Source organism: Paraburkholderia sartisoli (assembly GCF_900107685.1).
Taxonomy (GTDB): Bacteria; Pseudomonadota; Gammaproteobacteria; order Burkholderiales; family Burkholderiaceae; genus Paraburkholderia; species Paraburkholderia sartisoli.
Genome location: NZ_FNRQ01000002.1, coordinates 340725 through 398095 on the forward strand (window position 1 = coordinate 340725; position 57371 = coordinate 398095).

At 64.4% G+C, this 57371-nt stretch carries 55 protein-coding genes (2 of these 55 cut by a window edge); 17 read left to right on the forward strand and 38 right to left on the reverse strand.

Translation table 11 applies throughout. From position 1 onward, the window contains the following. From BLV45_RS28155 to BLV45_RS08770, 3 genes are all read right to left on the reverse strand, one after another. Positions 1–953, reverse strand: partial view of a ParA family protein gene (locus BLV45_RS28155; RefSeq protein WP_143130401.1) — the 5' portion only. 493 nt of this gene lie to the left of the window's left edge; only the first 953 of its 1446 coding nucleotides appear in the window; its start codon is at positions 951–953; its stop codon lies beyond the left edge, outside the window. A 512-nt stretch (positions 954–1465) separates the two neighbouring features. Next, positions 1466–1759 (reverse strand): hypothetical protein, encoded by a 294-nt coding sequence (locus BLV45_RS08765; RefSeq protein ID WP_090531850.1) that lies wholly within the window; start codon positions 1757–1759, stop codon positions 1466–1468. Further along, positions 1756–1998, reverse strand: a complete 243-nt coding sequence (locus BLV45_RS08770) for a helix-turn-helix transcriptional regulator (RefSeq protein WP_090531852.1) — start codon at positions 1996–1998, stop codon at positions 1756–1758. Before BLV45_RS08770 ends, BLV45_RS08765 begins: the two co-directional genes overlap by 4 nt. Before the next feature lie 215 nt (positions 1999–2213). Here BLV45_RS08770 and BLV45_RS08775 point away from each other — a divergent pair, with 215 nt between their 5' ends. Then, positions 2214–2435, forward strand: a complete 222-nt coding sequence (locus BLV45_RS08775) for a hypothetical protein (RefSeq protein WP_322788605.1) — start codon at positions 2214–2216, stop codon at positions 2433–2435. A 402-nt stretch (positions 2436–2837) separates the two neighbouring features. On the opposite strand, the gene BLV45_RS08785 is transcribed toward BLV45_RS08775, so the two are convergent. From BLV45_RS08785 to urtB, 8 genes are all read right to left on the reverse strand, one after another. Next, a complete protein-coding gene (locus BLV45_RS08785; protein WP_090531856.1) occupies positions 2838–3872 on the reverse strand; it encodes a porin in 1035 nt (344 codons plus the stop codon). 75 nt (positions 3873–3947) lie between these two features. Continuing rightward, positions 3948–4493, reverse strand: a complete 546-nt coding sequence (locus BLV45_RS08790; protein WP_090531858.1) for an amino acid synthesis family protein — start codon at positions 4491–4493, stop codon at positions 3948–3950. Continuing rightward, complete coding sequence (locus tag BLV45_RS08795) at positions 4490–5908, reverse strand: amidase family protein (RefSeq protein WP_090531859.1); 1419 nt, start codon at positions 5906–5908, stop codon at positions 4490–4492. The genes BLV45_RS08790 and BLV45_RS08795 overlap by 4 nt, the downstream gene beginning before the upstream one ends. 56 nt (positions 5909–5964) lie before the next feature. Further along, complete coding sequence (locus tag BLV45_RS08800) at positions 5965–7143, reverse strand: ABC transporter substrate-binding protein (RefSeq protein WP_090531860.1); 1179 nt, start codon at positions 7141–7143, stop codon at positions 5965–5967. After that, a complete protein-coding gene (locus BLV45_RS08805; RefSeq protein ID WP_090531861.1) occupies positions 7130–7894 on the reverse strand; it encodes an ABC transporter ATP-binding protein in 765 nt (254 codons plus the stop codon). Before BLV45_RS08805 ends, BLV45_RS08800 begins: the two co-directional genes overlap by 14 nt. Beyond that, a complete protein-coding gene (locus BLV45_RS08810; RefSeq protein ID WP_090531862.1) occupies positions 7881–8615 on the reverse strand; it encodes an ABC transporter ATP-binding protein in 735 nt (244 codons plus the stop codon). Before BLV45_RS08810 ends, BLV45_RS08805 begins: the two co-directional genes overlap by 14 nt. Beyond that, entirely contained in the window at positions 8615–9688 is a 1074-nt protein-coding gene (locus BLV45_RS08815) for a branched-chain amino acid ABC transporter permease (RefSeq protein ID WP_090531864.1), read from the reverse strand. Before BLV45_RS08815 ends, BLV45_RS08810 begins: the two co-directional genes overlap by 1 nt. Positions 9689–9692: 4 nt before the next feature. After that, positions 9693–10568 carry an urea ABC transporter permease subunit UrtB gene (gene urtB / locus BLV45_RS08820; protein WP_090531866.1) on the reverse strand — a complete coding sequence of 292 codons (876 nt, stop codon included), beginning with the start codon at positions 10566–10568 and terminating at the stop codon, positions 9693–9695. A 227-nt stretch (positions 10569–10795) separates the two neighbouring features. Between urtB and BLV45_RS08825 the strand changes: the two genes are divergently transcribed. Both BLV45_RS08825 and BLV45_RS08830 read left to right on the forward strand, forming a co-directional pair. Further along, on the forward strand, positions 10796–11035 hold the full coding sequence (locus tag BLV45_RS08825; RefSeq protein ID WP_090531868.1) for a helix-turn-helix domain-containing protein: 240 nt from the start codon (positions 10796–10798) through the stop codon (positions 11033–11035). A 347-nt stretch (positions 11036–11382) separates the two neighbouring features. Next, entirely contained in the window at positions 11383–12807 is a 1425-nt protein-coding gene (locus tag BLV45_RS08830; protein WP_090531870.1) for an amidase family protein, read from the forward strand. A 48-nt stretch (positions 12808–12855) separates the two neighbouring features. Here BLV45_RS08830 and BLV45_RS08835 read toward each other — a convergent pair whose 3' ends face one another. Further along, entirely contained in the window at positions 12856–13692 is an 837-nt protein-coding gene (locus tag BLV45_RS08835; RefSeq protein ID WP_090531872.1) for a FadR/GntR family transcriptional regulator, read from the reverse strand. Between the two features lie 242 nt (positions 13693–13934). On the opposite strand from BLV45_RS08835, the gene BLV45_RS08840 reads away from it, so the two are divergent. From BLV45_RS08840 to BLV45_RS08895, 12 genes are all read left to right on the forward strand, one after another. Continuing rightward, positions 13935–15164, forward strand: a complete 1230-nt coding sequence (locus BLV45_RS08840; RefSeq protein WP_090531874.1) for an acyl-CoA dehydrogenase family protein — start codon at positions 13935–13937, stop codon at positions 15162–15164. A 57-nt stretch (positions 15165–15221) separates the two neighbouring features. Beyond that, a complete protein-coding gene (locus BLV45_RS08845) occupies positions 15222–15500 on the forward strand; it encodes an acyl carrier protein (protein WP_090531877.1) in 279 nt (92 codons plus the stop codon). 133 nt (positions 15501–15633) lie between these two features. Next, on the forward strand, positions 15634–16530 hold the full coding sequence (locus BLV45_RS08850; RefSeq protein WP_245753168.1) for a 3-oxoacyl-[acyl-carrier-protein] synthase III C-terminal domain-containing protein: 897 nt from the start codon (positions 15634–15636) through the stop codon (positions 16528–16530). 2 nt (positions 16531–16532) lie between these two features. After that, complete coding sequence (locus BLV45_RS08855) at positions 16533–17480, forward strand: ketoacyl-ACP synthase III family protein (protein ID WP_090531881.1); 948 nt, start codon at positions 16533–16535, stop codon at positions 17478–17480. 25 nt (positions 17481–17505) lie between these two features. Next, positions 17506–19113: an acyl-CoA ligase (AMP-forming), exosortase A system-associated gene (locus tag BLV45_RS08860; RefSeq protein ID WP_090531883.1), complete on the forward strand. Its 1608-nt coding sequence runs from the start codon at positions 17506–17508 to the stop codon at positions 19111–19113. Then, positions 19110–20318 (forward strand): pyridoxal-dependent decarboxylase, exosortase A system-associated, encoded by a 1209-nt coding sequence (locus tag BLV45_RS08865; protein ID WP_090531886.1) that lies wholly within the window; start codon positions 19110–19112, stop codon positions 20316–20318. Before BLV45_RS08860 ends, BLV45_RS08865 begins: the two co-directional genes overlap by 4 nt. Before the next feature lie 24 nt (positions 20319–20342). Further along, on the forward strand, positions 20343–21431 hold the full coding sequence (locus BLV45_RS08870) for an acyl-CoA dehydrogenase family protein (RefSeq protein ID WP_090531888.1): 1089 nt from the start codon (positions 20343–20345) through the stop codon (positions 21429–21431). A 26-nt stretch (positions 21432–21457) separates the two neighbouring features. Continuing rightward, positions 21458–22063 (forward strand): GNAT family N-acetyltransferase, encoded by a 606-nt coding sequence (locus BLV45_RS08875; RefSeq protein ID WP_090531889.1) that lies wholly within the window; start codon positions 21458–21460, stop codon positions 22061–22063. Then, a complete protein-coding gene (locus BLV45_RS08880; protein ID WP_090531890.1) occupies positions 22063–23112 on the forward strand; it encodes a 3-oxoacyl-[acyl-carrier-protein] synthase III C-terminal domain-containing protein in 1050 nt (349 codons plus the stop codon). The genes BLV45_RS08875 and BLV45_RS08880 overlap by 1 nt, the downstream gene beginning before the upstream one ends. Continuing rightward, on the forward strand, positions 23109–24035 hold the full coding sequence (locus BLV45_RS08885; protein ID WP_090531892.1) for a 3-oxoacyl-[acyl-carrier-protein] synthase III C-terminal domain-containing protein: 927 nt from the start codon (positions 23109–23111) through the stop codon (positions 24033–24035). Before BLV45_RS08880 ends, BLV45_RS08885 begins: the two co-directional genes overlap by 4 nt. 331 nt (positions 24036–24366) lie before the next feature. Next, entirely contained in the window at positions 24367–25155 is a 789-nt protein-coding gene (locus tag BLV45_RS08890) for a LuxR family transcriptional regulator (RefSeq protein WP_090531894.1), read from the forward strand. 283 nt (positions 25156–25438) lie between these two features. Further along, a complete protein-coding gene (locus tag BLV45_RS08895) occupies positions 25439–26074 on the forward strand; it encodes an acyl-homoserine-lactone synthase (protein ID WP_245753169.1) in 636 nt (211 codons plus the stop codon). 17 nt (positions 26075–26091) lie between these two features. On the opposite strand, the gene BLV45_RS08900 is transcribed toward BLV45_RS08895, so the two are convergent. The 20 genes from BLV45_RS08900 to BLV45_RS08995 form a co-directional block, all read right to left on the reverse strand. Then, positions 26092–26661 carry a hypothetical protein gene (locus BLV45_RS08900; protein ID WP_322788606.1) on the reverse strand — a complete coding sequence of 190 codons (570 nt, stop codon included), beginning with the start codon at positions 26659–26661 and terminating at the stop codon, positions 26092–26094. 371 nt (positions 26662–27032) lie between these two features. Further along, entirely contained in the window at positions 27033–27521 is a 489-nt protein-coding gene (locus BLV45_RS27465; RefSeq protein ID WP_090531898.1) for a hypothetical protein, read from the reverse strand. A 555-nt stretch (positions 27522–28076) separates the two neighbouring features. Beyond that, positions 28077–29561, reverse strand: coding sequence for an efflux transporter outer membrane subunit (locus tag BLV45_RS08910; RefSeq protein WP_090531900.1), 1485 nt, complete (start codon positions 29559–29561; stop codon positions 28077–28079). Next, on the reverse strand, positions 29558–30451 hold the full coding sequence (locus BLV45_RS08915; protein ID WP_090531902.1) for an efflux RND transporter periplasmic adaptor subunit: 894 nt from the start codon (positions 30449–30451) through the stop codon (positions 29558–29560). The genes BLV45_RS08910 and BLV45_RS08915 overlap by 4 nt, the downstream gene beginning before the upstream one ends. Continuing rightward, entirely contained in the window at positions 30448–30657 is a 210-nt protein-coding gene (locus BLV45_RS08920) for a DUF1656 domain-containing protein (protein ID WP_090531904.1), read from the reverse strand. The genes BLV45_RS08915 and BLV45_RS08920 overlap by 4 nt, the downstream gene beginning before the upstream one ends. Positions 30658–30683: 26 nt before the next feature. After that, the gene (locus tag BLV45_RS08925; RefSeq protein WP_090531906.1) at positions 30684–32735 is read right to left on the reverse strand and encodes an FUSC family protein; all 2052 of its coding nucleotides are present in this window, start codon (positions 32733–32735) and stop codon (positions 30684–30686) included. Between the two features lie 260 nt (positions 32736–32995). Next, complete coding sequence (locus tag BLV45_RS08930; protein WP_218133533.1) at positions 32996–34429, reverse strand: c-type cytochrome; 1434 nt, start codon at positions 34427–34429, stop codon at positions 32996–32998. Positions 34430–34443: 14 nt separating this feature from the next. After that, on the reverse strand, positions 34444–36048 hold the full coding sequence (locus BLV45_RS08935; RefSeq protein WP_090531908.1) for a GMC family oxidoreductase: 1605 nt from the start codon (positions 36046–36048) through the stop codon (positions 34444–34446). 11 nt (positions 36049–36059) lie between these two features. After that, positions 36060–36596, reverse strand: a complete 537-nt coding sequence (locus BLV45_RS08940; protein WP_090531909.1) for a sugar dehydrogenase complex small subunit — start codon at positions 36594–36596, stop codon at positions 36060–36062. A 430-nt stretch (positions 36597–37026) separates the two neighbouring features. Continuing rightward, on the reverse strand, positions 37027–37167 hold the full coding sequence (locus BLV45_RS08945) for a DUF2474 domain-containing protein (protein ID WP_090531911.1): 141 nt from the start codon (positions 37165–37167) through the stop codon (positions 37027–37029). A gap of 30 nt (positions 37168–37197) precedes the next feature. Continuing rightward, positions 37198–38205 (reverse strand): cytochrome d ubiquinol oxidase subunit II, encoded by a 1008-nt coding sequence (gene cydB / locus BLV45_RS08950; protein WP_090531913.1) that lies wholly within the window; start codon positions 38203–38205, stop codon positions 37198–37200. Positions 38206–38207: 2 nt separating this feature from the next. Then, positions 38208–39644 carry a cytochrome ubiquinol oxidase subunit I gene (locus BLV45_RS08955; protein WP_090531915.1) on the reverse strand — a complete coding sequence of 479 codons (1437 nt, stop codon included), beginning with the start codon at positions 39642–39644 and terminating at the stop codon, positions 38208–38210. A 782-nt stretch (positions 39645–40426) separates the two neighbouring features. Beyond that, positions 40427–41458, reverse strand: a complete 1032-nt coding sequence (locus BLV45_RS08960; protein ID WP_245753170.1) for a porin — start codon at positions 41456–41458, stop codon at positions 40427–40429. A gap of 90 nt (positions 41459–41548) precedes the next feature. Continuing rightward, positions 41549–42988, reverse strand: a complete 1440-nt coding sequence (locus BLV45_RS08965; RefSeq protein WP_090531917.1) for an MFS transporter — start codon at positions 42986–42988, stop codon at positions 41549–41551. A gap of 124 nt (positions 42989–43112) precedes the next feature. Further along, positions 43113–43736, reverse strand: coding sequence for a UbiX family flavin prenyltransferase (locus tag BLV45_RS08970; protein ID WP_281246308.1), 624 nt, complete (start codon positions 43734–43736; stop codon positions 43113–43115). A gap of 16 nt (positions 43737–43752) precedes the next feature. Then, entirely contained in the window at positions 43753–44364 is a 612-nt protein-coding gene (locus tag BLV45_RS08975) for a CoxG family protein (protein ID WP_090531921.1), read from the reverse strand. A 122-nt stretch (positions 44365–44486) separates the two neighbouring features. Beyond that, positions 44487–45944 carry a UbiD family decarboxylase gene (locus BLV45_RS08980; RefSeq protein WP_090531924.1) on the reverse strand — a complete coding sequence of 486 codons (1458 nt, stop codon included), beginning with the start codon at positions 45942–45944 and terminating at the stop codon, positions 44487–44489. A 199-nt stretch (positions 45945–46143) separates the two neighbouring features. After that, the gene (locus tag BLV45_RS08985) at positions 46144–46518 is read right to left on the reverse strand and encodes a PaaI family thioesterase (protein WP_407670988.1); all 375 of its coding nucleotides are present in this window, start codon (positions 46516–46518) and stop codon (positions 46144–46146) included. Between the two features lie 61 nt (positions 46519–46579). Then, positions 46580–47791, reverse strand: a complete 1212-nt coding sequence (locus BLV45_RS08990) for an NADP-dependent isocitrate dehydrogenase (RefSeq protein ID WP_090531928.1) — start codon at positions 47789–47791, stop codon at positions 46580–46582. A gap of 32 nt (positions 47792–47823) precedes the next feature. Further along, a complete protein-coding gene (locus BLV45_RS08995) occupies positions 47824–48939 on the reverse strand; it encodes a porin (protein ID WP_176954108.1) in 1116 nt (371 codons plus the stop codon). 269 nt (positions 48940–49208) lie between these two features. Here BLV45_RS08995 and gcvA point away from each other — a divergent pair, with 269 nt between their 5' ends. Both gcvA and BLV45_RS09005 read left to right on the forward strand, forming a co-directional pair. Then, on the forward strand, positions 49209–50204 hold the full coding sequence (gene gcvA / locus BLV45_RS09000) for a transcriptional regulator GcvA (RefSeq protein WP_090531933.1): 996 nt from the start codon (positions 49209–49211) through the stop codon (positions 50202–50204). Next, positions 50180–51766 carry a class I adenylate-forming enzyme family protein gene (locus tag BLV45_RS09005; RefSeq protein ID WP_090531935.1) on the forward strand — a complete coding sequence of 529 codons (1587 nt, stop codon included), beginning with the start codon at positions 50180–50182 and terminating at the stop codon, positions 51764–51766. Before gcvA ends, BLV45_RS09005 begins: the two co-directional genes overlap by 25 nt. A 19-nt stretch (positions 51767–51785) precedes the next feature. Here the strand turns inward: BLV45_RS09005 and BLV45_RS09010 are convergent, their stop codons facing one another. From BLV45_RS09010 to BLV45_RS09030, 6 genes are all read right to left on the reverse strand, one after another. Further along, entirely contained in the window at positions 51786–52829 is a 1044-nt protein-coding gene (locus BLV45_RS09010) for an XdhC family protein (RefSeq protein WP_090531937.1), read from the reverse strand. Between the two features lie 29 nt (positions 52830–52858). Next, entirely contained in the window at positions 52859–53236 is a 378-nt protein-coding gene (locus BLV45_RS09015) for a RidA family protein (protein ID WP_090531939.1), read from the reverse strand. A 3-nt stretch (positions 53237–53239) separates the two neighbouring features. Further along, complete coding sequence (locus tag BLV45_RS09020) at positions 53240–54628, reverse strand: MFS transporter (protein WP_090531942.1); 1389 nt, start codon at positions 54626–54628, stop codon at positions 53240–53242. 104 nt (positions 54629–54732) lie between these two features. Further along, positions 54733–54876, reverse strand: a complete 144-nt coding sequence (locus BLV45_RS27470) for a hypothetical protein (protein WP_176954109.1) — start codon at positions 54874–54876, stop codon at positions 54733–54735. Between the two features lie 67 nt (positions 54877–54943). After that, the gene (locus tag BLV45_RS09025; protein ID WP_090531944.1) at positions 54944–55432 is read right to left on the reverse strand and encodes a (2Fe-2S)-binding protein; all 489 of its coding nucleotides are present in this window, start codon (positions 55430–55432) and stop codon (positions 54944–54946) included. A gap of 3 nt (positions 55433–55435) precedes the next feature. Next, positions 55436–57371: the 3' portion of a xanthine dehydrogenase family protein molybdopterin-binding subunit gene (locus BLV45_RS09030; protein WP_090531946.1), read on the reverse strand. Its footprint extends 368 nt past the window's final position; only the last 1936 of its 2304 coding nucleotides appear in the window; its start codon lies beyond the right edge, outside the window; its stop codon occupies positions 55436–55438.

The following is a 57371-nucleotide window of genomic DNA, read 5'->3' on the forward strand; positions in this document are numbered from 1 at the left end:
GAGGTGCCGATGAAACAGGCAAGTCCCAGAGACAGGCAGCGCATGAGGCGTGGCGCCCATGAACGGATCGACGCGTTACACATGGACCGTCTCCGCTGGAGCGGGATTGACGGCAGGTTCGCCCCTGTTCCGGCGCCCGGCCCTCGCGCCGCGACGCAGTCCAGTCGGAGCGCGATCGCATCGAGGCAGTGGCGCATCATCCGCCACGCGGGGCGTGCTGCCGCGTCCCTCCAGGCGATATCGAGCACCGGCACCCCGGCGGCCTGTGCCTGGGCAATCGCATCCAGGCGGGGCATCTGAAGAAAACCATCGGGGTCTCGCGGATCCGGTATCAGCCACGCACCCATCTGTGTCTGAAGCGCCCGTGCCTGCACCCGCTGGAGCGGCGTATCTTCCACCATGTTCGGCAACAGCCCGAAAAAGCGCAGCGCGGGGTTGAGCCTCGCGCGAACATTGCGTACGCCGTGCGGACCGTTGATCAGATCGTCTGCGCTGTCGAGTGCCTCGCTTGACAGCACGATCGGGCTCAACATCGCATCCGCGTTTGCCTCCGCACACACCGCGCGCGGGTCGGGCAACGGGGGACAGTCGATCAGGCAGACGTCCACGAAGGGCGCCACCACGCGCAGCAGGTGTCGCATGTTCGCGTAGTAGCGTGCGCTGCTCTCGCCCGCCTCCGACGGCAGCCCGTGGACTGCGCCCCCCGGCAATACCTGGATGCGAGGCGCGCGCGCCCTGCCTGTCTGCGCGTGCGGCTTTGCGGGCACATGCCGGCCGCCAGGTAGCACCGCCCGGTCGGTGCGGGTGAGCGACGCCGTGCTGCAGGCAGACTCCGCCAGATCGAGCACCCGTATCCTGGCTCCACGTACCCGGCGCAGATAATGCGCAAACTGGCACAGCAGTGCGCTCCTGCCGGTACCGCCTTTTTCCGCTGCAATCAGAAGTGTCTTCATGGTCCGTCACTCCCATCGACAGGCCGGTCGAAACACCAGAAAGTCACGGGCGACGGAAAAAAGAACCCGCGACGCCAGAGCGGCTGACCGCGGGCTCAACGGGGGATCGTTCCGTCCGGGCCAGAAAACAGAAAAGCCTGCGGATGCAGGCCTCGGAATGTCTTGCGGCACACCACGTCGACATCATCGCAGTGACTTCGGTACTTCGGGGCCGCTAACGCGTACTCGGTCGTGCTTCGCACGTTGACCGGATCAGGTTGTTGGCTTCAATCTAGGTCAGCAGAAGATGCCATGCAAGCGGCCGGAGACACCCCTGCGCTTCTTCATTTACCCACGTGTTCCCGCCCGTTCCGTCGTGTTCCCAAAAGAATTTTTGCGCGCGGGCGCGTCAACGCCGATGTTAGTACCGGGCGACGACACCCACCACAGAAACGCCGGCCGGCCGGGCAATCACGGTTCGCGAGGGGGCTCGCACGCATCATTGATCTCCGGCGGGAGGCAGCCCGCTGGTGTCAATTTCCTGGTTTACCGGCGGCAAGCGCCTGGCCCAGTGCCGAGCGCGCCGCCGCGAGTTCCAGGTCGAAGCGTTGCGCCGGCCACCGGGGTATGCGCAGTCGCCGGCAGACGACCTCGCGCCCCGCCTGCCAGAGATAGACCATCCTCAGCATTTCCCGATGCCGTGGATGCAGCGTCAGCCAGGCGTTCGTCACGCGCGCCGCATCGACCGGGTCATACGCACCGCGCGACGCGTTTCCCCAGTTCTCGAGGCGACGGGCGAATGGCGCCGCAGCAAGGTCGCGGCTCATGACCCCGGTGCCGTGTTGTCCTGGCGTTCCGGCGAGCCCGCCCGGTAGCGCGCGGGATTCGCGAGAAACTGCTCGATGTCTGCGGTGCGCCACCCAACCATCCGGCCGCCTAGCGGTATCGCCGGTGGAAACGTGCCGTCCTGCATGCGACGGTAGATCGTCGAACGTGACAGCCCCGTCTTCGCCTCGACCTGCCGGCGACGCAGGATCACGACCGGTTCGTTTTGTTTGCTGGACATGGCCTGGCCCCAGAATGACGCCGGCTCGAGACGGCCGGCACACAGGGGCATTCAAGCAGCGGTTGCGCCCGTCAGCCAAACCCGTCTTATCGACGGGCTCTCCCGACGGGCCGGCGGGTCGGGTTTCGCGGCAGGCGCACCGCAGAACAGCAACCCGACAATAGTGATCAAGAAGTCCAGGATCGAACCCAGTGAAGGGAGAATCGCCATGATCAGTGCCGACCCTGGTCAACAGCCTGAAATCTGTATTGCGCAGCTTGCCGGGTCCGGGCGTTACGGCTCGAAAATACGGCTCGAAAAGCGGTGTGCTTCGCGAAGGCGTGTGGCTCACCCTGGACCGTAAAACGCCGCTCGCCACACTCGACGCCTCGATCTTCCGCAGTGTTGAAGACACAGACAACGGCCGGACGAAGCCGGCCGGAGAAGTTTTCGACTGACTGGAAGGGAAATACCGGCCGCTCGCGAAGCGCTCGAAGTGAGCGTCGTCCTGACGGGGGAAACTGAACATGACCTTGAGCCGATCGGCAACTACATCGCACTGGACTGCGCACTGCGCACTGAGCTTCGTGCGCGAGCGCCGCGAGCGCTGCACGGGTCTTGCGAAACTCCCATTCGCGTTTCCGCTCATACCCCGGCATGAACACCTGGGGGCGCGACATCGGGTGTATGGCAATTGCCAGATTTTCTACCGTGTCGCCGGGGCAGAGCAGTGCATCGCCGTGCACCACGTGATTCATGGCGCGCGCAACTTCGCCGAGATGCCGTTTCCGTAACGGCCCATTGTCTCGTCCCACTCCCGCGACCAGGACGACACCACGAGAGGCTCAAGGCCGCGCGTGCTAGAACTTCATCCTGATGCCGGCGCCCACGCTGTTACCTGACGACACGCTGGACATCGTGTCATAACGCCATGCCGCGTACACGTCCGTGCGCGTCGAAAGCGGATAGTCATAGCCGAGCGCCACCGTCGACCAGTGCATGTCGCTGCCTTCTGCCGGACGCCGGCGCGTGCCGGCCCATGACAGCAGCACGCTGCCGGTCCCGACCTGGGCACTCGCGCCCACCTGCACGGTGTCGTCGGTCACCTCGCTGTTGTTATCCACCCGCTCGTACTGGAAATAAAGCTTCACGGCATGAATCCGGTATGCGCCGCCAACGAGCCATGCGGTCTGCTCCGTCGCGCCGTTGAGAAACAGCGAAGCCGTATGCAGGCTCTGGACTGCGGCCGTCGCGGAGAACGGTCCGGCAAAATACAGCGCGTTTGCACTGTAGTTGGCCTGTCCCGCATGACCCGCGACACCTGCGTTACTGTAGAGCAGCGCTCCCGAGAGGCCGCCGACCTCCGGCGTCTGGTACACGATCGAGTCATCGATTGCCGTGTCGCTTTGGACCGACGCAGCGCCCATCGCGGAGCCCAGGAAAGTGTGGACCACGATGGGCGAGAACACGAACGAATTGCCAAACGGATTGAACAGCAACGTGGACACGAACAGCAGCGAATCATTGCGCCCGAGCGTCAGTTGACCAAAATACCCGCTTAAGCCCACGAACGCTCTGCGCCCGAAGAACGACTGTCCATCGAAGGAACCGGTCTGGCCACCGTTGATCCGGTAAAAGCTTTCGAGTGTGAATAACGCCTTCACGCCGTCGCCGAGATCCTCGCTCCCCGACATACCCCAGTATGATGTCGTCAGTCCTCCTGAGCGGACCTGCCACGCGTTACCTGCCGCGCCGGGCGTGCGCACCATCCCCGCGAATGCATCGGCAAGCCCGTAGAGGGACACTGACGACTGCGCCTGCACTGCGCCGGCCGTCACGCACAAGGCCAGCACCACTCCCCCCTTGCCCCATCTTCCCCGTAAGTCGCTGCGCATGTTTGTCTCCTTCATCGTTTGTGAGTGTCCTGTTGTGTTTCGCCTTTCCTGCCAGCACGGTTCGCCGGCCGAGCCTCAGCCGTGCGTGACCCGGGCCAGGGGCCTGCCGCGTTCAGCGAGCGCGATGGCAACCAGCACCTCGTCCGGACCGGGCGAATCCGGGACCGACAGCGAAACCGTGTCCAGATGGTCGAAGCTCCACATGTCGGCGATCCCGTGCAAGGGAATGTCGAGACAGGCGCCCGCCGCGCCGCGTTTTGTCACCGACGGCATGATCGTGGTCGCACCGGGCAGGCACTCACGCACCGCCTTGCCCAGGCGCGGATGAAGCAGTGCCGCGCCGCATTCCAGCGGCACGCCGGTGCCCACAAGCGCCCCCTTGCCGTAGCCCTGGATGTCGGTTGGCGCACAACCCAGGACCCGCAGTGCGCGTCCGGTGAGCAGGGCTCCGAGCGCGGCTCCGGTTGCGTAAAGCGCGTCCAGTTCGCGGTCCACGCCCACGACTGCAATCTTCAGCACGGCCGCAGCGACAACCTGGCGGTGCGGCGGCACAACCGGCACACCGAGTTCCGCGCATCGCTCGACCAGGTGAACGACTACCCTCGTTACCTGTGCGCTCATGGCTTCGTCTCCATCCCGTCTGCCGTACGCTCCAGCGTTGCCCGCGGTATCGGAAACGCCCCCCTCGCTGACTCGTACGCCTGCGCCGCGCGCAGGACCAGCGCATCGCTGCCATGGCACCCGATGATCTGCACACCGGTTGGCAATCCTCCGGCCAGGCCACAGGGCACGCTCGCCGCAGGCAGCCCGGTCTGGTTACACCACGCAGTCAGGACAGGTGCCGCACGCAGACTGGCAGGCAGGCCCGGTACGGGCGGCGGACCGCAGTGGAACGTCGGCGTGAGCAGCAGGTCGTAGCGCTGGAAGAACGTCGCCATCGCCGCGGTCAGCGCGTGACGTGCAAGCAATGCGTCGGCGAACGTTGCGGTATCCACCTGTTCGCCCGCATCGGCAAGCGCCTTCAGCTCGGGATCGAGCCGTGTCCGGTCTGCCGCCGCCATATGACGGACGCGCTGTGCGAAGAACACTGACCACTGGATCGAATGCATACGGCCATCGCCGTAATAGCCCGCGAGCGGCGGCACATCGCTTTCGACCACGCGCGCGCCAAGTGCCTCCAGGGTGCTGGCCGCCTGCCTGACACACGCTTCGATAGCGGGTTCCACATGCACGCCGGCCGGCACGGCGCAGTACGCAATGCGAAGACCGGCGACGCCATCGTCGAGCCCCGCGCAGTAACCCGGGCGACCGGCAGCGCCTGAATGCCGGTCGACATCGTCATGCGTCATCACGCCGAGCATGAGCGCGGCATCGCGCACGTTGCGCGCGATCGGCCCGAGCGTGGAGAGCGCCGTCCAGGATGCTGCTGCACCGGCTGGCACCAGCCCGAAAGAGGGTTTGAAGCCGACCACACCGCTCCAGCACGCGGGAATGCGGATCGATCCTCCACCGTCCGTCGCAAGCGATAACGGTCCCATCCCCAGCGCGACCGCCACCGCGGACCCGCCACTGCTGCCACCCGCCGAGAGCCGTGTGTCCCACGGATTGCGGGTGGCGCCCGTCAGTGGACAGTCGGTGACGATCTTGTTACCGAACTCGGAGGTCGTCGTCTTGCCAAACAGGATCGCGCCTGACTCGCGTAGCCGCGCGACAGCCGGCGCATCCGCGTTCTCGCGTTGCGGCGACGACGTCCATGAACCGTGCCGCGTCGGCAGGCCCGCAACCGCGACGAGATCCTTGACCGAAACCGGCACGCCATCGAGCAGACCGCATGGCGTCCCCCGCCTCCAGCGGCGCTCCGACTCGTGCGCGGCCAGTAACGCCCCCTCCTCGTCGAGTCCACAGAGCCCGTTGACGACCGGGTCGAGTTTCGTGACCCAGTCAAGTACCGCGCACATCACCTCGACCGGAGACAGCGTGTGCTGCCGGAAATGTGCAATGAGTTGACTGGCATCCAGCATGGCCACGCCATCCATTTTGCATTCCTTATTAAATAATCAGGATGAAATTCCAGAAGACAGGGGTACTTCGCCTACCCTTCGCAGACCGGCGCGACCGGACCCGTCGACTCGAGAATCGAGAAGCTGTTGTCGGCAAGCGCCTGACCAATCCGCGTCTGACAAAGCACGTGACCGCCATCCGGGCTCACGCCTGTCCTGCCACGTGGGAGCGCGACTGAAACGCCCGGCAATGCAGCCTTGACGCGAACGGCGTCGACACTGCCCGCCGCGCGAACCGCCTGCGCGAAAAGGCGGATGCCCGCATACGTGTTCTCCCCGTGCGGCAGGACCACCGCATAGCGGCCCAGGCGCGGATCGCGCGCATCCGCGTAGTGCGCCGTATAACGGGCGAGGAAATCGCGGTTTTCAGCGTTATCGATGCTCATGAAGTACGACGACACCCCGATCGTGCCCGTCGAGGCACCGGTGGTCGCAATCGACAGCGACTCGTGCGCGATATCCGACACGAGTTGCGGCTTCATCGCGAATGACCGGTACTGCTTGACGAAGGTGACCGGGTCGTCTCCGATGCTGTGCCACACGACCTGCGGGTTCAGGCTGGCGACACGCTGCAGCACCGCGCCGTAGTCGCGCGTGCCGAACGGTAACCAGTAGACCTCGAGAAACCGTCCGCCGTGGCGGGCCACAGCCGTCTGCAGTTGCGGCACCAGCACCTTGCGGTTGCTGCCGATGTCGGAGACGACCGCACAGACGGTACGTCCTCCGTCACGCATGAGCCACGCGACCAGCGGCTCGATTCGCTGGCTCGCGGCCAGCCCTGTCGTGAGAAGCTGCGAATCGCACCGCCCCTCGTCGAAGTTCGGATAGACGACCAGCTTCCCGGCCGCCCTTGCAGCCTGCAGGGCGGCTTCACGTTCGGATGGCAGGACCATGCCCGTGATCATCGCGACCTCGTCGCGCATGAACAGCTGCCGTGCCTTCTGGAGCGTGACCGCCGTCGACATCTGTGTATCCTCAACGCTCAGCTGCACCGCTCGCCCGAGCACTCCCCCCGCGGCATTGATCTCGTCGATGGCCAGCGCCGCGCAGTTCCGGTTCGTCTGGCCCACCCGTGTCAGGGGGCCGCTCAGTGGCGCGAGCAGGCCGATCTTCAGCGGCGCGGCGGCGCGTGCGAGCGGCGAGACCACGGATGCGGCAAGCGTGCTGGCCGCGCCAAGCAGCAGTGTTCGGGAGAAGTCACGACGGTTCATGCGGGTTCTCACTGAAGTTTTTCAACATGGGGGCCGGCGCACTGTCTGTCGCCGGAGAGAGATGGCGCGCGAGCGGATGGGCGCCAGACGTGCCGTTTTGCACTTCGACCGCGCCCGCGTGGACAATCCGGCCGTTCTTGAGCACGATGCAGCGCTGCGCGCTTTGCAGGACCAGATCGAGGTTCTGCTCGACGAGGAGCACCGCGAGCCGCGAGCGGCGGCACAGCTCGGGGATGACCTCACCGATCCGCTCCACCAGATTGGGCTGTACCCCGTCAGAGGGTTCATCGAGCAGGAGCAGCCGTGGCCGGCCGCACAAAGCGCGCGCGATCGCGAGAACCTGCTGCTCGCCGCCCGAGAGCGTGCCGCCCTGCTGCGTGAGGCGTGACCTGAGCACCGGAAAGTAGTCGAACACCTCGTCGGGAATGTCCGCGCCGCCCGCGGCCTGCGCGCCCATCATCAGGTTCTCGCGCACAGTGAGCTTCGGAAAGATCCAGCGCCCCTGAGGCACAAGGCCGATGCCCCGCCGTGCAATCTCGTGCGTGCGCAGGCCCGTCACCGGCTCGCCGAGAAAGCGCACGTCACCACTCACGCGTGGCAGCAACCCCATGATGGCCTTCACCAGCGTGGTCTTGCCGGCGCCATTGCACCCGAGCACGCCCACCACCTCATTGGGCAGCACGTCGAGCGCGAGCTGGCGGATCACGTCGACGTCAGCATATCCGGCGGACAGGTTCTCAATGTGCAGCATGCTTCGCCCCCCGCCCCAGATAGATACGGCGGATCTCCTCGTCGCCTGCGATCTCGGCGTACGATCCCTGTCGAACCACCTGCCCCCGGTGCATGACCCAGGTTTCACATTCGAGGGACTGCACAAAGCCGAGATCGTGCTCGATGGCGAGAACCGCACAGCGCTCGCGCAGCCTGAGGATGAGCCGCACCAGCCGCTGCGCATCGTTCGCCGACAGTCCGGCTGCGGGCTCGTCGAGCAGCAGCAGCGCGGGCTGGCACATCATCGCCATACCGATTTCCAGCCACTGGCGCTCGCCGTGCGGCAAATGCCCGGCGAGTTCGCCAGCCTGCCCCGACAGCCCGACCTCTTCCAGCACCGCATCAGGATCGGGCACGGGCGACACGCGGCAGGCCGCGACGCCGAGCCCCGCTACGACCAGGTTGTCGCGCACGCTCATCGTGAGAAAAGTGTTGGTCCCCTGGAACTTGCGCACCACGCCGCGCCTGCAGAACTCGTGCATCGGCCGCGCTGTCACCCGCTCGCCGTCGAGATACAGCTCACCTGCGCCCGGTATGATTGCGCCCGAGAGCAGGCCGGCCAGCGTGCTCTTGCCCGCGCCATTGGGGCCGATCACGCACAGCAGGTCACGCGGTCCGATTGCGATGTCGACGCCCGCCACGGCGTTGATTCCTCCGAACGCCCGCGACAATCCTGTGCCCTGCATGAGGTACCCGGCCATCACCGTTCCCCCTGAGCGCGTCCAGCGCGGTGGAACGGTGACCTGCCCCGGTGCGGACGACAGATACGGTGTGCGACCGCCAGGGCGCCGCGAACACGAAGGCCATCCGGCATGAAGAGCACGCAGCCGAGGAACAGGGTGCCGAGAATCAGTGGCCAGCCGTCGGTGCTGTAGCTGGAGACCGTCTGCTTCAGGAGCGTCAGCACAACGGCGGCGATGACAGGGCCGCCGGTCGTCCCTCTGCCGCCGATGGCGACCCAGAGAATGACCTCAGTCGCGAGCAGCGGCGAGAATACGTCAGGGGCGACCACGCCCGAGCATGCGGCCATCAGGCAACCGGCAATGGCAGCAATCATGGCCGACACGACAAAGACCAGCAGCAGGTGAAACGAGGTGTGATAGCCGCATGCCCTTGCCCGCCACTCGTTGGTCGCAATTGCGGTCAGCACCCTGCCGTACCGGCTGCGGCACACGAGCCACATCAGGCCGGTCGCAGCGAGGAGAACACCGGCCACGGCGTACCAGGACGCCCGGGGGCCGCTCAGGTCGAATCCGTGACCGGCGACAGTCGCCGACAAGCCCGGGATGGCGAGAAGGCCCGTGTCACCGCCCGTCACCGACTGCCAGCTCGTGGCCAGTTGCTGGACGACGATCAGCACGGCCATGCTGATGATGGCGAAAAAGTGCAACCGGACGCCTGCGAAGAGCAGGAAGTAACCCACCACCGCGGCCACCGCAGCGGCGCAGAGCATCCCCACAACCAGCCCCGTCAGTGGCGTCTGTCCGAACTGCACGGTCGCCACGGCGAACCCGTAGGCACCCAGACCAAAGAAGGTGGTGTGTCCCAGCGTCAGTACGCCCGCGCGCCCCCACAGAAAGTCATAGCTCAACCCGAGGAGGCCCATGATCAGCGCGTCACGGATGGTCGAGAGCAGGTAGGGACCGCTCCACAACGGCAGGGTTGCGAAGAGCACCAATGCCGTCCCCCACATTGCGACAGGCGCAATGTCTTTTGACCGGAAGGGCGGCTGCGCCAGCCACAGTCGCACCGGGCCCGCGTATCGTCGAGACATGTGTTTATCCTTTACCAAGAAGCTGATGGGCAGTACTGAAGCCGGGAATCAGGCCCTGCGGTCTGAACCGGATCACGACGATGGAGAGGATCAGCACGACAGCCGACGCGAGCGACGGATCGACCCGATAGCTCAGCAGCGTCTCGGCGGTGCCGATGAACACGCTGCCGAGAATGCTTCCCGTAATCGAGCCGATGCCCCCGAGCACGATCACGAAGAACGCCTTGGCGAGATAGGCGACACCGAGGTGCGATTCCACCGAGACCATTGGCGCGACGAGTACGCCAGCGAGCGAGGCGAGCCCCGCGCCCCCGCAGAACGCAATCCGGTTCAGACGCCGGGTATCGATGCCGACGGCCTCGGCCATCGCCGGGTGCTGGATTACCGCGCGCAACTTCGTGCCGAAGCGCGTACGGGCAAAAAGCAGCCAGCACCCCGCCGTCACTGTCAGCGCCACACCGATCACAAAAATCCGGTACGCCGGATAGCTGCCGCCTGGCACGCGAATCGCGCCACCGAAAGGCGCATACACAAGCATCGGCTGTGTACCGAAAACGAGTTCCAGCGCCTTTTGCAGAATAAGGCTGACCGCGTAGGTCGCAAGCAGCGTGTCCAGCGGCCGGTCATAGAGCAGCCGGATGACGAAGCGTTCCAGGCACCATCCGAGCAACGCCCCGACTGCCGGCGCCGCCAGCAACGCGATCCAGAACGCCTGCCTCCCTGCGACCGCCTGTGCGGCTGCAAGCGTATACGCGCCGATCGTGACCCATTCGGCGTGCGCCAGGTTCACGATGTCCATCATGCCGAATACGATGGCCAGGCCAAGCGCGATCATCGCGAGGATAGAGACGTAGCTCGCAATATTAAGGATTACTATCATTACTTCCTCACAAATCAGGTAACGCCCGGAAGCTGCGGAGCGCCAACTGGCACCACTCCTGCCACTTGCGGTACACGCGGCATGCGTGACTCGCTCCGTCTAACCGACAATTTAAATTACACAATATATTGTGAATTTTAGGTCGAACAAAACAAATACACAATATATTGTGAATTTCTGAGCGTACGCTCCCCGATACTCGATCCGCCCAGCTAAATCGAGTTCGCATGACTAAGGAAGCACTGCTCGAGGCACTCGGGAAAGAGATCCGCGCACGCCGCAAACTGAAGAAACTGACTCAAGCGGGTCTCGCTCTGCGTGCCAACGTTCACCCAAATACCGTTTCACTTATCGAGCGAGCCGAAACGGTTGCTGGTGTCGACGCGTTGTTCGACATCTCCAACGCGCTTGGCACCACCCTGTCACAACTGATCAAGGCTGCCGAGGATCGCGCCGGCCTTCGCTAGTTCATTGCTCAAGGGCTGCTGCCCGTCAATGCACGAACCGGTACTCCCGGTATTGCGCATCTACGCCTTCCGAAGACCACTGCTGCCACCCCGGCGTATCCCGTGATCGCCCGCGACAGATGCTGCTCGCCGCCGACAAAATCCGGTCACGACAAAAATACAACCTGCCATTTCATGGGCATCCGTCTCGCACCCTCAATTTATAATCATAAAATTACGTTCGCAAAATTTGCATGTCAACGTCATTCTGTATCTCGTTTACCCCTACATTTCCCTCGCATAATCTCCCTTGACACAATTTCAGACCACGCATATGGTCTATTTGTGATGATTAATTGGGAGGGGACATGGGCAGAGAATTTTGCGAGCTAACCGCGCGGGAACTGCACGCGCTGTATGAGGCCGGAACGGCCTCGCCGGTCGAGGTCATGGAAGCCGTACTCCACCGCGTTACGCAGCTCGACCCGGCCGTGAATGCCTTCTGCCAGATTGCTGCGGATTCACTCGATATGGCCCGCGCGTCCGAAACACGATGGCAGCACAACAGTGCGCTCGGCCCCCTGGACGGTGTGCCCATCAGCATCAAGGACAATGTTGCCGTGTCAGGCCTTGCCACGCGATACGGCTCGCGCGTCACTGACGACCAGCCAGCGCCGCACGACAGCCCGTGCGTGGCGAGGCTTCGCGAGTCGGGGGCGATCTGCTTTGCCAAGACGACCCTGCCCGATTTCGCCCACAAGATCGTCACCGACAGCCCGCTCACAGGCGTCACGCGCAATCCGTGGAATCCGGAATGCACGCCTGGTGGCAGCAGTGGCGGCGCCGCGGCCGCAGTCTCGCTTGGCATGGCGCCCGTTGCAATCGGCACAGACGGCGGCGGTTCCATCCGGATCCCTGCTGCCTTCACCGGCACATTCGGCTTCAAGCCCAGCTTCGGTCGGGTCCCGCACGCTCCGCGCGGCCCGTTCGGACTGTTGAGCCACGTTGGTCCCATGACACGCTGCGTGGCAGATGCCGCCCGTATCCTGACCGTGATCAGCCGCCCGGACAGCCGCGACTGGTACGCGTTGCCGTTTGAAGCCAGCGACTACGAGCTCGGCCTCAAATGCCAGCCCGCCCGTGGCGGCATCCGTGTTGCCTGCAGCCCCACGCTGGGCCTTTCTGTCACACCCCAGGCCGACGTACGCGACGCTGTCATGCGGGCGGCCGGCGCACTCGGCGAGCTCGGCGCGCGGGTCCAGTCCGAGGATCCCCCGGGAGTTGAGCGCTGCAACCTGGTCCACGCAACCCTCTGGCCCGCGTGCTGCCGCCAGCTCACCGAGGACATGGCGGACGGTGGCGCCGCGCTCGATCCCTCGTTGCGGGCCTACGCCGACGCAGGCGCCGGGATATCGCGCCACGCGCTACTTGGCGCGCTGATTGAACGGGGCGACCTGGGCGCCGCAGTCAACGCCTTTTTTGAACGATACGATCTTGTGATATGCCCGGTCTACCCGCGTGTGGCCATGCGGCTCGCAGAAATCCCAGCCGGCGAAGAACTCTTCCCGTATTTCACCGCATGGTGTAACCAGCTCGGACTTCCCGCAGCAAGCCTCTACGCCGGCACGACTTCGGAGGGGCTGCCCATCGGCGTACAGATCGTCGGAGGCCGTCATGCGGATGCACTCGTTCTGTGGGCGAGCCACATACTCGAACTCGCGTTCGGGCGCGCCCCGCTGACCGAAATGACACGCACGCTTTCATCCTCGCTGGCGGGCCGCGCCACGCCCTGAGACCTGCGCCTGCGGCGATTGGCCGGATCTGCGGATCCGGGTACCGCATCAGGGCGTTCTCTTTTTGCCCACGTGCAGGCCCAGATCAGAGTCCAGCACCAGCTTTTGCTTCAGTGCCGCATGCACCTTGCGTAACTGCCCCTCCGCCTCTTCCATGTGCGCCGCCATGAGCTGTTCGACCGCCGCGCTGTCGCGCCGCCTCGCGGCATCCAGAACTGCACGGTGAGCGGCCACGGTCTGCCGACCGAACGCCTGATAGTCCTTCTGCGTGACGTTGCCGGCCACGATCACCAGACTGTGAAGCATCTGGTTGATGATCTGGCACACGCAGCGAAGGAATGCGTTGGGATTGGCCGCCGCCAGCACATCATGAAAGTGGATGTCCTCGTGGCGCTGGTCAAGCGCATGCGCCTGGCTTGCGACAAACGGCTCGCACACGTCAACACTACGTTCCAGCGCCTCGAGATCCGCGTCGCTCAGATGCTCCACCGCCCCCGCAGCGAGGAGCGGTTCAAGCACCCGGCGCACGGCGTAGATGTCCTCGAGACTGATGCGCTCGAAGAACAGATAGTTCTGCAGTGCCTGGAACGCGCGCGCGAGCGGCACGCGCGTGATCGTCGCGCCCCCGTCCGGTCCCGTGCTCAGGCTCACAAGACCCTGCACCTCCAGCGCCTTGAGGGCCTCGCGCATCGAGCCCCGGCTGACCTTGAACAGCTCCTGAAGCTCGGCTTCCTTGCTCAACCGTACGCCGGGACGCACCTTGCCATCGGTAATCCAGCTCTTGATGAACTCGGCCACCTGATCCCCCCGCTTGGTCGTGCGGGGTCCCCGGTTGTCCGGCTGCAGCAACGGCTTTTTTCCTGTCGTCTGTTTTCGCCCTGCCATACGTCACACCCGTAGTTGGCCATTCGTTGTCGGATACACACGCCATTATCAGTCATTCACAGGCCGCGTCACCGCAGTGATATTCACCGGACGCTGGCCGGCACCCTCCCAATGTTCGGGGGTGGCGACGCCACGTCCGACGACCTAACCTCAAGACGAAACGGCACGCGCGCCGCAGCCCGGCGATTGCAATCGCGTGCCGCACCCTGGCGCACGTGCGCCGCTTTCTGGGGGAGCCCGGCATGACGCGACCTGCACACACGTCGCAACATACTCATGCGATTGAGCACATCAGTGCCGCTCTCGCAGATCGCGGACTCGATCTCGAACAGCTCGCGAAGAACATGCGCGCCCGCAGTCGCGACGCGGACACGACTGGCCAGATATCCGGTCCACCCTGGCGTCCGGATGACGTGCAGGCACTGAACATGAATCTCTTGCCAACCCGGCATGGCGGCTGTCCGGCCCTGCAGCCCCTCGTCGCGCAAGCCACGTTGATGGCGTATCTCGGGGAGGCGGACGCAAGCCTCGCGCTTGCATTACCCGGTCCGGGCCTCGCGATGCCGCCCATCGTCGCACTCGCCTCTGCAGAACAGCAGGTGCAGTTCTTCCGCCAGTTCCAGTCCGGCACGCCACGCTGGGGCGCGTTCGCCATCACGGAGCCCGACTGCGGCTCCGACGCAACCGCCATGCGTAGCAGCGCGAGAAAAACTGACCGTGGATGGGTACTGAACGGTACGAAGTGCTTCATCACGAACGGCGCACGCGCCGACCATGTTGTCACGTTTGCGAGCGTCAACCGGCGGCTCGGCCGCTACGGTATCCGCGCGTTCCTGGTCGAGCGCGACACACCGGGATTTTCGGTCGCGCGCATCGAGCGGATGTCGGGCTTGCGCGCCAGCCAGCTCGCCGTGCTCTCGTACACCGACTGCGAAGTGCCCGATGGCGCGCTGCTCGCGCGCGGCGACGAAAAGCCGCTCGACGATGCCTTCTCGGGCGCGCAGCGATCCTGGGACTATTTCAGGCCACTGCTCTCCGCTGTCATGGTCGGCACCTGCCGGCGCGTACGCGATGACCTCGCCAACTGGTTCGATGCGGGTGGCAAACCTGCAGACAATCGGCAACGCGTGGCCAGCGTGGAAGCGTGCCTGCTCGACCTTGACCGCCAGATCACGGCGGCATGGCTGCTCTGCCACTGTACGGCCTGGAAGGCCGACCGGGGACTCACAACATCGATGGACTCATCGATGACCAAGGCTTTTGCCTCGCGCATGGCCGCAAGGGTGACACGCGCTGCACTTGAGCTCGCCGGCATTGACGGCATCGCCGCCTGTCCTTCACTCGAACAGGGCTACAGGGACGCCAAGGCGTTCGACATCATGGAAGGCACCGGCGAGCTGCAGCGGCTCATGATCGCGCGGGCGGCGCAACGATCGACGTCGCTTCCATGGGACATCGCGCAGCCCGCGTAGCGACTGCAACGCCGCGCCTGGCACCCAACACCCATAGACCCCACCAGGAGACACCCCATGACGCATATCCCCTCCGGACCCACGCGCGACGATATCGCCGCCACCGTCAAGGCATGCCTGCTGTCGGCCGTTGGCAGCACCATGGGTACGGATCTGATCGTGGAAGACACGAACCTGTTCGACGCGGGAATCGATTCGATGAACATGACGGATCTACTGCTGCAGCTCGAGCAGCGCTTCGGTTTCACGCTCGCACCCGAGGATCTGTCCTCCGATCTCTTCCTGCGTTTCGGCAATCTGCTCTCATTCGTGGAGTCCCATGTACGCCGCGACTGAGCCCGCTCGCGCCGGGATCTGCATCGCAGCCACAGCGCGGTACGTCCCCTCGTTGCGCGTGCAACCGGAAGCTCCAATAGCGACGACTGTGGCGACGACTGTGACCACGCCGGCATCCATGCGGGAAACCGTCATGCAATCGGTCTACGCCGACACTTTGCGGTGGCGGCGCGAGGCCACCGCATCCCATATCGTGGATCATTCATCCCGGCCGATGCACCCCGCAATGCCAGCGTACGTCGCCAGCGAGTCACGCCTCATCCTCTCGGAGATGGCCTTAACTGTTGCCAGGAAAGCTGTCCGGCGGTGTCCCTGGAAAGATAACCGCGCGCCTGACCAGATCATCGTATGCGCGACCAGTTTCGAGCATGACCTCGCACTCTCGTGCGCGGGTCGCCTCAACAGCGAACTGGGATCGGCGGGCGTGCCATTTGCCATCGGACAGCTTCAGGGCGTGTCCTTTTTTCTTGCACTCCAGATTGCGGGCGACATGATGGCCCACGACGATAGCATGCACGCGGTCCTGGTCGTCGGTGCCGAACGCTGGCGACCGCCCTTCCCACGCCTGGCCGGTTCGCTGGGCGCATTGGGTGACGGTGCGGCCGCCGCACTGATCGGGCGTCGCACCGGTGCCGGATGGTATGTGTGCAGCGTGACGGTACGCACGCCTCCCTCCTGCGCTTCAATCGCGCCGGACGATATCCGCGTCGACGAAACGGTCCTGGCCGACGCTATCGAGGAGGCGTGCATTGAGGCGGGATTGAAACCGTCCGCAGTTGACTGGATAGTACCCGCGCGCATCAACACGACACTGGCGCGCGAAGTCTGCGCGCGGGCCGGACTGCCAGTCGACCGGGTGTGGTATCCGGACCCGGACGACATCGGGTACCTGTGCGCCGCAGACACGCCCGCACAGCTCGACACCCTGCTGCAGTCAGTTACCTCATCCGATGGACAGCACATTCTGCTGTGGTCCGCTGGCTTCCAGGGTCAAGTCGCGTGCGCCATCCTCGAGTTCCGCAGGAGCTAGCGATGCTTACGCCTTGCGCTGACTCGACGCTCTCACTCTCCGGTATCGCATTCAGCCTTCCGCACAGGACGGTCGATGCGAGCACCTGGGCCAGTCGCTGCGGATTTCCCGGGGCACGCGCCAGTGCGCTGCTGCGCAACGGCGTAACGCAGTTCCACGACGCTGGCGCGCAGTCGCCCGTCACTTTCGCGTGCGAAGCGGTTTCCGCCCTGCTCGAAGAGACGGGCACGGCGCCCTCGAGCATCGACGCGCTGGTGTACACCCACACGATCCAGACGAGCGTTGTTGCGCCGCCGTCTGGTACCGCCGCATTCATCCAGTCGCGCATGGGACTGAACCACGCACTGGCATTTTCGGTAATGCAGCAGAACTGCGTCTCGCCGATGGCCGCCATTTACGTGCTGCGCAGATTCACCGCCGGCCGGCGTCCCATCAGGCGCGCGATTGTCGTGTGCGCTGACGTGATCGGTTCGGGCTGCGATCACCTGCGCGCGATCCAGGATCTCGCCCTGCACAGCGACGGAGCGTGCGCGATCCTGGTGGAGCGTGGCAGCAGGCACAATCGCATCGCGGGGCTGCATCTGTACACCGACAGTCGCTACTTTCGCGGCACGGATGATGACCTGCAGCCCGTACCCGATGACCGGTACTACTGGTCGGCATTCACCACCATGCGTACCGCACTCGCGCAGGCGGGTATCACGGGTAGTGAACTCACGCATGTCCTGCCCCACCACGTCAACCTTCCGGGCTGGTCACGCCTCGTGGCCATGCTTGCCGTGCCACAGGAGCGGCTCTTCATCTCGAATTTCGGACGCCTCGGCCACGTGTTTGGCGCCGACCCGTTCATCAACTTCCACACCTGCCCACGCAGGCAACCGGGCACCTGGTCCCTGCTGTTCGCGAGCGGACTCGCGGGCTGCTTCGGCGCCATGGTGATTCGCCACTGATGCTGACCTTCGTCCCCGTCCAGCCATGAGAAACCTCATCGACCTCGTCCAGTCGGCAACGCACCGCACACCGGATGCCGAGGCGCTCGTCTCGGGTGAGGTGCGCCTCACCTACCGCGAACTGATGCAACGCGGCCATGCGTTCGGCCAGGCATTGGCGGCGCTCGGCATCGCGCCGGGCGCGCGCGTCGCGATCTTTCTCGACAAGCGCGTCGAGACCGTCGTCTCGATGCTCGGCGCCACGGCCGCAGGCTGTGTGTTCGTCCCGGTCAATCCGCTCCTCAAGCCAGTCCAGGTGACTCACGTGCTTCGTGACAGCGATGCCCGATGCCTCGTGACCACCGCGTTGCGCGCCCGCAGCCTCGCTTCGGGAGGCATTGCGTCAGTATCCGATGTGATCATCGCGGATGATCCCGGGCAGCTATTCCCCGGACCCGGGACTACTGTCAAGGTTCACCGCTGGCCGGGCCCTGACGGCGTCAGCCCCGACGATACCCCGATCCCAGCGCCACCCACACCTTGCGTTGACACCGACCTTGCCGCCCTTCTCTATACGTCCGGTTCGACCGGCCTGCCCAAGGGGGTGATGCTCAGTCATCGAAACCTGCTTGAAGGCGCCTGGAGCGTAGCCGAGTATCTGCGGCACGATCCGTCCGACCGCATCCTGGCCGTCCTGCCCCTGAGCTTCGATGCGGGCCTGAGCCAGCTGACTTCGGCCTGGTCCGCGGGCGCGACAGCGGTCCTTCTGAACTATCTGACCGCGCGCGATGCCGTCCTCGCGTGCGGGCGGGAACACATCACCGCCATCACCGGCGTGCCGCCGCTGTGGATGCAGCTCGCCGGCGCAGAATGGCCGGACGACGCACGCAACACACTACGCTACTTCGCGAACACCGGTGGGCGCCTTCCCGTGCCCGTGCTTCAGAAGCTCCGGTCCCTGTTTCCGCGTGCCACGCCCTTCCTGATGTATGGGCTTACCGAGGCGTTCCGTTCCACGTTTCTCGATCCAGCACAGGTTGACCGGCGGCCCGACTCGATCGGCAAGGCCGTGCCCAATGCCCGGGTGCTGGTCGTCCGGCCAGACGGCTCGCCGTGCGCGCCCGACGAAACCGGCGAACTGGTACACGTTGGCGCATGCGTCACGCTCGGCTACTGGAACGATGCCGCACGCACCGCGCAACGCTATCGCCCTTCACCTGAAACCATGCCAGGCGGCGCACCCCGTGGCATGGCAGTCTGGTCCGGTGATCTCGTGCGGCACGACAGCGAGGGCTTTCTCTATTTCGTGGCCCGCAACGACGCCCAGATCAAGCGTTCGGGCTACCGGATCAGCCCCGAGGAAATCGAGGAAATGGTTCATGCGAGCGGCCTCGTGAGGGAAGCGGTCGCCTTGGGGATACCGGACGAAGCGCTCGGCGAAGCGGTCGCCCTGCTCGTCGTCATGGCGAGTGACGCCGCGAGCCTCGATGATCTGCGCGACTGGTGCGTGAAAAGCCTGCCGCGTTACATGGTCCCGCAGCACATCGTGGCCTGCGGGGAGATACCACGCAATCCCAACGGGAAGTTCGACAGGACGGCGCTGCGCACCGCGCTTGCCTCTCGCGCGCCCGGTTCAGGGGAGACAGCATCGTGAGCCGTGCCTTCATTGCGCAAACCCCCGGTCTGCACTTCGGCGGCGCCGCAGTGCGCCAGCTGGCTCACCGCGCCGGGCGTACTCCGTTTTTCGCCTATGACCGCTCCGCGATCGACGCCCGCATCCGCAAGCTGCGCAGCCTGCTCCCTTCCGGCATGCACCTGCACTACTCGATCAAGGCGAACCCGATGCCAGCCGTAGTCGGCTATCTGGCCACACGGGTCGACGGCTTCGATGTCGCCTCCGCGCAGGAGATGGCCCTCGCACTTGACGCGGGAGCCGCCCCCACTGACATCGGTTTCGCCGGCCCCGGCAAGTCTCAGGACGACCTGCGGCGCGCCGTGGCCACCGGTGTCAACGTTCACCTCGAATCGGAAACCCAGCTGCGGCTCGTCACCGCGCTCGGATGGGAACTCGGTGTGCAGCCAAACGTCGCCATCCGCGTCAATCCTGATTTCAGCGTTGGGCACAGCGGCATGCGCATGGGGGGCGGTGCGACACCATTCGGTGTCGATGTCGACCAGGTGCCGGCACTGCTGCGCGAACTCGAAGCGCGTGAAGTCGCGCTCGCCGGCTTTCACGTCTTCTGGGGCTCACAGTGCCTGCATGCTCCAACTGTCATCCTGGCACAGCGCCAGAGCGTTGAACTCGTCGTGCGACTGGCAAGCGATCTGGCCGCGCCCCCCCGGTTCGTGAATCTCGGTGGCGGCTTTGGCATTCCGTATTTCGCGGGCGAAACCGCGCTCGACATCAACGCGGTCTGCGAGGCCATGCATGAATGGCTCCCCCGGCTCTACGAATGTCTTCCCGGCACAAAGGCAACCCTGGAACTCGGGCGCTACCTCGTCGGGGAAGCGGGCGTCTATGTGTGCCGCGTGATCGATCGAAAGCGCTCCGGTGGCAGGACGTTCGTCATCACTGATGGCGGACTTCATCACCACCTCGCCGCTTCAGGCAACTTTGGACAGGTCCTGCGGCGAAACTTTCCGGTCATCCTTGGGGACCGCCCCGACACTGCATCCAACGAACGCTGTCACGTCACCGGCTGCCTCTGTACGCCCCTCGACCGGCTCGCGGACGATGTGGACCTTCCCGAAGCCCACATCGGGGATTTCGTGGTGGTTGGGCAATCAGGCGCGTATGGCCGCTCTGCCAGTCCGCTACATTTCCTCAGCCACCCCGAGCCCATCGAAATGCTCGTGTGACATCAGGTCAAACGGAGAAATATCATGGTTTCTGGCGAATCTCCCGTAGCGAACCTGGCGTTGACGTCCTGGGCGCTCAGCGACGACCAGCGGAGTCTGCGTACGGCCGCGGGGCGGTTTGCACGCAGCCGCCTCGAGCCGCTGCTGACGCAGCCACCCAACGCCGCCCTGTGGCACGAAACAGTCAGGCTCGCTGCGACGCTCGAGCTCGGGAACATGATCCTGCCGGAGCACATGGGAGGCATGGCGATCAGCCGTCACGACCTGGCACTTGTCGTTGAGCAGTTTGCCGCCGGCCCGATGGAACGGGTAGCCGAGCTTACGCTCAGCTGCGCGGCACTGATGACGCTTCGGCAATGCGATGCGCTCGACCGGCTGCAGGCCCGCAATGTCCGCGACTATTTCGACGGTACAACGTCGGTTGCACTGGGCATCCCGGACATCGATACTTCGGGCCTCTGGCTGTTACGCCAGCATTCAGCCTCGCCCGCAATGGTGGTCCAGGTGGAGGGTGACCATCCGCGCCTCGTGCTCGCTACGCTACCCGCGAACCGGAGCGCTTCGAATTCAGTTCCTGTTGTCGTGCTGGGTGCGCTCTCCCTCGAACGGCACTGCGCCGCATCCATGGGCAAGACGCGCCTCATGATCGTGCCCGGGCGCGCGAACGAACCAGGCGGCAATCCGGTACGGCAGTGGCTCGTCGAGACGGCAATCTACCTCGCCGCCCTGCTTTCGGGCGCCGTCCAGCAGGGCGTGAACTTCGCCCTCGCCTACAGCGTGAGCCGTCAAACGTTTCGCAAGCCGATCGCTGCCCATCAGCTCGTCGCGGTGCGGCTCGCCGACATGCTCGTGGCCGCGCACAGTATCCACCTCTTTCTGCGGTCGGCCGCAGCACAGGATACGACGCTCGCGCAGCTCGAGTCCATACGGCAGATGGCTCGCCATGTCGCCACGGAAGCGATGGATGTCGCGAGGGAGCTTGTGCAGCTTTGCGGCGGCCATGGCTACGTGGAAGGGCTGCCGCCAGCCGCACGGCTCCAGACGGTGCACTGGTTTGCGATGCTCCTGATGAAGGTCGAAGCCGCCCTTCGCACGTTCGCCGCGTCTGCGTAGGGCTGTACACCAGACGGAGAATCCATGTGAGCAGCCAGGACCAGACACCGGAACCTGCACACCAGACGGACCGGTCGATTGAGGCAAACGGTGAAACCAGCTCGTGCTGGCTTCGTGAACCCGGCAGCCGCGATGTCATTGACATCGCCGCCTGGCTCGCCGAACCCGCCATCAACCAGTGGTTCGACTTCGGGCAGGGCCGTCAGGCACTGCCGGCGCTGGCCGTGCAGCTCATGCTCCAGAGCGCACGGCACCGTCTTCGGGTGTTCGGACCCACTGGCCACGACGCCGCAAGCGGTCTTGTTGCCGTCAGTGATCTCACCCATGCCTTCGGCACCGGCTCTTTCTGGGTACTTCGCGACAGCCGCCGACCGGCCTGCACGGATATGACGTTTCTCGCCTCCCGACAGGTCCTCCGGGACGCGTTCGAATCAGACCGGCTGCACTGCATCACGGCGTGGGCGGTGGACGGCAACGCGCGCTCCCGACGTCTGCTCGAGCGCATCGGCTTTCGCCCGGTAGGGCTGCAGCGCGATTGTCACGTCATGCTTGGCTCGCGATGTGACCGCGTACTGTACGACCTGCTGCCGGATGACCTTGCCAGCGGGCTTGCCATACCGCCGGCCGGATGATGGACACCCCTGTCATCACTGCGCTTGCGACCTGGGTGCCGGACCCGGTGCCACTGTCTCAATGGCGCGAAATGGAGAGAAGGCTGCGCCTCATTGAACATCGCGGATGGAATGCCTGGATGAAGTCGTGGCAACCCGACTATGGACAGTACGTCGAAACGCACCGGGATACGCAGAACGATGGCTGTGTTCCATCGGAGCACGGGTTGAGCGCGCCCGACATGGTGCCGGTCGAAACGGGCACCGATCTCTCCGGACTCGCAGCGAAGGTGGCAAACACCCTCTGCGCCGAGCGTGCACCAGGCGCGCCCCCGGTCGATATCGTCATGTTCTGCCACAGCAGTCTGGATGAACACGTGTCGACCACGACCGCGGGCCGGCTGTGTGCCGAAGCCGGCACATCGTGCTTCCCCTTTTCGGTCTCGCAGCAACACGGCGCGTCGGTATTCACCGCATTACGGCTTGCGGCCGACCTGTTCATTGCCGAACCCGACGTTCACACGATATTGATTGTCGCGGCGGAGAAGTGGTGTCCACCGTTTTCCAGACTGGCCGGAGCTGACCTGGTGCACGGAGATGCCGCCGGCGCGCTGCTCGTTGAAAGGTCCCGCCACGCAACAGCCGGCCTGCAGTTGCTCGATGTTGCAGCCCGTCACGTGATCCCCGGCGCCGGGCGCCCTGCAACCGGTGTCTGCGATGGCAGTGCCCCCCCGTTGATATCCATGATCGAGCTCTTGCTCGCACGACACGGCCTTCGTCGCGACGACATTGACGAAGTCGTTGGACACCGGGGGATTCCGTCGCTCACGGGTGCAGTATGCGACCTTCTCAAGCGGCCGGCCACCGGAGCGTATCGACATTGCGTTCATCTTGGCGCAGCCGAGTCCATCGTGCGACTCGCACACCTGCTCGCCAACACGGCGTTGCACCAGCCACACCGGATACTCCTGTGGGGCTTCGGGTTCGGTGGCCATGTCGGCGCCGCACTGTTCGAAGCGTGCGGCGCGCCCTCCCTGCACCTGCTGGAGAACGTCCGCTCCACTTCATGAACTCGACTATCGGCATTACCCACATCGCCTTTCATCTTCCGCCACACGTCGACGACGTGCGGAGTTGGGGAAACCGCACGGGACAGGACGCCAGCACCGTGATGCACCTGGAGCGCGCGGGGATGCGCTACTACCGCACCGCGGATGGACAAACAGCGATCGGGCTGGCAACCAGCGCGATCCAGCGTCTCGTGCTCGCATCCGGTGTCGCACCTCACGCACTCGACTGTCTCGTCTACGTGCATACGCTGCAGGGCAGCGTCGCCCCGCCGCCCATGTCCCTGCCCGGCCTGCTCTGCGACCGGTTCGGTTTTTCAAACGCAGAGGCCTTTTCGTTCGCGCAGCAGCATTGCGCGTCCGCACTCGGTGCATTGCGTGTCATTCGTGCGATGTTCATGGCCCGGCCCCACATGAAACGGGTACTGCTTGTCGGCGCTGATGTCATGCCGCTGGAATCCGAAAGATTAATGCAAGCTGAAGGAATCCTGAGCGACGGAGCATTCGCCACGCTCATCGAACGGGGTGCCACCGTCAACCGGCTGCTGGCAATCGCCACCCACGCCAGCGGCCAGGGCTGGCGTGGCGTGCTGGCAAACGACGAACCGCGTCTGGCAGCGCAATATTTCTTCACGGCGCGCAGCCTGATCAGGCAAATAACCCATCAGGCGCACTACACACTGGACGACATCCAGCGCATCCTGCCCCACCATCTGGATCTACCGGCGTGGCAGCGCCTGCTCGATTCGCTTGAACTCCCGCGCGAGCGGCTGTTCGCCGAGAATTTCGCCCGGATCGGCCACGTCACCGTCAGCGATGCCTTCATCAATCTGGCAGACTGCGACGGGCTGATTCCTGGCCGGCCGTTCCTGCTCTTTGCAAGGGGCGTCGGTGGGTTTTCCGCAGCGGCGCTGCTGTCCCGATAGCCACAGCGAGTCTTGCACGCAGCCGCCCTCCGAAATCGCAGCGGTGCATGACTGGTTTGACCTGAATCTCCGTTCGCTATCTGCACGGCGACCCGTCGATCTCTTAATCGTCTGACTATAATACGTATAAAGCGGATAACGGTAACGTCAGCGCATGGCGCCCGGATCGCCGTGCCGGATGCCGCATCCCGGCAACCGTATGCCGGCCCCTGAGGCTCCTCACTTCCGGAAACGCGTGTGGCATGAATCGCGCTGGCGTTGTGCGTAGCGCCCGGCCTTCACGTGGCACCTGGAGCTCTGGACTGCGTGGGGCGATGCCGAGGTAGCGAACATGAAATATCTCTCTTCACGCCGTTCGAACGGGGGGCTGCGCAAACCAGCGCCTGTGCCTGATCGCCTGCAGGCTCGCGCGCCGGCACTGGTGATGCGCCTGGCGTATGCCGCCGATATTGCTTCGCTCGTCGATTCTTTCAGCAATGCGGCCCATGCGCTTGGCTTCCCGTATTACGTGATCAGCCGCGTTGCCCGCAGTCGTTCGACCTGTCTCCAGCGAACGGCGCTCGAGATGGTCTGCGCTCACTATCCCGACGAATGGGTACGACACTACCAACGCCGGGACTACGCATCCACTGATCCCGTTCACCGGGCCGCGTTCACCCATTCGGCTCCCTACCGGTGGCACGATATAGTTGGCCTGAGCAAAGCCGAGCGGCGCGTACTCGACGAGGCACAGGAGGCCGGACTCGCCGGCGGGCTCAGCATCCCGGTCCACCAGCCCGGCGGCAGCGTCCTGCTGGTCAACCTGTCGGGCCCGCTGCATTCCGTCAACGACGCAATCAACTCGCGGCTGGCATACCTGATCAGCACGCAATTTCACTTCGAACTGTACCGCCTCACACGGACACCGCCGCGAAGGGCGTCACACTTTCTTACACTGCGTCAGCGGGAATGCCTGACGTGGGTCGCGCGCGGGAAAAGCTCGGCTGAAATTGGCCTCATTCTCGGCATCTCCCGCTATACCGTTGACTACCACATCGAAGAGGCAATGAAGGCCCTCAACTTCAACAGCAGGACGGCCGCCGCCGTCAACGCGACCGTACAGGGTCTCGTCGATCCCTGAGTCTTCCTTTTCCCCGCAACACAACCACACGTCCTGCTCTCACCGCGTGCACGCGGCGAGAGCAGCTGCATGCCTGCGGACTTGCCTCCCAACCCTCCAAAACCTCCGGGTTTCTGGACCACAGACGCGCTGGTAGCTTCGCGTCAACGGCTAACGCGAGGAGGAGCCCATGTCATACATTGTTGCCGGCAGGCTCGATGACCTGCCATCACATATCCGTCACCATCTCGGAGCCTTCCGCCACCGGGTCTTTGTCCAGCGCCTGCACTGGGAAATACCGGGCGTGCCACGCGACGCCACCGTCGAATGGGACGAATTCGACGGCGGCAGTACGGTTCATCTCGTCGCACTGTCAGCAGACGACACCGTCTGTGGATGTGCGCGCCTGATGCCCACCACAGGACCGTATCTGCTCCGTAACGTTTTTCCGGAACTCGCGGGCCCGGGTTCCTTGCCCTCATCGCCGTCGATCTGGGAAATGTCGCGATTCGCGGGACCGGATCTGGCCGGTCATCGCACCGGCACGACCTCAGGTATGTCGTTGTTCCCCTACGCAATGTCACTCGCCCTCTCCTTCGGCGCGACACGGGTGATCGGCGTCGTCTCCCGCTCCGTTGCGCGTCTGTACCGACGCTTTGGGCTCGACCTCCGCGATATCGATGATGGCACGTCGCCGGACCACGCCGACATCGTCGCGTGCGCAATCGATCTGAACCCGGGCAGCTTCGAGAAGCTCCAATGCGACGCCGGAACCCTGCTGAATTCGATCACCTGCTTCGGACATTTCCCTCTGCCTGAACCTGGCATGGCTAATCATCCGCACACACCTGAAGTGAGCGCGCATTCTGCCGAAACCGAGAGCGAGATACCGTTCAGCGCTCGCGGCAACGGAACGTTCCACACGCAAGCGGCAATCTAGATTGCCGGACCCGTGCATCAGCGCCCCGCTGCTGGCCGGCAATGGTGCCGGTTGTCGGCCTCCTTCACCCGGTCCGGCCTGATCGCCGACGCATATGCCTGACCGCTGCGCGAAGCCTCTCCATTCAGCTGCGAACTCAGGCCCAGGCGCTCGTCGATCGCGCGCGCGACGGTCATGGACTTCGGCGGATGATCGCGATCGATGTTTTCCCAGAACATGCACATTGCATCGAACAGGACGGACAGTATCGACGTTACGTAGGGCAGTCTTATGACGACGCCACGCTCCGTCCGGTCGGCACCGGACTGGTGACACTGCGCCTCGAACGCTTCATCAGGCATCCTGATCCGCAGGGAATCCAGTTCGCGCTGCAGGCGGTCTTCGACCAAATAATGAACCGTCGCCGAATGGGCAAGTGCCTGGCGCAACTCGCAGAGCTGCCGGTCCTTCACCTCCACACATCGGGTCAGTCGACGGACGTCAGCTTCCGCCCGCTGCAATCGCAGATCGAGAGCCGCGTGAGCGGGCGGCATCAGGGGGCGGCCATCCATGCCAACCGGCGTCCGTGCATTGAGTTCTTTCATCATGTTCCCTGCCTCGAATGCGCACGTATGTATCGTGCCGGCTGCACCCTTTCCGCGACATCGAAGGATCGGGAAGGCATCCGCGCATTCTCCGCTGCGGTTCGATCGTGACGGTTAATCGCGGGGGGAAATCGCATCCGGGTTCGGCCACATATCTTTTTCGTATTTCTCAGACGAAATATCAACTGCGAAACATAGCAGGGTGTGCTGCATCGATACCAGCATGAAGGTGCGAGTCAGGGCTACCAACCGTTTCGATGGCCTTCGGGTAGCTTTCCTGATCCTCAATCGGTACACCTGTGGAATTCGTATATCGCTTCAGGGCCGTACGGCCGCCAGCACCCGCGTCATGACGCGATCACCTCCCGGGTCTTTCAGAAGATGCGCTCCAAAAGCCTTGCAGGCATAGCGCGCGCAGCCGCCTGTGCGCCAACAGCACACCCGTTAATGGATAACGCATTACGGGTATGAGGCGGGGAAACCGATGCATGCAAACCTGGCTTTCCACGGCTTGTCAATTCAACGCGTGCAAAAGGAAAACATGTCTGAGCCGGAGAACGGTCCATCTTCATGCCTGTCATTCGATCCGTCATGCTACTGCCGCCCATACTACTCATGCCGGCCATACCTGACATACCACCCATGCTGTGGGGCTGCTCGCCCGACTTCTGATCTGTCATCGCTCCCTTGGAATCTGCCTTGCCCTTCTGCAGTTCCAACAACACTTCAGCGGGATCACGAAACAGGAAATCCTCCAGAAAGATCGCTACCTCCTGGCGGTCAGCCCGTTCGTCACCGGCCGTGCACACAACCAATGGAGCGGCCACCAGTTTCTGATGCTGCAAACCGTGATGAGGGTGCATCCAGTCGGTGCCGGCGGCTTGCTCAGCGTAACCCTATTGCGCCTGCACCTGAAGGTAAGTCCTGCAGACCTCCCTTCCGTATCGGATCTGGTAGCGTCGGGTAAGCCCGGGCGGGTCCGCACAGGGATAGCCGTGCCGACGTCGTTTCCGGCAGCGTTGGCGTAGTGGCGCCCCGACGGTGGCGGCGATGTCAATGCGACGTAAACCCGCTCTCGACGAGACAGTCGACCAGGAGTTACAAATTCAGTTTGCGGTCGCCATCGATTTTCCGTCCGGCATTCGCCGGCAGTGCGGCGCGGCTTCGTCTACGGGGCATGCCCACAACCAGTTGGATGCGCTCCTGATGACTGAACGGTGGACCAAGGTACATGCTCCAGTCGGATCCTGTATCGGCAGACATCCCGATTGGCAGTGCCCAGGTTAATCGCTGCAACGGTCGACGGCGGATCAGCCGACCCTGGTGACCGGTACCCTGCGCACAAATTTCACGCTCGATGATGAAGCGGGCAGCCCGCGGCGCTGCGCGAAGCGCTATCCACACGGCACCCCTTCCGGCTAAGGTACTGCCGCGTTCTGCCGGCGAGCGTGATCTGTTTTGTCAACAGACACCGGGGTGTCGTCATCCCATCCGCCTCCAAGCGCCAGAAAAAGAGTGACCTGGTCCTGGGCCACCACACCTTCAGCCTGTGCGACCTGCGCGTCGACACTAGTCAACGTGCGCGAGGCATCCAGATCCGACAGAAACGAATCGCGCCCGGCGATATAAAGCCGGTGGGTTTCCTCGGCCGAACGGGCCGCGGAAGTACGAGCGCCCTTGAGGGCCTGCAGGCGCGCGAGGTCCGCGGCATATGCGGACAGGCTCGTGCGGGTCTCGCGCAGCGCGTTCAGCACCACGCCGTCGAAGCGGGCGAGTTCCGCCTGCGCACCCGCCTGCGCTTCCTGCACGCGTTGACGCGCGCCGTGGGCCGGAAAGTTCCAGCTGATCAACGGTCCGAAACCCCAGCGCTGGGTCGCGGGCGAGCCGATATCGGCGAGGGCGCCGGTCAGGCCAGCGGATGCGCCGAAGCTGACCGAAGGGAACAGCTCGCCCGTGGCCACGCCGATGCGCGCCGTGGCGGCGGCCAGCCGCCGTTCGGCTTCGCGTATGTCGGGGCGGCGTTTCAGCAACGCAGCGCCATCCCCCACCGGCAGACTCTGGCGAATGCGTGGCGTCCTGCTACAGGCCAGCACGGACGCCGGCAGCGCCTCCGGTGAAATCGCCAGCAGCATCGCGAGACGGTACTGCGCCGCCTGCTGACGCGCCTCGAAGCGCGGGATCTCCGCGCTGACCGTCTGGACCTGCGTCTGCGAACGCGTGACATCCGGCTGGTTTCCCCGTCCCGCAAGACGCAGCCGTTCAGTCAGTTGCGCGCTTTGCTGCTGCAAGGCCAGCGCGTGGCGGGCGATATTCGCATCGTCCGCGGCTGAACAGCTTTCTATGTAGGCACGCGCGACATCGGCGACGATCGTGATGCGCGCCACGTCCGCCGCCGCCTCGACGCTCTCGTCTTCCGCGCGCGCGGCTTCGATGCCACGCCGCAACGTGCCGAACAGATCGAACTGGTACGAGACGGACAGGCCGAAATCGCCGATGTTCGTCACCGGCACTTTTTCCGTCAGCAGAAACGCTTCCCCCGACTCCTGCGCGCGCTGGACCGCCGCGGACGCGCTGCCGCCGAAGCCAGGCGCCGCCTCCGCTTCGCTTACCTGCGCCCGTGAGCGCGCGAGGTTCGCCGCGGCGACGCGCAGGTCCGTGTTCGAGCGCAACGCCGCGACGATCAACTGGTTCAATACAGGATCGTCATACAGATGCCACCACGCAGCCGGCACCGGTTCGCCTGAAACTTCGCCGCCGTGTCCGCGGATCAAGGGCCCTTGCGCGTCCGGTGTGTTGAGCGCGGCTTCGGCCGGCAGCCGGTAGTTGGGGCCGACCGGCGCGCAGGCGGCGACACCCAGCGCAAGCAGCGCGGACAGCGTAGTCAGGGCGCGCCGGCTTTTCATCGTCCGCCGCCGTGGGGTTGATCGCCGGGCGGGTCGATCGATACGGTGGCCGTGCGTCCAGCGATCATCAGAAAGCCAGCCGGCACGTCATCGAGCGCGATGCCGACCGGAATGCGCTGCGCGAGACGCACCCAGCTAAATGCGGGATTCACGTCGGGCAACAGGTTGCGGCCCTGGTCGCGGTCGCGGTCCTCGATCCCCGCCGCGATGCTGCGCACGTGACCATGCAGGACGATGCTCTCGCCCATCAGCTCGATGGTGGCCTTCTGTCCGAGCCGGATATGGCGAAGCTTGGTTTCCTCGAAATAACCGTCCACGTGAAACGACGCGGTATCGACCACCGACAGCACCGCGTGCCCGGCCGTCACGAATTCGCCCAGGCGCGGCGCCCGGTCGTTCAGGTATCCGTCCACCGGGCTCGCGATCACGGTACGGTCCAGGTTCAGCTGGGCCACGCCGATCGCCACCTGGGCTTCGTCCACCGAGGCCTGGGCCTGCTGCATTCTGCTCAGGCTCTCCTCGAGCGTCTCGTGCGCCACCAGTTCGCCGAGCGTACGGTTGCGCGCATATTCACGCCGCGCCTGGGCGAGCGTGGCCTCGCGCTGCGCGGCCGTTGCCCGGGCTTCCTGTAGCGCCAGCGAGTAGCGCGCCTGGTCGATGACGAACAGCACCTGTCCGTGGGTGACAGGCGCGTTGTCGGTGACGTTCACGCGGGTGACCAGTCCCGACACATCCGGCGCCACCTGCACGACATCCGCGCGAACGCGGCCGTCACGCGTCCACGGCGCGAACATGTAGTAGCTGACCACGCGCCACAGCACCGCTGCCGCGACCAGTACCACGATCACGGTCAGCAGGACCTGCGCGAAAGAGAACAGCGATTTCCTCATCTGCCGATCCACCGCGAAACAGAGACCACCGCGCCAAGCACCATCACGTACAGGCCCAGATCGAGCAATGAACGGTGCCACACGATCCGGTAAAAGCCGGTTCGGGCAAGCGCCCTGCGCAGCACCACGAAGATGCATCCGGCAATGAACATCAAGCCAGCGAGCGCGGGCACGAACACGCCAACGACATCGATATCCCTGAACACGATTGATTGCCTCCGCTAGCGCTGTCTTATGTTGCCGGTGACGAAGCCGGCGCCGCGCCCCCCGGCACAAAGCGGGCCGGAAACAGTGACAGTTTCAGACCCACGAGCGAATGCAGTGGCTCGCGCGAATAACCTGCGATTTCCGGCAGCGCAGCGTGGGCAAACGCGGCGTCGAGCCGGAACATCAGACTTTCCGGCACGGTGACGCGCCGGCGCGCCTGCACACAGTTCGCAAAATACGCGCGCACGCCGTCAAGCACGGCCTCGACGAGCTGTGTGCCATCCGCCCGCATGCGCCCGAGATGCACACGCAGGTCGAGTGCGTTGAGGCCGGCGCGCAACTCGCGCAAGCTGTCCACCGAGGGACGCGGGTTGTCTTCCATGGCCGCAAGACGCGGCTGCAGCTGCATGGTCCGGTCCAGCATCCTTGAGGCAAGCTCACGGGGATGCAGATCCGTCGTCGGGGACGCCGCAGCCGCCACGTCCGACCAGCCCGAAACGGTCAGGCGTCTCACGGACATCTCCGCGCCGAACGGGCGCGTCACACGCATCCATTGAAACGCAAGGAACAGACCGATCGGTCCGGCAATGTTGCCATTCAGGAAGGTCAGAAAATTGGCATCGTAGGCGTCCTGAAGACTCACGAACGAAGCGACATTGATCGCGACCGTCATGGCCGCGGCAGTAAAGCGCGGCATCGCCATCAACGTGCCGGCGCTGACAAAGGGGATGGCGAGCAGCAGGATCAGCATCGGGAAATCATGCACGAGCGGCAGGATCGCGAACAGATAAACGCCGGCGATCACGACGCTCACGCTGGTCCACGCAAAGAGGCCAAAGACCTTGGGCGCAGGTTCATCCAGCGAAGCAAAGAGACTGCAGGCGACTGCCACCATCGACACCATCCCCGCGCCGTTCTCCCAGCCGGACAGGATCCATAGCGCGCAGGCGAAAAAGATGGCGACCACGGCGGAACCCGCCTGAAAGATCATCAGCCCACGATCGGCATGGAGCGTGGAGCCCCCCAGCCGCCAGTGCAGAAAACGCGGCTGCCAGACCGGCGCATCAGGGTCGGCCCACGTCTGCCGCAGCGTGCAGCAGTCCTGCCACAGGTCGATCAACTGCCGAAGCCGCCAGAGAACGACCGAGCGCAAGGCCCACGGCCATTGCGCGAGCGAATCGACCGGTGGCTCGAGCCGGACCAGTTCCGCGCGCAGTTCATCCGCTGTTGCATCGGAGAGTCCCTCTTCCCACGTCCCGATCCATGCGCCGATTCGCTGTGCCAGGGCATCGAGCTCCGGGCTCCATGCCTGCGGCAACGCACGCAGCGCGAGAACCGGATCGACCAGTGAGGAGATGACGGGCAACAGCACGGCCATTCGCCCCCGCAATGCGCGGGCGTTCTCCAGCACGCGGGGTGTCACGTCATCGTAGGTGAGCTGGCTGAGCGTCATCTCGAAGCCGTTGACCATGGTGGCGAGCCGCAGTCTTCGGGCGGAGACGTCCTTGCCGGCGGGCTGCCCCACCAGCCAGGCGCGCGCCGCGGCAGCCGCATCCCGGAACCAGCCTGTGGTGTTTTCCGCGAGCACCGGCGCAATCCGGCTTGGAAAGAGCGACCCGCTAAACACACTGGCGCACGCGATGCCGAGCAGGATTTCCTCGCTGCGCGCGACGGCCACGTCGAAGATGCGCTCGGGCGTCCCGATCGTGGGAAGCGCGATCAGCGGCAACGAATAGCCCGCGAGCAGGAAGACATAGGCGCGCGCGGTGCGATCCGATATGCCAAGAAAGAGGAAGGTCCCGGTCCAGATCGCCGTGATCAGGCTGAAGAGCAAGGGCGTCTGTACAAAAGGCGGCACGAACGCCACGGCGGCCGCTGCGCCCAGCAACGTGCCCATCGCGCGGTACAGCGCTTTCGAGCGGGTCGCCCCCAGCAGCGGACTCGAGACGATGTAGACGCTCGACATGGCCCAGTAAGGGCGAGGCAACGCAAAAAAGAACGCGAGATAAAGCGCGACGGTGGCCGCGCCGAACGTTTTCAGGGAAAACAGCCAGTCGCGACCCGATGGCCAGTTCATCTGGTATCACCCCGCTTTGCCGGATCCATGACCCGCCATCGTGAACCTTGCGCGTAAGCCCCCGAAAAACGCCGGACAGCCGCGGAACCCCACGTCTGATATCAGGTCATGCAACCCCGGCGTGACGCCGCTTTCCCGTGGCGGCCTGGAAGCTGAACGCCAGACCGGGCATCACCGCGACCATGGCACCGACGACCTTGATGCGCGACGGTATCGGGCTCATGCTGGCCTCCACCACTGAACGAACCGGAGACCGGACATTAGGCGGCACTGGCGCGTCTGCGCGAGCGACGCACGACAAGCAGCGCAACGATGCCGAGGACAATGAGCACCGCGGCCATGATTCCCGCGCGCGCGAGCCCCACCAGCGATGACGATTCACCCCCGGCGCGCAGCGCCCTGACCTGGTCGACCGTGACCGTCGCGTTGACGTTGCCGTACCGCTTGAGCAGATAGTTGCCCAGCGTGGCGATCTGCTGGTCGGTGAGCAGCTGCGCGAAGCCCGGCATCAACATGTCCGGCGTGTCCGCCTGACGATGCACGCCATCGAGCATCACCATCACGAGGTTGTTCGTGTTGCTGCGTCCGAGCGCCGTGTTGTGGAACAGCGACGGCAGGCCGCCATCGCTCGCCCCCTCGCCCTTCGCCTGGTGACACGACGCGCAGTACCCGTCATACAGTTGCACGCCGCCCAGCTGGTTCACGTCCGCGGGCCACGCCACCCCGCGCACATCCTCCAGATCGCTGACCGGCTTGCCCCACGTCGCGGGCGGCTGCGTGTCCCCTGCCTGATGCACCGCCTGCACGGTCTTCAGATACACCGCCATCGCCTGCAGGTCCGCATCGCTCAGATGCCGCAGGCTGTTGTCCACCGCCTCCGCCATCGGACCGGCCGCCTGCGCCTTGCCCGTCGCGTGGCCGGTGCGCATGTAGCTCACCAGCTCCGCTTCGCTCCACGCGCCCACGCCGCTATTGGCGTCCGACGTGATGTTCGGCGCGACCCACGGCCCGACGGCCCCGCCCGCCAGGTCCTGCGAAGTCTCCTCGGCCATCAGCGCGTTGCGCGGACTGTGGCAGGTGCTGCAGTGCGCGAGCCCCTTCACCAGATACGCCCCGCGATTCCACTCCGCGCTCTTCGACGGATCCGGCTCGAATGGCTTTGAATCGAGGAACAGCATGTTCCACGCGGCCATCGACAGCCGGATGTTGAACGGGAACGGCAGCGAGCTCGCGCTCGCCGCTTCGTCCACCGGCGTCACGCCCTGCATGAAGTACGCGTAGAGCGCCTTCATGTCGTCGTCCGTCACCTGCGCGTACGACGTGTAGGGCATCGCCGGATACAGGTGCGCGCCGTCGGCACGGATGCCCTTGCGCACCGCATCCGAGAATTGCCCGTACGTATAGTTGCCGATGCCGCCTGTCTTCGACGGCGTGATGTTCGTCGAGATGATGTTGCCGAGCGGCGTCGCCAGCGGCAGGCCGCCCGCAAACGGCTTGCCCGTGGGCGCCGTGTGGCAGGCCACGCAATCCCCTGCGGTGGCCAGATATTCGCCGCGCTTCAGAAGCGCCGCGTTGTCGGCGCTGGCTGGATCCGCCGCGTGCGCCGTCTCGCACATCGCAGCCAGTCCCGCCGCCGCCGTCAGCGCGCACAGCGCGAGCCGGCCCCAGAAATACACCCGTTCAGTCAGTTTCATGGCGAGCGGCTCCTTCAGGTCGTCGTCGCGTGGATGTGCTCGGCTGTGCGCAGGCCCAGCGCCACACCCGTCAACGTCGAATTCACCGTCGCCGCCGTTGGCATCACGCCGGTGCTGGCGATGAACAGGTTCTCGTGATCGTGCGTGCGTCCGAACGCATCCACCACCGAATCCTTCGGGTCGCTGCCCATGCTCATCGTCCCGGTGATGTGCTGGTTGTTCGCGTACTGACCGTCGGCGGTATAGCGCAGGTTCGTGCCACCCATCAGTTCGGCGATTTTCGTGAAGTGCTCCTTGCCCATCGCCGCGCCCCGGTGCAGATAGTCGTCCAGCGAGTAATGAACCTCCGGCTTGGGCAGACCCAGCGCATCTTTCTGCGAACTGAGCGTCACGCGGTTTTCCGGATTGGGCAGCACCTCCAGCACCGTCTTCACGTTCATCTGACGCGCCGAGCGGTAACGCATCTGCTTTTCGAGTTCGGCTCCGTACACCCCCGCCGCAATCAGGTCCTCGGTCACCGACCGGACCTGCGAAATGTTCGTGAAGTCGAGGCGGAACGCCGCGGACTCCGAGCGGAATGCGCCGTCCCTGAGCGTGTTGATCGACGATGGACTTTGCGGCCCTCGCCCCAGCCAGACATCCTCGTCGGCATCGAACGTCAGCGAACTGCTCGGGTGGTCCATCAGATTGCGGCCGACCATCCCGGAGCTGTTGGCGAGGCCGTTCGGGTATTTGTCGCTGGCCGACATCAGCAGCAGCTTCGGGCTCTCGATGCCGTTCGCCGCCAGCACGAAGATCTTGCCCGTCACGCGGTGCGTGCCCTTGTCCGGATCGTAGTAGTTCACCGCGACGATCTTCCCGCTGCCGTCGTGTTCGATGCGATACACCACCGCGTTCGGCAACACCTTCGCGCCGGCCTTCTCCGCGGCCTGTACCGCAAGGCCGCCGGTGTACTGCGCATCGATCGGACAGATCGGCTGGCAGTTGTTGTTGCCGCAACAGGCGGGCCGGCCGTCATAGTTGCGGCTGTTGCGCGCAGTCGTATTGGTGACCACCGGGTAGCCGCCCGCGGCGAGGCGCTCCCGCACCCGGCGCATCGCCCACGGCTCGACCACCGGCTCCATCGGGAACGGCTTGACGCGCGGCGAGCCAGTGTTCGGCGCACCCGACACGCCCATCTTCACTTCGCCTTCGTAGTAGAACGGCTCGAGATCGTCGTAGCTGATCGGCCAGTCCTTGCCCACGCCGTACAGCGTCTTGAGCCGCAGGTCGTTCGGCAGCACGCGCCATGCGTGCGCGGCCCAGTGCCACGTCGTGCCGCCCACCACGCGAAGATACTCGGCCGGATACGGATACGGGCCCGCCTGTATGAGATAGCCATTGTCTTTCGGGTGGTAGATCGGCTGGGGCGCCCATGCCGTGCCCGGGTAATACGGCGCGACCCAGTCGCCCTTGCGCGGCGAGTTGCGGTAGTTCGCCGTGATCTGGCCGCGATCGATACGCGGGCCCGCTTCGAGAATCAGGACCGAGCGGCCCTGCTTCACCAGCCGCTCAGCCACGAGCGCGCCGCAGATGCCCGAACCGATCACCACTACGTCCGCGGAATCCTGTTGTGCCATGTGTTTTCTCCTCAGACCGGTTTCGTTGCCCAGCTGCCATACACGCCGTACGAGTAACTCGGCGGTTTGAGCTTGTCGGCCGTTATCACATTCAGCAGGTTCGTCTCGAACGCGATGCATTTCGCCCGCTCGCCTTCGCCGACGATGCCCGTGTACCACGCCGTCACGATCCTGCGCGGCACCGGTGCCAGCGCCGATTTCTCCGCGTCCAGCATCTTCTGCAGCGCCATCGGGTCGGCCTTGTGGTCGTTGACATAGGCGAGCAGCCCTTGATGCTGTTCGCCGAAGCTGCTGTCGTCGGCGACGAGCGCCCTGTACAGCCTTGCCGCGAGCGTCGCGTCGAGCGAGGCCTGCCCTGTCAGGAGCTTCGATATCTGCAGGAAACTGTCAGGCGCAGGTGCAGGCGCGGCTGAAGCCGCCGGTTGGGACTGGGCCGTCGCCCACGGAACGAACGACGCGGTATAGGCGGCCAGCACGGCCGCCAGAAGCGTGCGCCGCTGACGATCCGGCATCGGATTGTCGCGGGTAGAAACCGTTAATTTTTTCATGTCACCCACCTGATATCGACCGCGGCGCCGCAATAGAACCCGCTCGCGAAAATCTCATGATCATCGCGCCCCGAAGTGGCGCGATGATGACTGGCGCACCCGCCACATTGACTATAAGCATAATTTCCCGTGCATTCACACACGACTATCAACTTCACAACGACTGCTCAAGACCCGTTGCGCGAGACCTGTTGCATCGCCTTCCTGCAATCTCAACTCACGCAGAAGGCCAGTGCAATTGCAGTCCCGGTCCGGTACTCCGGCCGGGACGATCACCTGCCACAAACAGGCCGGGGCGCAGCATGCCATAGAGTGCAATCTGGTGCAGCGAACAGGGCAACACATGGAACACCGGCGCGAGCGCGCTGCCACTTCGTGCAGCAAGATGTGCGTCAGATCATCGGCATCGTCACCCGTTGCCGGGCAACACTCAGTGCGTCTTCAATCCAGCGGCGCTCATGCCGAGACGAATGATCTCGACCACCAAGCCGAGCGCCAGCACGCTCGCGAGCCAGATGCCGCCCAGCCATGCCAGACGTTTCCATACCGGCAGCGCCTCTTCTGAATTCATCCCGGATGTTCCTCGCGGCATGATTCACCCTCAGTGATAACCTTCGCCCACTTTCACCTTGCCCCGGAACACGTAGTAGCTCCATGCGGAGTAGCCCAGGATGAACGGCAGGATGAACAACGCCCCGACGAGAGAAAATCCCTGGCTCTGCGGCGGTGACGCCGCTTCCCAGATGGACACCGACGGCGGAATGATGTTGGGCCAGAGGCTGATGCCGAGGCCGCTATAGCCGAGAAAAACCAGCAGCAATGTCAGCAGGAATGGCGTGACGGTCGCGCGTCGGGCGAGAGCCCGCAACACGGCGAGAAATCCAAGCAGCACCAGAACCGGCACGGGAAGGAAGAACAGAAGATTGGGCATGCTGAACCAGCGGCGCGCGATCTCGGGATGGGAAAGCGGCGTCCACACGCTGACGATACCGACGACCACGAGCAACGCGCACGCCAGATAAAACGCAAGCCCATGCATCTGCTCCTGCAGTCGCCCCTCTGTTTTCATGATCAGCCACGTACAGCCGAGCTGCGCATAGGCGACCACCAGCGCCATACCGCAAAAGAGCGGGAAAGGGCGGAGCCAGTCGAGCGAGCCACCCGCATAGGCATGGTCGACCACCGGCAGGCCATCGATGAACGCACCGAGCACGACGCCCTGAAAAAACGTCGCGACCAGTGACCCGCCGATAAACGACTTGTCCCAGATGTGCCGCCTGTGCTCTGTTGCCTTGAAGCGGAATTCGAATGCCACGCCGCGGAAGATCAGGCCCATCAGCATGAACATGATCGGCAGATAGAGCGCGCTGAGCACGACCGAATAGGCCAGAGGAAACGCGCCGAACAGCCCCGCTCCGCCCAGCACCAGCCAGGTCTCGTTGCCATCCCACACGGGCGCTACCGTGTTCATCATCACGTCGCGCTCCTCCTTTTCCCGGACCGTGAAAAAGAGCAGGCCGATGCCGAGATCGAAGCCGTCCATCACCACATACATCATCACGCCGAAGACAATGATGAGTGCCCAGATCAGGGAAAGATCGATGCCCATGTTCAAACCCTTCCTGCGGGACTGCCGGGGTTGTCGTCTGAATCTTCCCCAGACGCCGAAAGGGGACGCGCAGGCGTGCGCGCCCGGCCCGCCCCGCCGTGAGTCTGCTGCAGGCCTTCATCGGTGACAGGCCCCTTGCGCACCAGACGCAGGATGTACATGATGCCAAGGCCGAACAGCGAGAAATAGACGAGCACGAACAGGATGAGACTCAACCCGACCTGTGCGGTGCTCAGCGGCGACGATGCATCGGCCGTGCGCATCACGCCGTACACGACCCACGGCTGACGGCCCATCTCGGTCGTCACCCAGCCGGCCAGCAGCGCGATCAGGCCAACCGGGCCGATCCACTGCACAACGGAGAGAAAAGCCCGGGAGGTGTACAGACGGCCACGCAGACGCAGGACAAAGCTCCAGATGCCGGTCAGGATCATCAGGACGCCCATGCCGACCATCAGACGAAAGGTCCAGAAGACCACCGTCGAATCCGGCCGATCCCCGGGCGGGAAGTCCTTCAATGCAGGCACCTGTTTACTCAGGCTATGGGTCAGGATGAGGCTGCCGAGATACGGAATTTCGATCGCGTACCGGGTGACTTCGGCCTTCATGTCCGGCCAGCCGACGAGGATCAGCGGCGTCGGTTGTCCGGGAACGTTCTCCCAGTGCCCTTCCATCGCGGCGATTTTCGCGGGCTGATGTTCGAGCGTGTTCAGGCCATGTGCGTCGCCGACCACGGCCTGGATTGGAGCTACGATCAACGCCATCCACATGGCCATCGACAGCATGGTGCGAATTGCAGGGTTATCCCGGCCTCTCAGCAGATGCCAGGCCGCCGATGAGCCGACGAAGAACGCCGTGGCAAGAAACGCCGCGATGGCCATGTGCGCAAGCCGGAACGGAAACGACGGATTGAAGATCACCGCTAGCCAGTCGACCGGCACGGCGCGCCCGTCGATGACCTCATAGCCTTGGGGCGTCTGCATCCAGCTGTTGGACGCGAGAATCCAGAAAGTCGAGACGAGCGTGCCGAGCGCGACCATTGTGGTCGCAAAGAAATGCAGTCCGCGCCCCACCCGGTTCCAGCCGAAAAGCATGACGCCCAGAAAGCCCGCTTCCAGGAAGAACGCCGTTAGCACTTCATAGGTAAGAAGCGGCCCCGTGATGCCGCCTGCAAAGTACGAAAACCGGCTCCAGTTGGTCCCGAACTGGTAGGCCATGACAACACCCGAAACGACACCCATGCCGAAGTTCACCGCGAAGATCTTCGACCAGAAGTGGTAGAGGTCGCGATAGGACGCTTTCCCGGTTCTTAGCCACAGCCCTTCGACGACGGCCAGAAAACTCGCGAGGCCAATCGTGATCGCCGGAAAAATGATGTGGAAACCAATAGTAAAGGCAAACTGAAGACGGGCAAGATGAAGCGCTGTCGTGTTATACATGTCCGACATCCTTTTAACCCTAAAACTGTGTGCCTCGTATTGAAGCAGCGTTTCTTCAGGTCAGGGACTCGCGCGACGGCGCAACCCCTGCGGGCCGGTCAGGCATGGTCACCCTCTGGCTGGTGAGCGCGATCCTGTGCGAGTCATCATAGGCATGGTTTCCAGGTTGTACAAGAATTTTTCATGAATCCACGCCGGACATGCTGCGCAGGCACCGTTCGCTTTTTCATCGAATAAATACGTCATCCTGATGAATCGGGCCTGACTGTATTGCGCAATCGGGATTCGTCCGCACGCAACACATTTTCCTCAGGCAAAGGTCTGGATGCGATTGATTTCCAGTCGGCATGCGCCTCGAGGTCACCGGTCTGCCTGACTGCCCCGCCAACTAGTTTGACTATTACAAACAGTCAGAAAACCGGAGACAGCCGACGTGAAGAAAATGACGAGGCTGATCGTGATAACGATGATTGACAGACGCAAACACGGGCACTACGAATTTTGTTGAGGATCGTGCGCGTGACTCATGACGGCAGCGGCACCGCGTGAATTCCTGATGCCTGTTTCTGCTCGGTACGCAGTGCGGTTGGGGAAGATATTCGCCCGCGGGCTCACCTCGACAATGCGGTGAGCCGGCGGGCGCTGAGGATGATCACGAGACCGGCAAGGAACAGCGCGCTACAAGGCGTAAATGATTCCGCCGAAGCTTCAGCGGATCACGCAACAAACGACGCCGCGAATGTAGCGGCGTGCCCTGCTACGTGTCCCGGGGTTTCGTTCGTTCAGAACGCTTGACGCAGGCCGAGCGCGGTCGTGGTCGCCGAACCGAAGCCACTGGTCTTGTCGTACATGCAGACGACGTAGACACCCGTGCGTTTCGACAGCGAATAGTCGTAGGCGATCGAGCCGGTATTGCGCGTCGAGTACACGTTATGTGGCGCATTGCGCGTCGTTCTTGCCCACTCGGCGAGCACCGTGCTGTACGTCGTCACCGGCACCGACAGGCCCAGCTCATAGGTATGCGCGCCTGACGGCTTGCCATACGTCTGGCTCCCCTCGGCAAGTGCGTAGACCTTCGCGAAGTTGAAGTTGTAGGTGAAGCCGCCGAGCCACGTGTCCTGTTCCGTGACGGGCGCCGTGACTGGCGTGCGTACGCGCTGCAGCGACACGGCCGCGGCGAACGGGCCGTTCACGTACTTCGCGTGCAAGCCGATATTGGCGACGCCCGGCGCGCCGGCCACGCCGCCGGCACCGTAGATGCCCGTCGCCGTGAAACCGCCGAGCGAAGGCGTCTGATATTGCACCGCGTTATTCCACACGGTGTCGCCGATGATCGTGTTGTTGAACGCCGGCACGAACGACTGCACGACGATCGGTGAAAACACCACCGACGACCCGAACGGATTCAGCAACTGCATGTTCAGATAGGTCGGGTTGGTCTGCCGGCCAAAACTGAGCCTGCCCACCGCGGTCGAAAAGCCGACGAACGCATTGCGCGAGAAGAACGGATCGGCTGCGGTACGCCCCTGCGCACCGGTATTCGGCTGAAAGAAGCTCTCGAGGGTGAAGAACACCGAATTGCCGCCGCCCAGGTCTTCCTCGCCATGCATGCCGAAGTACGACGTGGTGAGACCGCCGCCGCCCTCCTGAAACGTGGCCGCCGGGCCGCTGCTGTGCTTGACGCTCCCCACGTACGCGCCAACGAGGCCGTAGAGTTGCACCGACGACTGCGCGTGCGCTTCGGTTGCCGCGCCGCCTGCGGCAAGTGACGCAAATGCGGTTATGGCCGCCATCCGGCGGTTCATCTTTTTCATTGACAGATCTCCGTGACAATATTTTTTATGTACGACGAGCGTCGATATGCGCTCGCCGCCTGTTTCCAGTTACTTCCTGACGAGGGAAAACTAAGGCGCGATCTCCTCGAGGCTGCGTTCGCGGGTTTCGATCATCCGGGTGGCCGCGAGCGCGCCCACCACGCTCACGCCCGCGAACATCAGAAACACCGAGCCGGTGCCTTCCTTATGCACGAGCAGGCCGACGAGCGATGGACCGACCGCGGACGCAAGCCGCAGCCATGAGGTCGCGAGGCCGGTGCTGGTGGCGCGCATGCGGGTCGGGTAAACCTCGGGCGTGTAGAGATACAGCACGGCTGCGATCGAGCCGATCAGCCCGTAGCTCAGGGTCCCGACGATCAGCACGCCCCACACGCTGTGCGCGCCGAAGAAGCCGAGGCATGCGAGCAGAAAGCCGCCGACGCAGAATGCCGCGACCGTCCAGTTGCGGCGACCCACGCGGTCGATCGAATACGCGCAGATGAGCAGCAATACGACCTGTGCGACGTTGGTCAGCGACGCCGCTCTCAGCGCGCTTTGCAGCGGCAGGTGATAGACGGTGCGGTAGAGCGTCGGCAGCCAGTTGTTCAGGCTGTTCGCGACGAAAAACGCGGTGGCCCACAGCACCCACACGATCAGCGTGCGGCTGCGATAGAACGGCGACAGCAGTTCGCGCCAACCCGCGCGCCCCGGCGTGCCGGCCGTCGCCGCCGCGCCCACCTTGCGATCGCTCGCGCGCACGCTGGGCGGAATGCGTTTGTCCGTGCTGGCTTCCATCTCGCGCACCACGGCTTCCGCTTCGGCCAGACGGCCCTTGCCGATCAGCCAGCGCGGCGACTCCGGCAGACGCGACACCAGGACCGCGATCAGCAGCCCCGGCACCGCGCCGATCCAGAACATGATTTTCCAGCCGACCATCGGCACGAGCCACGCACCGAGCTGCCCGGTCGCCATCAAACCGAGCGGGAAAATCAGCTCGTACAGCAGGAAGTATTTGCCGCGTCCATGCGCGTTCGACAGCTCGCTGATGTACGTGGCAGCGACAGGCATTTCACCGCCGACGCCGACGCCCTGCACGAAGCGGCACGCGAGCAGCATCGTAAAATTGCCGCTCAACGCGCAGCCGAAACTCATCACGGACATGATGCCGATTGAGATCGTCGCACTGCGGATACGTCCGGTGCGCTCCGCGAGCCAGCCGAAAAAGAGCGCGCCGATGAACTGGCCGATGTAACTCGCGCCGATCAGGAGACCGATCTGCACCGGTTCGACGTGCCAGAGGCCGATCAGCACCGGCAGCACGAACGCGAGCGACAGTGCATCGAATGCGTCGAAGAATGTCGCGCTGCCGACGATGACGCGCGCCTTCGTATGCCACCGCGAAAACGGCACGCTTTCGATGCGCCGGATCAGTGCCGCGGCCGCGGTGTCCGCGACATGCACGGCTGTCTGCTCAGGGGACGCCGCGGCCTTGTGGTCCGCGCGCGCCTTTAATGCATTGCTGTCCTGCATCTGGGTCTCCTTCGATACGTTTTGCGCACGCCGCGCCGCGCAGGAGCGGGCACGCGCGTGCGGCAGGCTGTTATTGTTGTGTCGCCCGGTGGGCCGCCGCGCGGTGGCACGGACGGAGTGCCGCTCAGTCGGGAATGGCCGTCGCCGCTGCCGTCCCGCTCCAGCGGCGCACCGTATCCGTCTCGATGTCGAACAGGTCGAGCACGCGGCCGAGCGTGTGATCGACCATCTCCTCGATACTCGCCGGCTGGCTGTAGAACGCCGGCACCGGTGGATACACGATCGCGCCCGCGTCGGTGACCGCGCCCATGCTGCGGATATGTCCCGCATGCAGCGGCGTTTCACGCACCATCAGCACGAGCCGGCGCCGCTCTTTCAGCATCACGTCCGCGGCGCGGGACAGCAGCGATCCGGTGCAGCCCGTCGCCACCTCGGACAGCGTCTTGATCGAGCACGGCGCGATCACCATGCCGTCCACGCGAAACGAGCCGCTCGAAATCGCCGCGCCGATATCGGTGTTCGGGTAGAACACGTCGGCGAGCGCCTGAACATCCGCGATCCGCAGGCCGGTTTCCTGCGCGAGCGTGACCTGCGCCGAGCGGCTCATCACGAGATGCGATTCGACTTCGGCCTGCCGCAGCAGCTTCAGCAGACGCACCCCGTAGATCGCGCCCGACGCGCCGCTGATGCCGACGACGATGCGTCTTTGCGCCAACTGCATGCGCCGTGACAAACTGGAAGACTGCATACGTGCGCTCCGTGTCTCAATGCATCTGATAGACAGCGAAGACCACCACCACGACCACGAGGCCCGCGAACCAGAGCCACGTGCGATTGCCGCCCTGCGCGCGCGGCCGTGCCGGTGCTTGTGGCGCTGCGGTGCGCTGCATGTCGTCCGTTTGCGTTGCGCCCCCGGCCTGACTGGCCGCGGTTTCCGGCCCCGTGACCGCCGCGGTGAAGTGCCCAAAAAAATCCTGGGCCATCTTGCGCGCGACGCCGTCGATCAGACGCGCACCGACCTGCGCGAGCCGGCCGCCGACCTGCGCATGCGCGCGGTAGACGAGACGCGTGCCCGCCCCCTCGGCCTGCAGGCCGACCTGCGCACCGCCCTTTCCAAAGCCCGCCGCGCCGCCCGAGCCCTCGAACGTCAGCGAGTACGATTCGGGCGCATGCAGATCGGTCAGCATCAGCTTGCCGTTGAAGCGCGCCTTGATCGGGCCGACCGCCGCCGCCATGACGACCTTGTAGTGGTTGTCCTCGATTCGTTCGAGCGATTCGCAGCCGGGCACCGACACCCGCAGGATCTCGGGGTCGTTCAACGCGGCCCATACGCGTTCACGTGAAAGCGGCAAGAATTGTTCGCCGGTCAGTTCCATGGCAATCTCCGTTTGATGCGGACAACAGGGGTCCCTCGCGTGCACGCGGCAGCGATCTGTCTGGTTAAAAATGGAAGACGCGGCGCGCCTGACGCCGATGCGCGCCTTACGTCATATGCGGGTCAGTCGAGAATGTGCTGCCACTTCGCGCGCACCTTGTCCTGCAGTTCCTTGCTGGCCTCCGCTACCTCGGGGAACTCACTGAGGAAGTCGTATGGCCGGCAGGCGTCGATGATCGCCTTCGAATTGAACGGCGCCTTGTACGGATACGCGATCGACATCGGATCGTTCTTCGAACCCATGCCGCGCTTGATGATGTCGATATCCAGATCCGGATCGGAGCGCGTCGCGACGGCCCACATCACTTCCTGCATGTTCGACGGATCGATGTCTTCGTCGACGACGATCGTGTAGCGCGACATATACGCGCCCACGCCGCACTGGCTGAGAATATGGCCTGCCTGACGCGCGTGCCCCGCGTAGCGCTGCCGGATCGACACCACGTTGAACATCCGCGCGCCGCCGATCTCGTGCGCCCACACGCCTTCGACATCCGGCACGCCGGCCGCCTGCAGCGCGTCGACGAGCAGCGCCGAGCGCATCACGGCCTTCGAATACGAGTAGTCGTTAGGCGGTTTCGCCGGCGGGCTGCCCATGATGATCGGGTTGTCGCGGTAGTAGATACGCTCGATCGTGACGACCGGCGCCGTTTCTGCCTTGCCTGGGTAATAGCCGTGAAATTCGCCGAACGGGCCTTCGATCCGCTCGTCGCCAGGATGCGCCCAGCCTTCGATCACGATCTCCGACGCGCTCGGGAACGGCAGGCCGGACAACTGCCCGCTCACCACCGAAACCGGCTGCTTGAGGATCGCGCCGATGTAGTTCAGCTCGCACATGCCGAACGGCACTTCGATGCCTGAAATCAGATAGCCAAGCGGATCGCAGCCGATCACGATCGCCACCGGAAACGGCTTGCCCGCCTTCATGTGCTTGTCGTACTGGATCGCGCCGTGCTTGCCGGGAATCATGTCGAGGCCGACGTGATTGCGGTCGTGAATCATCACGCGGTAGGTGCCGACGTTGACCCAACCGGAGTCCAGATCCTTCGTGACCACCATGCAGCCGGTACCGATATAGCGGCCGCCGTCTTTCTCGTGCCACAGCGGCGATGGAAACGAAAACAGGTCCACGTCGTCGCCCGACTGGATGTTCTCGAAGACCGGGCCACTCTCGACCTTGACCGGTTCGAACTCGACTGCCTGCGCCTGCCATTGCTTCGGCCTGCCGCGCAGCGTCTTCACCAGTTCGCGATGGCTCGCCTGATGACCGACGCGAAGAATCGACGACAGACGCGCCGGGCTGCTCGTGCTGCATGTCGCGACACGGAAGCCCTTCGGGTACCCGGGAATGTCGTCGAACAGCAGCGCGTCTGGCCTTTCCTTCTTCACGTTGAGTTCGCTGATCGCGCCGAGCTCAAGATTCCAGTCGGCGCCTGACACCTCGGTCAACTCGCCGAGCGCGCGCACTTCATCCAGCCATGCACGCAGATCCAGCGAATGGGCCGTCGACGTTTTCGTCACGTTACAGTCTCCTTTTTTACACGCTTCGTCGTTTCACGAACTGCCGAACCCAGGCAGTCCGCTTCGAGGATGAACATTGAAGCACTCATGCATCCTTCGCAAACGATGCTCTTTCATGCGTGAGATGAGTTTCTTTCATGCCTGTGATCGCACGCGCCACCGCAACAGCGGCAACGCAGGACCGTGGAACCGGTTCGCGCTAACGCGCGTACTTGAAGGTCCCCTGGGCGGTCGCGATCAGAATGCCGGAGTCGACCCATGCCTCGCCGCGGGCGAAGTAGATCGACTTGCCCCTGCGTTCGAGAAAGCCCTTCGCGATGACCGCATCGCCCAGGCCCTTGTCGAGAAAGTTGAGCGTAAGCGAGAGCGTCACGCCGTGAATGACGCGTTCCGGATCGGCGCTGAAAAGGCCCGAGTAGCCGCACGCGGCGTCGAGCAGCGTGGCGATCACGCCGCCCTGCAGCACGCGCCGCCGGTTCAGCAGCGCCGGCTGCACACGCACCTGGAACTCCGCGTAGCCTTCGCGCCACGCGGTACGCGACACGCCGAGCGTGTCGAGAAAGGGGTTGTCCAACAGGTCGCTTTCCAAGATCGTTCTCCACGCGGTCCGGCTTCGTATCGTGGCCGCTGGCTCGTCACCCAAGCCGGGACTTCAGTTCCGCCGCCGCCCGCTGCACGAATACCTGGGCGCTGACAAAGGGATGCCGTGCGCCCATCAGCGACGCCAGATCGCGGGTCATCGTCCCCGCCTCGACAAGGTCGATGCAGGTCCGCTCCAGTGTCTCCGCAAACGCCATGCCGTCCGGCGTGCCGTCCAGACGCGCGCGATGCCACAGCGCGCGGCTCCATGCGTAGATCGTCGCCAGCGGATTGCTGGAGGTCGCCTCGCCGCGCTGATACTGCCGGTAGTGACGTACCGCCGTGCCGTGCGCGGTTTCCGTTTCGATGCACCGGCCGTCGGGCGACATCAGCAACGACGTCATCAGGCCGGCCGAGCCGTAGCCCTGCGCCATGTAGTCGGATTGCACGTCGCCGTCGTAATTCTTGCAGGCCCACAGATAGCCGCCCGACGACTTGAGGCTGAACGCGACCATGTCGTCGATCAGACGCGGCTCGTAGACGAGGCCGGCCTCCCGGTACGCGTCGGCGAATTCGCCGAACACCTCGCTGAAAATATCCTTGAAGCGTCCGTCGTATTGCTTCAGCACCGTGCCCTTGTGCGAGAAATACACCGGATAGCCGCGCTGCAGGCCGAAGTTCAGGCACGCGCGCGCAAAGCCGCGAATCGACTCGTCGGTGTTGAACAGGCCCAGCGCCACACCGCCCCCGTTGAATTCATGCACCGTCTGCGTGACCGCCTCGCCGCCGTCCGTCGGTTCGAACACGAGCTTCACCGTGCCCCGCCCCTCGACGACGATCTCCTTCGCACGGTATTGCTCGCCGAACGCATGCCGCGCGATCACCACCGGTTTCGACCAGTGCGGCACAAGCCGCGGCACGTTCGGGCAGATGACCGGCTCGCGGAAAATCGTGCCGTCCAGCACGTTGCGAACCGTACCGTTCGGCGACGGATACAGCCTCGACAAGCCGAACTCCTGCTGGCGCGCACGATCCGGCGTGATCGTCGAGCACTTCAGCGACACGCCGTGCGCCCTGGCCGCCTGCGCGGCTTCCAGTGTCACCCGGTCGTCAGTGCGCTCGCGATTTTCGATCGACAGGTCGAAGCGCTTCAGCTCGACATCGACGAACGGCAGCACGAGCTGGTCGCGCACCCATTGCCACAACACACGCGCCATCTCGTCGCCTTCCATCTCGACGAGCGGACTGTTGAACTTCACCTTGCCCATGAATATCGTTCCGGGAAATCGGCTTCGGAGGATCAGAAGCGCGTCGACATGCCAAGCGTCGCGAGAAACTGCGTGCTGCTGTCCGACGCGCACGCCGGTCCGCACAGCCCGTTGATCGCCGCATGCGCGTTGTCGCCGCGCGCCTTCTGATACACGGTCTCGACGTACACCAGCGTGCGCTTCGACAGTGAGTAGCGCAACGCGACGGCCAGCTGATGCGCGCTGTCGTCGCCCAGTTGCGCATTGCCCTTCATGTACTGGTAATCGCCGCCAAGCGACCAGGCGGGCGCGAGATGCCAGTCGGCGCCGACCTGGACTGCATTGATCGCCGCGCCCGTCAGCGTGTTGCGCGTGTTCGTGTACAACAGGTTCGTATAGACGCTGCCGAACAGATAGTGCGCCCCTGCCCCCCAGTTTCTCAGGCCGTCATGCCCATTGTTCATGGTCGGGTACTTCTGTTCGACGTAGGCGACGCCCGCGCCGAATGCGCCGTTCACATAGTTCGCGCCGAGACTGACCGTGCTGCTGGCGGAGAAATCCCCGGCCTGGCCGCCGAATCCGTACAGCGCGCCGAAGCTGAAACCACCGTACGTCGCACTCGTATACTTGACTGAGTTCGATACGCGCGACGTGCCGGCGACACGGTCGAAGTCGGCCGAACCCGTGAGATTGCCAGGAATGCCGAGCGCCGCGAACGGGCCCTGCCGGTAGTTGAAGAACCCGGTGTACAGCGAGCCGGTCTCCATGCCTTTCGCCGTCAGCGAGTCGTACATGAAATCGTATTGCTGGCCGGCCGTCAGCGAGCCCCAGCGATCGTTCGACAAGCCGACATACGCGTTGCGCGCGAACAGACCCGAGCTGTTGCCGATGATCGCGCCAGTGCCGAGGTTGTACTGATCCATCAGCAGGAAGACGGCCTTCGTGCCGCCCCCGAGGTCCTCACTGCCTTTCAGGCCCCAGAAATTCGGAATATTGTTGCCGTTGCTCAGGATCACCGCCGAATGGCCCTTTTCGTTGCTCACGTAGGTGACGCCTGCATCCATCGTGCCGAACAGCGTGATCGAACTCTGCGCACAGGCGGACCCTGCCGCCATGGCGAGCGCGACACCCGCGACCAGACTTCCTGTTACTGTCGTTGTTGTTTTCATGAGCAGCCTGACGAAGGGATGACGGGACGGGAACCAGCAGGACTGAAGAGTGCATGACCCGTTTGCACGCGCGCAAACTAAGTTTTTTCATGTCCGACATGAGAAAGTTTCATTTCCTCCCCGCGCGTGCAGGCCCGATCATCCGGTCTGTGGCACTGTCCTGCCGCGCCGCTTTCGTATGAGGTTCGTGCGTGTTTTCACCGGGCGAACGTGCCCGGGAAAACGACTACAATCCACTTCCTGACGACCCTGCCTCGCACAGACGCCGAATGAGACCGTACATTCCCTCCTTGCAGAGCCTGCTCGCTTTCGAGGCCGCGGCGCGACATCTGAGCTTCACGCGCGCGGCACAGGAGCTCGAGCTGACCCAGACTGCGATCAGCCATCAGATCAAGACGCTGGAGGAGCGCCTCGGGATCAAGCTGTTCATCCGGCGGCGCAACGTGCTGACCCTCACGCCGGCTGCGCGCGAATATCTGGCTTCGGTAAACGAGGCGATCAGCATGCTGTCGCTCGCCACCGCGCGAGCCCGCAAGAAAAAATCGACCACCGTGCTGACGGTCACCTGCCTGCCCACCTACGCGGTCAAGTGCCTGATTCCCGCGCTGCCCGCGTTCCAGCGCGCCCACCCGGATATCACGGTGCATCTCGCCACCAGCGCGACCTTCGACGAGTTCGAGCGCAACAGCTATGACGTCGCGATCCGTTATGGCTCGGGGCGCTGGGCGTCGGTGCGCTCCGACCGGTTGCATGGCGAGGAATTTTTCCCCGTCTGCGCACCGTCGGTGCTGGAGGAAGCAGGAACCTTCGCCTCGACTGCCGAAGGGCTCGCGCGCTTCCGGCAGATCCGCACGTACTTCTATTCGATGTACCAGGACGACTGGCCCGCATGGCTCGAGGCCGCGGTACAGGAGCCGGTCGAATTCGCCAGCGAGGCCGTGTTCCATCTACAGCTCACGTCGCTCGCGGCGGCAGTCGATGGCGTGGGTCTCGCCATCGGACGCACACCGCTGGTCGATGCGGACCTCGCGAGCGGCAAGCTGGTTCAGCCCTTCGATGTGCGGGTGTCGTCGAACTCGGCGTACTTCGTTTCCTCGCCCAACGACAAGGCCAGGCTGAAGAAGGTCGAACTCTTTCGCGACTGGGTGCTCGGCACGCTCGGCGAAGGCGCGGGCCGTCCAGCCGCCGCGCCTTCGCACGCCGCGCCCGCCACGGCGTCCGCCGCGCAGCACACCGCTACATGCCTGGCACCGGCCACCCGCTAGCGGACCCACCGTTCCAGAGCGTCGGCGCGCTGCTCGACGCCCATCGCCGACGCGCTCCCGACAAGGCAGCCATTGTCGACGTCGAACATCATGCGACGGTTTCCTTTGGCGAACTCGCCGCCGTCGTCGACGCGCTCGGCCGTCAGCTGCAACGGCATGGCGCACGCAAGGGTTCGCGCATCGTGCTGGCCAGCACCGAGGGACTCGAGAAACTGCTGCTGTGGCTCGGCATCTGGCGCATCGGCGCGGTCGCGTGTCCGCTCGATATCGCCTTCGTCGGCCCGGATGTCGCGGGCAAGCTGCTCGACATGCTCGATCCGTCGCTGATCCTGCTGCCGCTCGAAGCCGACGCCAGTGTCGTGCCGCGCACGAACGGCAGGCTCGTGCGCTTCGATACGTGGCCGGCCGGCAGCGCGAACGAAAATCGCGAGGACGTCATCCGTTTCACCGCGGACAGCGATGAATCCGGCACGCCGTTTTCCTTCGATATCGACATCGATCTCACCGACATCGCCTCGATGTGCTGTACGTCGGGCACCACGGGCATGCCCAAAGTGGTCGTCTACGATCACGCGTGCTACTGGCTGAACGGCCTCGACAGCATCGACCTGCTCGGCCTGAACACCGCGGACCGCGCGCTCGAATATCGTTCGTTCGACTGGTACTCCGCGCAGATCCTGAGCCTGATGCCGTTCCTGCAACTGGGGTCGACACTGTGCGTGGCGCGCCGCTTCTCACGCAGCCAGTTCGCCGGATGGATCAGAGACAATCGCGTGACGGTCTGCGCCGGCGTCCCCACCGTGCTGAACATGCTGCTCGACTCACCCGTCGACGTGAGCGGCGGCAGTCTCGCCTCGCTGCGGGTGATGACGTGCAGCACCGCGCCACTTTCGCCGGTGCAATGGGAACGCTTCGAAGCGCACTACGGCATTCATGTGCTGAACCTGTACGGTTCGTCGGAAGCGGGCTGGATGTGCGGCAACCGTTCGCAGCGTCGCAAGCTGGGCACGGTCGGCTATCCGGCGGCGCACATCGGGTTCACGATCGTCTCGCCGGATGGCTCGCCGTGCGGGCCCGGCCAGGAAGGCCAGGTTGTCGTGAGCGGGCCGAAGCTCGCACTCGGCCTGCTTCGCGCGGACCGTTCGATCGAGCCGCTCCGCGGCACCGCGCTTCATACGCGCGACGTCGCCTCACAGGATGACGAAGGCTTCGTCCGGGTGTCGGGACGCATGGACGACCTGATCATTCGCGGCGGCGTGAAGATCGTGCCGCAGGAAATCGAGGACGCACTGCTCGCGCATGCCGGCGTGCAGGACGCGGTGGCGCTCGGCGTGCCCGACCCGATCTACGGCCAGGAATCCGTGTGCTTCGTCGTGCCGCATCCGGGCTCGATACTCGATGCGCGGGAACTGCTCACGCACTGCAGGGCGCGCCTGCCGCGCGAGAAGCTGCCGAGACACGTCTACGTCGTCGAAAGTTTGCCGCGCAGCGCGCGCGGCAAGATCCTGCGCGACGCGCTGCGTCGTGAATGGTGGACGATCACGCACGCGCCCGGCACGTGAACAACGTGGATACCGCGAGTCAGGCGGCGTTCGCCAGTGCCGGACAGAGATGAAGATTCTCGCTCGCATCCTTCGTCTGCGCGATGTCGAGCGCCGCCGGCAGCGGCACGCCGTTTCTCGCCGCGGTCATCTCCGCCGCGATCGACACGGCGATTTCCGGCGGTGTCCTGCTGCCGATGAAAATCCCCGCCGGACCGTGCAGGCGTGCAAGCTGCGCGTCGGTCACGTCGAACAGTTTCAGGCGCTCGCGGCGCTTCCCGCTGTTCGCGCGCGAGCCGATCGCTGCGACATAGAAAGCGTCGGTCTTGAGCGCATCCATCAACGCGAGATCGTCGAGCTTCGGATCGTGCGTGAGCGCGACCACCGCGCTGTGCGCGTCGAGCCGCATGTCGAGCACCGTGTCGTCGGGCATCGTACGCACGAGGCGCACGTTGGGCACGTCCCATGCGGCGAGATACTCGTCGCGCGGATCGCACACGGTGACCTGATAGCCGAGCGCACTGGCCATCGAAGCGAGGAAGCGCGACAGGTCGCCCGCGCCGATGATCAGCAACCGGTAACGCGGGCCATGCACCGTCATCAGCGTGCGGCCGTCGAAGCGAAGCTGTTCGTTCGACAACGCGGGGCGAATGAATGACCGGCCGCTCGCGAGATCGAGTTCACGCGCGACCAGCTCGCCGGCCGCCACGCGCCGTGCGAGTTCGCCGAGCCCGCCCAGGTCCTCTGGGCCTGCCGGGCCGGACAACGGTTCGAGCACCAGCTGCATCGTGCCGCCGCACGGCAGGCCGAAGCGGCGCGCCTCTTCCGCGCTGATGCCGTAGGTGACCACTTCGGGCCGCTCGCCGGTCATCAGGCAGCGACGCGTGCGATCGATCAGGTCGTCCTCGATACAGCCGCCCGACACCGATCCGCACACCACGCCGTCGTCGCGCAGCGCCAGCATCGCGCCGACCGGACGCGGGCTCGAACCCCACGTGCGCGTCACCGTCACGAGCACGACGCGCCGCCCCTGTGCCCGCCAGTCGATGCAGTGCTGAAGCACCGCGACATCGACGCTCTCCATTGCTCACCTCCTGTCGAACCCGGCCCGTTTCACGCGCCGGTGAAAGCCGTCATCTGCACCTCGACGAGAAAGCCGTGATGCAGTTCCGGTACCGGCACGACCGCGCGGGCGGGACGATGTTCGCCGAACACCTCGGCATAAATGCGGTTGAAATGCGGCCAGTTCCCGATGCCGACGATATAGGCCGTGCATTGCGCCACATCCGTCAGCGAGCAACCGGCGGCGGCGAGCACACGCGTGCAGTGCTGCAGCGTCGCGCGTACCTGGCGCTCGAAGTTGTCCGGCCCGTCGGTTGCGACGCCCGGGCCCGGCAGCATGCCGGAGACGAACGTAAATCCACCCGCCTTCACGGCCTGCGAATAGTGACCGCCTGGCGACAGCGCATCGCTCGTGAAAATGAAGTTCATGGCTTAAACACTCTCCGGCAAGGGTTTCCCGCGCGTTTCAGGCAGGAACGGCGCCAGCACGAGGCCGACGAGATAGATAAAGCCGACGGTCACCGCTGCATGACCGTAACCGCCAAAGCGCGCGATCAGGGTGCCGGCGACGAGCGGACCGGTCCACGCCAGAAAGCGCGGCACGTTGAAGCAGAACGCGATCGCGGTGCCGCGAATACGCGTGGGATACAGCTCGGGTAGCCAGGTCGGCATCCACGTATATTGACCGAGACTGAAGAAGCCCGTCACGCAGGCCACGGCCAGCAGCAGCGCGGCGTCGTGCGTCCACATGAAGAGCACCGGCGTCAGCACGAATGCCATCGCGAAGAACAGGAACGTGATGCGCTTGCGGCCGTACGCATCGGCGAGAAAACCCAGGCCGATATAACCCGCGATGGCGCCGGCGTTATACGCCATGCCCGCGAAGCTCGCCCACGTCGACGCGGACAGGCCCGAATGCGCGGCCACCGAACCGATATACGGCGGCACCCACGTGGAAATGCCCCACCAGCCGAGCGTCGTGCTGAGCGACATCAACACGGCGATCACCGTGCGCCTGCGCAGTTCCGGCACCGCGAACAGGTCGACCAGCGTGAAGCGCGCGAGCGCCTGCTCCTGATCGTCGAGCGCCACGCCCGCGCGCTTGCGGGCAAGCGTGTCCTTGCGGTCGGTGTTGACGCGTTCCCATTGCTCCGACTCGGGAATGCCCGCGCGCATCCAGAGGGTCGCGAGGCCCGGCAGCACGCCGATCAGGTACATGTAGCGCCAGGCGTGTTCGCCCACGCCGCTCATGAAGAGCCACACCAGCGACGCGACGAAAAACCCCGTGCCGAGGCCGCATTGCATCAGCCCGGCGCCTTTGCCGCGATGGCGGTCGGGCCAGATTTCCGCGGTCATCGCCGTGCCCGTCGCCCACTCGGAACCCATCGCGAGGCCGACGATAAAGCGCAGTGCGGCGAACGACGCCCAGTCCCACGACAGCGCGCTCAGGCCCGTGGTGAGCGAATAGGCGAGGATCGCGAACATCATCATCCGCTTTCGCCCGATGTAATCGGCGAGCACGCCGCCGATCAGGCCACCGACGCCCCAGCCGAGCAGCGTCAGTGCGATCACGAGGCCGGCATAAAAGGGAATCTGCGCATGCAGCGACGGATCGAGCAGTTGCCCGAGCGCGCCGCCCACCGTCAGGATCAGCGCGTAGGTCTCGTAGCCGTCGAAGAACCAGCCGAGGTTGGACGCGATCAGCGCACTCCACTGCTGCCGGTTGATCGACCGGTACCAGACCACATGCTGCGTAGTGGGCGAAGCCAGCGCGTGCGCGTCACGCGCACCGCCGCCGGAACCGTCTACGGGATGTTGCATCGCCTGTCTCCTTCATTCTTGTTGTATACCGCTTTGCGACGAGGGTCGCGTGGGAACGGCTTCACCCTTACGCGAGCACCTCTTTGCGCATCCGCGCGGCGAGTTTAACCGCCGCGATGATACGCGATCAGCGCACTCCACTGCTGCCGGTTGATCGACCGGTACCAGACCACATGCTGCGTAGTGGGCGAAGCCAGCGCGTGCGCGTCACGCGCACCGCCGCCGGAACCGTCTACGGGATGTTGCATCGCCTGTCTCCTTCATTCTTGTTGTATACCGCTTTGCGACGAGGGTCGCGTGGGAACGGCTTCACCCTTACGCGAGCACCTCTTTGCGCATCCGCGCGGCGAGTTTAACCGCCGCGATGATTTCCGGGTAAGCCGCGCAACGGCACAGATTGCCGGACAGGTAATGACGGATCTCAGCGTCGGTCGGGTCGGGATTGCGGTCGAGGAGCTGGTGGCTCATCAGGATAAAACCGGACGTACAGAAACCGCACTGAAACGCGCCGCATTCGATGAACGCCTGCTGCACCGGATCGAGTTGCCCGTTCGCATCGAGATGTTCGACCGTGACCACCTCGCCGCCATCGGCCATCGCGGCGAGATACAGACAACCGGACACACTCTCGCCGTTGACGAGCACCGTGCAGCAGCCGCACAGCCCCTGCCCGCAGCTTTCGCGCGCGCCGTACAGCGCGAAGCGCTGCCGCAGCACGTCGAGAATCGTTTGATGCGGCTCGATATCGGCGCTGACAGGCTCGCCGTTGAGAACAAAATGGATCGTGATAGACGTGTCGCTCATGGCTTATTCCTCGGCCATCGGTTCGTTTCTTGCCGCGCACAGCGCGCGGAACACGGTTTCTGGCGTCAACGGCAGCGACGTGAGGCGCACGCCCACCGCGTCTTCGATCGCCTCGGCAATCGCGGAGGCGACGCCGAACGTCGCGCTTTCGCCCACGCCCTTCGCGCCGAACGGCCCGTTGTTCTGCACGGAATCGACCGTCTCGCGGCCGATCAGGTGCGGAATATCGTGAATGCCCGGAATCTTGTATTCGGCAAACGACGCATTGCGCAGCTGCCCCACCTCATCGAACTCCATGCGCTCGAACATCGTGATGCCCAGCTGCATGATCGCCGCGCCGGAAATCTGCGTATCGACGACCTTCGGGTTGATCGGCGTTCCGCAGTCGACGACGTTCTCGAAGCGGATCAGCCTGAAGTGGCCCGTTTCCGTGTCGACTTCGACCTCGACGCCGCAGCCGCCGACCATCCAGTTCGGCGTGATGTTTTCCGATTGCCCCGTCTCGTGCTTCGGCGACGTGTAGTCCGGAATGAAGCTGCCGATGCCGACGATATTGCCCGCCTGCATGCCGTACTTGCGCCGCAGCAGGTCGCCCGCCAGCGCCGGCTGGTCTTGCGGCACGCCGAGTTCGTCCGCGAGTTCGCGAAGTTTCGTGCGCACGTCTTCCGCCGCGAGGCGCACGGCGTGGCCCATGTGAAACGTCGAACGCGAACCGAGCGTGGCCATGTCGTACGGCGTGACGTCGGTATCGGGGCGAACCACCTTGATCTTTTCGGCGGCGATGCCGAGCACGTCGCCTGCCATCAGCGCGATCGCCGTGTCGGACGCCTGGCCCATGTCGACGGTGCTCGAATACACCGTGCAGCTGCCGTCGCCGGCGAGGCTCACCATCGCGACCGAGGTGGTCGGCGCCACCAGTGCCTTGAAGCCGATGCCGATGCCGCGCCCGCGGCGCAGCGTGCCCGCGCCGCGTTCGAACGGCGCCGTCCAGTTCATCAGCCCGGCGACGCGGTCGAGCACCAGATCGATCGCGGCGTCCTTCATCGGCGTGCCGGTGGCGTGCGGACGCCCTTCGCGCAGGATGTTGCGGCGGCGGAACTCGACCGGGTCGATCTTCAGTGCGCGCGCAATCATGTCGGCGTGGCTTTCATATGCCCACACCATCTGCGGAATGCCGAAGCCGCGGAACGCGCCCGCGGGCGGCAGGTTCGTGTACACCGCGTACGAATCGATCGACACGTTTTCGATGTCGTACGGGCCCGACGCGGTGAAGCCGGATTTCTGCGTGACACGGGGTCCGATGTCCGCATACGCGCCCCCGTTCCACCATACGTCACACTTGCGCCCGGTGATGCGGCCGTCTTCGGAGACTGCCGTCTTCATGCGGAACGTGGTCGCGTGCTTGGTGATCGTGAAGAACTGCTCTTCCATCGTCAGCGAAATTTTCACGGGCTGGCGCGACAGCAGCGACAACGCGGTCACCAGCGCCTCGAGCTTGATGTAGAGCTTCGCGCCGAAGCCGCCGCCGAGCAGCGCCGACTTCACGCGCACGCGGTTCTCGGCCCAGCCGAGCAGGCGGGCGATCTCGATGCGCACGAACGAAGGGCTTTGCGACGCGGTGTGGATCGTGATTGCCTGGTCGCCCGGTTCGGCAATCGACACCATCGGTTCGAGCGGCGTGTGCATCACCTGCTGCGTCGTGAACGTATCCTCGAAGACATGTGCCGCCGATGCGAACGCCGCCTCGACGTCGCCGCGCCGCAGCTGGAAATCGAGCGCGACGTTGGTACCCTTGCGACCCGCGAGATGCTTCAGGTCCGGGAACGTGCCGGCCGGCTTCAGCACGTCGTGCACGAGCACATCCGAGCTGGCCGCCTCGACTTCGTTGAACACGGCCGGCAGTTCCTCATACTCGGCCATGATCAGATGGGTCGCTTCC

Excerpts from the sequence above, each read along its gene's own strand:
- BLV45_RS27470 (WP_176954109.1), bottom strand. The coding sequence starts at position 54,876 with ATGCAACATCCCGTAGACGGTTCCGGCGGCGGTGCGCGTGACGCGCAC.
- BLV45_RS08945 (WP_090531911.1), bottom strand. The coding sequence starts at position 37,167 with ATGAATTCAGAAGAGGCGCTGCCGGTATGGAAACGTCTGGCATGGCTG.
- BLV45_RS08960 (WP_245753170.1), bottom strand. The coding sequence starts at position 41,458 with ATGAAAAAGATGAACCGCCGGATGGCGGCCATAACCGCATTTGCGTCA.
- BLV45_RS08935 (WP_090531908.1), bottom strand. The coding sequence starts at position 36,048 with ATGGCACAACAGGATTCCGCGGACGTAGTGGTGATCGGTTCGGGCATC.
- BLV45_RS09005 (WP_090531935.1), top strand. The coding sequence starts at position 50,180 with ATGCCTGGCACCGGCCACCCGCTAGCGGACCCACCGTTCCAGAGCGTC.
- BLV45_RS08855 (WP_090531881.1), top strand. The coding sequence starts at position 16,533 with ATGCTTACGCCTTGCGCTGACTCGACGCTCTCACTCTCCGGTATCGCA.
- BLV45_RS08925 (WP_090531906.1), bottom strand. The coding sequence starts at position 32,735 with ATGAACTGGCCATCGGGTCGCGACTGGCTGTTTTCCCTGAAAACGTTC.
- BLV45_RS08795 (WP_090531859.1), bottom strand. The coding sequence starts at position 5,908 with ATGGATGGCGTGGCCATGCTGGATGCCAGTCAACTCATTGCACATTTC.
- BLV45_RS08785 (WP_090531856.1), bottom strand. The coding sequence starts at position 3,872 with ATGCGCAGCGACTTACGGGGAAGATGGGGCAAGGGGGGAGTGGTGCTG.
- BLV45_RS08770 (WP_090531852.1), bottom strand. The coding sequence starts at position 1,998 with ATGTCCAGCAAACAAAACGAACCGGTCGTGATCCTGCGTCGCCGGCAG.
- BLV45_RS08940 (WP_090531909.1), bottom strand. The coding sequence starts at position 36,596 with ATGAAAAAATTAACGGTTTCTACCCGCGACAATCCGATGCCGGATCGT.
- BLV45_RS08810 (WP_090531862.1), bottom strand. The coding sequence starts at position 8,615 with ATGGCCGGGTACCTCATGCAGGGCACAGGATTGTCGCGGGCGTTCGGA.
- BLV45_RS08870 (WP_090531888.1), top strand. The coding sequence starts at position 20,343 with ATGGTTTCTGGCGAATCTCCCGTAGCGAACCTGGCGTTGACGTCCTGG.
- BLV45_RS27465 (WP_090531898.1), bottom strand. The coding sequence starts at position 27,521 with ATGCACCCTCATCACGGTTTGCAGCATCAGAAACTGGTGGCCGCTCCA.
- BLV45_RS08965 (WP_090531917.1), bottom strand. The coding sequence starts at position 42,988 with ATGCAGGACAGCAATGCATTAAAGGCGCGCGCGGACCACAAGGCCGCG.
- BLV45_RS08825 (WP_090531868.1), top strand. The coding sequence starts at position 10,796 with ATGACTAAGGAAGCACTGCTCGAGGCACTCGGGAAAGAGATCCGCGCA.
- BLV45_RS08830 (WP_090531870.1), top strand. The coding sequence starts at position 11,383 with ATGGGCAGAGAATTTTGCGAGCTAACCGCGCGGGAACTGCACGCGCTG.
- BLV45_RS08840 (WP_090531874.1), top strand. The coding sequence starts at position 13,935 with ATGACGCGACCTGCACACACGTCGCAACATACTCATGCGATTGAGCAC.
- BLV45_RS08885 (WP_090531892.1), top strand. The coding sequence starts at position 23,109 with ATGAACTCGACTATCGGCATTACCCACATCGCCTTTCATCTTCCGCCA.
- urtB (WP_090531866.1), bottom strand. The coding sequence starts at position 10,568 with ATGATAGTAATCCTTAATATTGCGAGCTACGTCTCTATCCTCGCGATG.
- BLV45_RS08815 (WP_090531864.1), bottom strand. The coding sequence starts at position 9,688 with ATGTCTCGACGATACGCGGGCCCGGTGCGACTGTGGCTGGCGCAGCCG.
- BLV45_RS08765 (WP_090531850.1), bottom strand. The coding sequence starts at position 1,759 with ATGAGCCGCGACCTTGCTGCGGCGCCATTCGCCCGTCGCCTCGAGAAC.
- BLV45_RS08860 (WP_090531883.1), top strand. The coding sequence starts at position 17,506 with ATGAGAAACCTCATCGACCTCGTCCAGTCGGCAACGCACCGCACACCG.
- BLV45_RS08915 (WP_090531902.1), bottom strand. The coding sequence starts at position 30,451 with ATGAGGAAATCGCTGTTCTCTTTCGCGCAGGTCCTGCTGACCGTGATC.
- BLV45_RS08970 (WP_281246308.1), bottom strand. The coding sequence starts at position 43,736 with ATGCAGTCTTCCAGTTTGTCACGGCGCATGCAGTTGGCGCAAAGACGC.
- BLV45_RS08995 (WP_176954108.1), bottom strand. The coding sequence starts at position 48,939 with ATGAAAACAACAACGACAGTAACAGGAAGTCTGGTCGCGGGTGTCGCG.
- BLV45_RS09025 (WP_090531944.1), bottom strand. The coding sequence starts at position 55,432 with ATGAGCGACACGTCTATCACGATCCATTTTGTTCTCAACGGCGAGCCT.
- BLV45_RS08930 (WP_218133533.1), bottom strand. The coding sequence starts at position 34,429 with ATGAAACTGACTGAACGGGTGTATTTCTGGGGCCGGCTCGCGCTGTGC.
- BLV45_RS08900 (WP_322788606.1), bottom strand. The coding sequence starts at position 26,661 with ATGATGAAAGAACTCAATGCACGGACGCCGGTTGGCATGGATGGCCGC.
- BLV45_RS08850 (WP_245753168.1), top strand. The coding sequence starts at position 15,634 with ATGCAATCGGTCTACGCCGACACTTTGCGGTGGCGGCGCGAGGCCACC.
- BLV45_RS08805 (WP_090531861.1), bottom strand. The coding sequence starts at position 7,894 with ATGCTGCACATTGAGAACCTGTCCGCCGGATATGCTGACGTCGACGTG.
- BLV45_RS09020 (WP_090531942.1), bottom strand. The coding sequence starts at position 54,628 with ATGCAACATCCCGTAGACGGTTCCGGCGGCGGTGCGCGTGACGCGCAC.
- BLV45_RS08890 (WP_090531894.1), top strand. The coding sequence starts at position 24,367 with ATGAAATATCTCTCTTCACGCCGTTCGAACGGGGGGCTGCGCAAACCA.
- BLV45_RS08955 (WP_090531915.1), bottom strand. The coding sequence starts at position 39,644 with ATGTATAACACGACAGCGCTTCATCTTGCCCGTCTTCAGTTTGCCTTT.
- BLV45_RS08835 (WP_090531872.1), bottom strand. The coding sequence starts at position 13,692 with ATGGCAGGGCGAAAACAGACGACAGGAAAAAAGCCGTTGCTGCAGCCG.
- BLV45_RS09010 (WP_090531937.1), bottom strand. The coding sequence starts at position 52,829 with ATGGAGAGCGTCGATGTCGCGGTGCTTCAGCACTGCATCGACTGGCGG.
- BLV45_RS08990 (WP_090531928.1), bottom strand. The coding sequence starts at position 47,791 with ATGGGCAAGGTGAAGTTCAACAGTCCGCTCGTCGAGATGGAAGGCGAC.
- cydB (WP_090531913.1), bottom strand. The coding sequence starts at position 38,205 with ATGGGCATCGATCTTTCCCTGATCTGGGCACTCATCATTGTCTTCGGC.
- gcvA (WP_090531933.1), top strand. The coding sequence starts at position 49,209 with ATGAGACCGTACATTCCCTCCTTGCAGAGCCTGCTCGCTTTCGAGGCC.
- BLV45_RS08845 (WP_090531877.1), top strand. The coding sequence starts at position 15,222 with ATGACGCATATCCCCTCCGGACCCACGCGCGACGATATCGCCGCCACC.
- BLV45_RS08880 (WP_090531890.1), top strand. The coding sequence starts at position 22,063 with ATGGACACCCCTGTCATCACTGCGCTTGCGACCTGGGTGCCGGACCCG.
- BLV45_RS09015 (WP_090531939.1), bottom strand. The coding sequence starts at position 53,236 with ATGAACTTCATTTTCACGAGCGATGCGCTGTCGCCAGGCGGTCACTAT.
- BLV45_RS08790 (WP_090531858.1), bottom strand. The coding sequence starts at position 4,493 with ATGAGCGCACAGGTAACGAGGGTAGTCGTTCACCTGGTCGAGCGATGC.
- BLV45_RS08975 (WP_090531921.1), bottom strand. The coding sequence starts at position 44,364 with ATGGAACTGACCGGCGAACAATTCTTGCCGCTTTCACGTGAACGCGTA.
- BLV45_RS08800 (WP_090531860.1), bottom strand. The coding sequence starts at position 7,143 with ATGAACCGTCGTGACTTCTCCCGAACACTGCTGCTTGGCGCGGCCAGC.
- BLV45_RS08910 (WP_090531900.1), bottom strand. The coding sequence starts at position 29,561 with ATGAAAAGCCGGCGCGCCCTGACTACGCTGTCCGCGCTGCTTGCGCTG.